Annotated in this window: 46 protein-coding genes, 1 tRNA gene and 2 pseudogenes (2 of these 49 running past the window's edge); 28 read left to right on the top strand and 21 right to left on the bottom strand. The window is 71.2% G+C overall.

Going from position 1 to position 57,140, the window contains the following annotated elements; all coding sequences use genetic code 11:
* The 6 genes from ACZ4EF_RS10995 to ACZ4EF_RS10970 form a co-directional block, all read right to left on the bottom strand.
* A protein-coding gene (locus ACZ4EF_RS10995; RefSeq protein ID WP_355339451.1) for an ABC transporter permease crosses the window boundary here: on the bottom strand, nucleotides 1-851 show its 5' portion. It extends 79 nt beyond the left edge of the window; only the first 851 of its 930 coding nucleotides appear in the window; the start codon lies at nucleotides 849-851; its stop codon lies off the left edge, out of view.
* Between the two features lie 80 nt (nucleotides 852-931).
* Nucleotides 932-1,777, bottom strand: a complete 846-nt coding sequence (locus ACZ4EF_RS10990; protein WP_355339541.1) for a glycosyltransferase family 2 protein — start codon at nucleotides 1,775-1,777, stop codon at nucleotides 932-934.
* A 44-nt stretch (nucleotides 1,778-1,821) separates the two neighbouring features.
* Entirely contained in the window at nucleotides 1,822-2,601 is a 780-nt protein-coding gene (locus ACZ4EF_RS10985) for a CDP-alcohol phosphatidyltransferase family protein (protein ID WP_188282694.1), read from the bottom strand.
* Complete coding sequence (locus ACZ4EF_RS10980; RefSeq protein WP_355339448.1) at nucleotides 2,579-3,640, bottom strand: iron-containing alcohol dehydrogenase family protein; 1,062 nt, start codon at nucleotides 3,638-3,640, stop codon at nucleotides 2,579-2,581. The genes ACZ4EF_RS10985 and ACZ4EF_RS10980 overlap by 23 nt, the downstream gene beginning before the upstream one ends.
* A complete protein-coding gene (locus ACZ4EF_RS10975) occupies nucleotides 3,628-4,383 on the bottom strand; it encodes a phosphocholine cytidylyltransferase family protein (protein WP_355339445.1) in 756 nt (251 codons plus the stop codon). The genes ACZ4EF_RS10980 and ACZ4EF_RS10975 overlap by 13 nt, the downstream gene beginning before the upstream one ends.
* Entirely contained in the window at nucleotides 4,380-6,302 is a 1,923-nt protein-coding gene (locus tag ACZ4EF_RS10970) for a DUF5941 domain-containing protein (protein ID WP_467503979.1), read from the bottom strand. The genes ACZ4EF_RS10975 and ACZ4EF_RS10970 overlap by 4 nt, the downstream gene beginning before the upstream one ends.
* Before the next feature lie 369 nt (nucleotides 6,303-6,671).
* Between ACZ4EF_RS10970 and ACZ4EF_RS10965 the strand changes: the two genes are divergently transcribed.
* Nucleotides 6,672-7,709 carry a cation diffusion facilitator family transporter gene (locus ACZ4EF_RS10965; protein ID WP_467503953.1) on the top strand — a complete coding sequence of 346 codons (1,038 nt, stop codon included), beginning with the start codon at nucleotides 6,672-6,674 and terminating at the stop codon, nucleotides 7,707-7,709.
* 55 nt (nucleotides 7,710-7,764) lie between these two features.
* Nucleotides 7,765-8,427 (top strand): isopentenyl-diphosphate Delta-isomerase, encoded by a 663-nt coding sequence (gene idi / locus ACZ4EF_RS10960; protein ID WP_355339441.1) that lies wholly within the window; start codon nucleotides 7,765-7,767, stop codon nucleotides 8,425-8,427.
* A 160-nt stretch (nucleotides 8,428-8,587) separates the two neighbouring features.
* Here idi and ACZ4EF_RS10955 read toward each other — a convergent pair whose 3' ends face one another.
* Entirely contained in the window at nucleotides 8,588-9,058 is a 471-nt protein-coding gene (locus ACZ4EF_RS10955; RefSeq protein WP_355339439.1) for an ATP-binding protein, read from the bottom strand.
* A 378-nt stretch (nucleotides 9,059-9,436) separates the two neighbouring features.
* Between ACZ4EF_RS10955 and ACZ4EF_RS10950 the strand changes: the two genes are divergently transcribed.
* Nucleotides 9,437-10,219 carry an enoyl-CoA hydratase/isomerase family protein gene (locus tag ACZ4EF_RS10950; RefSeq protein WP_355339437.1) on the top strand — a complete coding sequence of 261 codons (783 nt, stop codon included), beginning with the start codon at nucleotides 9,437-9,439 and terminating at the stop codon, nucleotides 10,217-10,219.
* Between the two features lie 38 nt (nucleotides 10,220-10,257).
* Entirely contained in the window at nucleotides 10,258-11,487 is a 1,230-nt protein-coding gene (locus ACZ4EF_RS10945; RefSeq protein WP_467503950.1) for a winged helix DNA-binding domain-containing protein, read from the top strand.
* Nucleotides 11,488-11,677: 190 nt separating this feature from the next.
* Here ACZ4EF_RS10945 and ACZ4EF_RS10940 read toward each other — a convergent pair whose 3' ends face one another.
* Both ACZ4EF_RS10940 and ACZ4EF_RS10935 read right to left on the bottom strand, forming a co-directional pair.
* Entirely contained in the window at nucleotides 11,678-12,568 is an 891-nt protein-coding gene (locus ACZ4EF_RS10940) for a DMT family transporter (protein ID WP_355339433.1), read from the bottom strand.
* 216 nt (nucleotides 12,569-12,784) lie between these two features.
* A complete protein-coding gene (locus ACZ4EF_RS10935) occupies nucleotides 12,785-13,600 on the bottom strand; it encodes a TrmB family transcriptional regulator (protein ID WP_355339430.1) in 816 nt (271 codons plus the stop codon).
* 301 nt (nucleotides 13,601-13,901) lie between these two features.
* Here ACZ4EF_RS10935 and ACZ4EF_RS10930 point away from each other — a divergent pair, with 301 nt between their 5' ends.
* Complete coding sequence (locus ACZ4EF_RS10930) at nucleotides 13,902-16,010, top strand: putative Ig domain-containing protein (RefSeq protein ID WP_467503947.1); 2,109 nt, start codon at nucleotides 13,902-13,904, stop codon at nucleotides 16,008-16,010.
* A 139-nt stretch (nucleotides 16,011-16,149) separates the two neighbouring features.
* Here ACZ4EF_RS10930 and ACZ4EF_RS10925 read toward each other — a convergent pair whose 3' ends face one another.
* Entirely contained in the window at nucleotides 16,150-17,106 is a 957-nt protein-coding gene (locus tag ACZ4EF_RS10925; RefSeq protein ID WP_467503945.1) for an NADP-dependent oxidoreductase, read from the bottom strand.
* 58 nt (nucleotides 17,107-17,164) lie between these two features.
* Between ACZ4EF_RS10925 and ACZ4EF_RS10920 the strand changes: the two genes are divergently transcribed.
* Nucleotides 17,165-17,794 carry a TetR/AcrR family transcriptional regulator gene (locus ACZ4EF_RS10920; RefSeq protein WP_467503943.1) on the top strand — a complete coding sequence of 210 codons (630 nt, stop codon included), beginning with the start codon at nucleotides 17,165-17,167 and terminating at the stop codon, nucleotides 17,792-17,794.
* A gap of 131 nt (nucleotides 17,795-17,925) precedes the next feature.
* Here the strand turns inward: ACZ4EF_RS10920 and ACZ4EF_RS10915 are convergent, their stop codons facing one another.
* Together ACZ4EF_RS10915 and ACZ4EF_RS10910 are read right to left on the bottom strand one after the other, a co-directional pair.
* Nucleotides 17,926-18,318, bottom strand: a complete 393-nt coding sequence (locus tag ACZ4EF_RS10915) for a hypothetical protein (RefSeq protein WP_467503941.1) — start codon at nucleotides 18,316-18,318, stop codon at nucleotides 17,926-17,928.
* A 157-nt stretch (nucleotides 18,319-18,475) separates the two neighbouring features.
* On the bottom strand, nucleotides 18,476-20,116 hold the full coding sequence (locus ACZ4EF_RS10910; protein ID WP_391119355.1) for an ABC-F family ATP-binding cassette domain-containing protein: 1,641 nt from the start codon (nucleotides 20,114-20,116) through the stop codon (nucleotides 18,476-18,478).
* A 416-nt stretch (nucleotides 20,117-20,532) separates the two neighbouring features.
* On the opposite strand from ACZ4EF_RS10910, the gene ACZ4EF_RS10905 reads away from it, so the two are divergent.
* From ACZ4EF_RS10905 to ACZ4EF_RS10880, 6 genes are all read left to right on the top strand, one after another.
* Nucleotides 20,533-21,498: an acyl-ACP desaturase gene (locus ACZ4EF_RS10905; RefSeq protein ID WP_355339410.1), complete on the top strand. Its 966-nt coding sequence runs from the start codon at nucleotides 20,533-20,535 to the stop codon at nucleotides 21,496-21,498.
* Nucleotides 21,499-21,765: 267 nt separating this feature from the next.
* A complete protein-coding gene (locus tag ACZ4EF_RS10900; protein ID WP_467503938.1) occupies nucleotides 21,766-22,581 on the top strand; it encodes a TIGR03084 family metal-binding protein in 816 nt (271 codons plus the stop codon).
* Entirely contained in the window at nucleotides 22,578-24,167 is a 1,590-nt protein-coding gene (locus ACZ4EF_RS10895; RefSeq protein WP_355339404.1) for an acyl-CoA carboxylase subunit beta, read from the top strand. Before ACZ4EF_RS10900 ends, ACZ4EF_RS10895 begins: the two co-directional genes overlap by 4 nt.
* Before the next feature lie 14 nt (nucleotides 24,168-24,181).
* Entirely contained in the window at nucleotides 24,182-26,266 is a 2,085-nt protein-coding gene (locus ACZ4EF_RS10890) for an acetyl/propionyl/methylcrotonyl-CoA carboxylase subunit alpha (protein ID WP_467503936.1), read from the top strand.
* Complete coding sequence (locus ACZ4EF_RS10885; protein ID WP_467503934.1) at nucleotides 26,263-27,453, top strand: acyl-CoA dehydrogenase family protein; 1,191 nt, start codon at nucleotides 26,263-26,265, stop codon at nucleotides 27,451-27,453. The genes ACZ4EF_RS10890 and ACZ4EF_RS10885 overlap by 4 nt, the downstream gene beginning before the upstream one ends.
* 125 nt (nucleotides 27,454-27,578) lie before the next feature.
* Entirely contained in the window at nucleotides 27,579-28,193 is a 615-nt protein-coding gene (locus ACZ4EF_RS10880) for a TetR/AcrR family transcriptional regulator (RefSeq protein ID WP_391051380.1), read from the top strand.
* A gap of 43 nt (nucleotides 28,194-28,236) precedes the next feature.
* Here ACZ4EF_RS10880 and ACZ4EF_RS10875 read toward each other — a convergent pair whose 3' ends face one another.
* Together ACZ4EF_RS10875 and ACZ4EF_RS10870 are read right to left on the bottom strand one after the other, a co-directional pair.
* Entirely contained in the window at nucleotides 28,237-28,830 is a 594-nt protein-coding gene (locus ACZ4EF_RS10875; RefSeq protein ID WP_467503931.1) for a DUF1349 domain-containing protein, read from the bottom strand.
* Nucleotides 28,808-29,743, bottom strand: coding sequence for a GNAT family N-acetyltransferase (locus ACZ4EF_RS10870; RefSeq protein ID WP_467503930.1), 936 nt, complete (start codon nucleotides 29,741-29,743; stop codon nucleotides 28,808-28,810). Before ACZ4EF_RS10870 ends, ACZ4EF_RS10875 begins: the two co-directional genes overlap by 23 nt.
* A gap of 117 nt (nucleotides 29,744-29,860) precedes the next feature.
* On the opposite strand from ACZ4EF_RS10870, the gene ACZ4EF_RS10865 reads away from it, so the two are divergent.
* Nucleotides 29,861-30,136, top strand: a complete 276-nt coding sequence (locus tag ACZ4EF_RS10865) for a DUF6343 family protein (RefSeq protein WP_467503928.1) — start codon at nucleotides 29,861-29,863, stop codon at nucleotides 30,134-30,136.
* Nucleotides 30,137-30,217: 81 nt separating this feature from the next.
* Here ACZ4EF_RS10865 and ACZ4EF_RS10860 read toward each other — a convergent pair.
* Nucleotides 30,218-30,291, bottom strand: a tRNA-Met gene (locus ACZ4EF_RS10860).
* Nucleotides 30,292-30,406: 115 nt separating this feature from the next.
* Between ACZ4EF_RS10860 and ACZ4EF_RS10855 the strand changes: the two genes are divergently transcribed.
* The gene (locus ACZ4EF_RS10855; protein WP_467503926.1) at nucleotides 30,407-31,363 is read left to right on the top strand and encodes a pseudouridine-5'-phosphate glycosidase; all 957 of its coding nucleotides are present in this window, start codon (nucleotides 30,407-30,409) and stop codon (nucleotides 31,361-31,363) included.
* A gap of 137 nt (nucleotides 31,364-31,500) precedes the next feature.
* On the top strand, nucleotides 31,501-32,394 hold the full coding sequence (locus ACZ4EF_RS10850; RefSeq protein WP_467503977.1) for a carbohydrate kinase family protein: 894 nt from the start codon (nucleotides 31,501-31,503) through the stop codon (nucleotides 32,392-32,394).
* 57 nt (nucleotides 32,395-32,451) lie between these two features.
* Here the strand turns inward: ACZ4EF_RS10850 and ACZ4EF_RS10845 are convergent, their stop codons facing one another.
* Nucleotides 32,452-33,243 (bottom strand): aminotransferase class IV, encoded by a 792-nt coding sequence (locus ACZ4EF_RS10845; protein ID WP_467503924.1) that lies wholly within the window; start codon nucleotides 33,241-33,243, stop codon nucleotides 32,452-32,454.
* 43 nt (nucleotides 33,244-33,286) lie between these two features.
* Nucleotides 33,287-33,697 carry a RidA family protein gene (locus tag ACZ4EF_RS10840; RefSeq protein ID WP_401311397.1) on the bottom strand — a complete coding sequence of 137 codons (411 nt, stop codon included), beginning with the start codon at nucleotides 33,695-33,697 and terminating at the stop codon, nucleotides 33,287-33,289.
* A 248-nt stretch (nucleotides 33,698-33,945) separates the two neighbouring features.
* Between ACZ4EF_RS10840 and ACZ4EF_RS10835 the strand changes: the two genes are divergently transcribed.
* The 3 genes and pseudogenes from ACZ4EF_RS10835 to ACZ4EF_RS10825 all read left to right on the top strand — a co-directional run.
* Complete coding sequence (locus ACZ4EF_RS10835) at nucleotides 33,946-36,144, top strand: DEAD/DEAH box helicase (RefSeq protein WP_467503922.1); 2,199 nt, start codon at nucleotides 33,946-33,948, stop codon at nucleotides 36,142-36,144.
* Between the two features lie 320 nt (nucleotides 36,145-36,464).
* Nucleotides 36,465-37,214 (top strand): annotated as a pseudogene (locus ACZ4EF_RS10830) (ATP-binding cassette domain-containing protein); the annotation flags it as partial.
* Nucleotides 37,191-38,079: pseudogene (locus ACZ4EF_RS10825) on the top strand (ATP-binding cassette domain-containing protein); the annotation flags it as partial. The pseudogenes ACZ4EF_RS10830 and ACZ4EF_RS10825, both read left to right, overlap by 24 nt.
* A gap of 301 nt (nucleotides 38,080-38,380) precedes the next feature.
* Here ACZ4EF_RS10825 and ACZ4EF_RS10820 read toward each other — a convergent pair.
* Nucleotides 38,381-39,262 (bottom strand): SDR family oxidoreductase, encoded by an 882-nt coding sequence (locus ACZ4EF_RS10820; protein ID WP_391051363.1) that lies wholly within the window; start codon nucleotides 39,260-39,262, stop codon nucleotides 38,381-38,383.
* A gap of 86 nt (nucleotides 39,263-39,348) precedes the next feature.
* Between ACZ4EF_RS10820 and ACZ4EF_RS10815 the strand changes: the two genes are divergently transcribed.
* A complete protein-coding gene (locus ACZ4EF_RS10815) occupies nucleotides 39,349-39,927 on the top strand; it encodes a TetR/AcrR family transcriptional regulator (RefSeq protein ID WP_391163728.1) in 579 nt (192 codons plus the stop codon).
* A gap of 18 nt (nucleotides 39,928-39,945) precedes the next feature.
* On the opposite strand, the gene ACZ4EF_RS10810 is transcribed toward ACZ4EF_RS10815, so the two are convergent.
* Both ACZ4EF_RS10810 and ACZ4EF_RS10805 read right to left on the bottom strand, forming a co-directional pair.
* The gene (locus ACZ4EF_RS10810) at nucleotides 39,946-40,647 is read right to left on the bottom strand and encodes a DUF4232 domain-containing protein (protein WP_467503919.1); all 702 of its coding nucleotides are present in this window, start codon (nucleotides 40,645-40,647) and stop codon (nucleotides 39,946-39,948) included.
* 212 nt (nucleotides 40,648-40,859) lie between these two features.
* Nucleotides 40,860-41,873, bottom strand: coding sequence for a DUF5954 family protein (locus ACZ4EF_RS10805; protein ID WP_391051357.1), 1,014 nt, complete (start codon nucleotides 41,871-41,873; stop codon nucleotides 40,860-40,862).
* Nucleotides 41,874-42,619: 746 nt separating this feature from the next.
* Here ACZ4EF_RS10805 and ACZ4EF_RS10800 point away from each other — a divergent pair.
* The 7 genes from ACZ4EF_RS10800 to ACZ4EF_RS10770 all read left to right on the top strand — a co-directional run bounded on the left by ACZ4EF_RS10800 (nucleotide 42,620) and on the right by ACZ4EF_RS10770 (nucleotide 53,935).
* Entirely contained in the window at nucleotides 42,620-43,450 is an 831-nt protein-coding gene (locus tag ACZ4EF_RS10800) for a helix-turn-helix domain-containing protein (RefSeq protein ID WP_467503917.1), read from the top strand.
* 1,593 nt (nucleotides 43,451-45,043) lie between these two features.
* The gene (locus ACZ4EF_RS10795; RefSeq protein WP_467503915.1) at nucleotides 45,044-45,919 is read left to right on the top strand and encodes a hypothetical protein; all 876 of its coding nucleotides are present in this window, start codon (nucleotides 45,044-45,046) and stop codon (nucleotides 45,917-45,919) included.
* Nucleotides 45,916-47,142, top strand: coding sequence for a hypothetical protein (locus tag ACZ4EF_RS10790; protein WP_467503913.1), 1,227 nt, complete (start codon nucleotides 45,916-45,918; stop codon nucleotides 47,140-47,142). The genes ACZ4EF_RS10795 and ACZ4EF_RS10790 overlap by 4 nt, the downstream gene beginning before the upstream one ends.
* A complete protein-coding gene (locus ACZ4EF_RS10785; protein WP_467503912.1) occupies nucleotides 47,139-48,914 on the top strand; it encodes an Hsp70 family protein in 1,776 nt (591 codons plus the stop codon). The genes ACZ4EF_RS10790 and ACZ4EF_RS10785 overlap by 4 nt, the downstream gene beginning before the upstream one ends.
* Before the next feature lies 1 nt (nucleotide 48,915).
* Entirely contained in the window at nucleotides 48,916-50,253 is a 1,338-nt protein-coding gene (locus tag ACZ4EF_RS10780) for a hypothetical protein (RefSeq protein WP_467503911.1), read from the top strand.
* Between the two features lie 485 nt (nucleotides 50,254-50,738).
* Nucleotides 50,739-52,148, top strand: coding sequence for a hypothetical protein (locus tag ACZ4EF_RS10775; protein ID WP_467503909.1), 1,410 nt, complete (start codon nucleotides 50,739-50,741; stop codon nucleotides 52,146-52,148).
* Entirely contained in the window at nucleotides 52,145-53,935 is a 1,791-nt protein-coding gene (locus ACZ4EF_RS10770; protein ID WP_467503907.1) for a phospholipase D-like domain-containing protein, read from the top strand. The genes ACZ4EF_RS10775 and ACZ4EF_RS10770 overlap by 4 nt, the downstream gene beginning before the upstream one ends.
* 880 nt (nucleotides 53,936-54,815) lie before the next feature.
* Here ACZ4EF_RS10770 and ACZ4EF_RS10765 read toward each other — a convergent pair.
* Complete coding sequence (locus ACZ4EF_RS10765) at nucleotides 54,816-55,706, bottom strand: DUF429 domain-containing protein (protein ID WP_467503905.1); 891 nt, start codon at nucleotides 55,704-55,706, stop codon at nucleotides 54,816-54,818.
* A 226-nt stretch (nucleotides 55,707-55,932) separates the two neighbouring features.
* Between ACZ4EF_RS10765 and ACZ4EF_RS10760 the strand changes: the two genes are divergently transcribed.
* Nucleotides 55,933-56,193 carry a DUF397 domain-containing protein gene (locus ACZ4EF_RS10760; RefSeq protein ID WP_467503903.1) on the top strand — a complete coding sequence of 87 codons (261 nt, stop codon included), beginning with the start codon at nucleotides 55,933-55,935 and terminating at the stop codon, nucleotides 56,191-56,193.
* 148 nt (nucleotides 56,194-56,341) lie between these two features.
* Nucleotides 56,342-57,140: the 5' portion of an N-6 DNA methylase gene (locus ACZ4EF_RS10755; RefSeq protein WP_467503901.1), read on the top strand. 923 nt of this gene lie beyond the right edge of the window; the window shows 799 of its 1,722 coding nt (coding positions 1-799); its start codon is at nucleotides 56,342-56,344; the stop codon falls past the right edge of the window.

The raw sequence follows: 57,140 nt of genomic DNA, 5'->3' as shown, positions 1-57,140 counted from the left end.
GCGGACGCCCACACGTGCGGCGGCAACTGGGAGGAGGTCACGCTGTCGATGAGCGCGAAGCGCATCAGATCGATGTAGACCGCGGCCGGGTTGATGTCGAGCAGGATGCGTACGAAGTGCGGCGCGTCGCTGGTCAGCTTCTCGATGCTGTACATGACGCCGGACATGTACATCCAGGTGCGCAGGATGAACGGCATGAGCTGCGCCAGGTCCGTCATCTTGCTGCCCAGCCGCGCCACGATCAGCGCCAGGCCGGTGTTGAAGACCCACTGCGTGATCAGCGCGGGGAACATCAGCAGCCAGGAGGCGTTCGGCACCTCACCGGTCATCAGCACGATCGCCAGCAGGACGAACATCGACATGATGAGCTGCTGGAGCTGCATCAGCGTGAAGGCGATCGGCATCGAGGCGCGCGGGAAGTGCAGCGCCCTGATCAGACCGAGGTTGCCGGACACCGCGCGCACGCCGCTGAGTACCGAGGACTGCGTGAAGGTGAAGATGAAGATGCCGGTGACCAGGAAGGCGATGAAGTTGTCGATGCCTTTGCTGGTGCCGATCAGCAGACCGAAGATCAGGTAGTACACCGCCGCGTTCAGCAGGGGCGTCATCACCTGCCAGAGCTGGCCGAGGCGGGCCTGGGTGTACTGCGCCTGGGTGCGCGCCTTGGCGAACTCGTTGATGAAATGTCGACGGCCCCAGAGCTGCCGCGTGTACTCCACCAGGCCAGGCCGGGCGCCACTGACGGACAAGCCGTACTTGGCCGCTACCTGGGCGGGGCTGAGGCCGTCATCGGCCGTGGGTGCCGGGGGGACACCGACGGCGACCGCACCATTGTGCGTTGTCTCGCTCACAGTTGACACTTTCGTCCTCAAGGTGCGCGCCGGGGCAGGGGAATCCCGGGCTGCGCCTGATGCTCTCAGGTCCGAGCTTGTCAGATGATCGGGGGTCGGCCTAGCCGGGTCAACCTCCAGACGGTCCGCCAGCGCATCGGCCGCCGTTGACCGCAGGGAGTTGTCCATCCCTCACGGAATCCGCCGAGCCACGCTCGCAGCGCCGGCCCGGACGGCCGGCGCACCAGCGTCAGCGCGAACCAGACGCCGAGGTACGCCGGGACCAGCGGCCAGGGCAGATTACGCCGGGCCAGCCACACCCGGTTACGGGCCACCAACCGGTGGTACACCGCGTGCCGGGCGGGCGAGGTCGCCGGGTGGAACAGCACCATGTCATGCCGATAGTCGATCAGCCAACCCGCGTCAAGAGCGCGCCAGGCCAGATCTGTCTCCTCGTGCGCGTAGAAGAATTCGGCGGGCAGCGGACCGACCTGCTGGATGACGCGGCTGCGCACGGCGCACGCGCCGCCCAGGAAGGTGGTGACCCGCGAGTCCCGCATCGGGTCGGCGGCGCGCAGCCGGGGGACGTGCCTGCGCTGCGTCTGCCCGGTCTCGGGGTCGGCGATCCGGAAGCTGATGATTCCCAGCTCGGGGTCGGCCTCGAAGGCCCGCCTGACCAGCTCCGCGGTGTCGTCGCCCGGCAGCAGCCCGTCGTCGTCCAGGAAGAGGACGACGTCCACTTCCTCGGCGCCGGGGCCGAACATCTCGATGCCGACGTTGCGCCCGCCGGGGATGCCCAGGTTCTCGGGCAGCTCCGCGGTGCGCACCTCGGCGGGCAGCGGCGGCAGCGGTGACCCGTTGCCGACCACGGCGACCGTCACCGGCGGGCCCTGCTGCTTGGCGACCGAGTCCAGCAGGTCGTTCAGCTCCGCGGGGCGGTTGCCCATGGTGATGATGACCGCGCCGACGCGCAGCGGCGTCCCCTGCGTGCTCACTTCAGCCTGCTGGAGGCGAGGACGGAGACCAGGTGCAGCAGGGTCTGGAGCAGCGCGATGCCCGCCAGCACGGCGACGCCGAGCCGGGTGAAGAACAGGTCGCCGCGCGCCTGGTCCACGATCGCGAGCAGCAGGATGAGCAGGGACGCCTCGACGCCCAGCACGAGGCGGTGCCACTTCAGCGCGGCGGCGGCCTTGCGGGCCAGCGCCACTCCGGAGGAGCGCGGCTCGGACGCCGCCTCCTTGACCGGCGGGAGCCCGCCCTGGTGCCGGGCGACCCCGACGAGGTCGGTCTCGGCCTTGATCAGCACCGCGCCGAGCGCGGCGAGGGTGCCGAGGAACGCCCACAGCCAGTCGATCCGGCCGCTGCCCCACAGGTCGGCGGCGCGCAGCCCGAAGCCGACCAAGACGGCGGCGTCGCACAGGTAGGCGCCGACGCGGTCGAGGTAGACGCCAGACAGCGAGAACTGCTGCTTCCAGCGGGCGATCTCCCCGTCCACGCAGTCCAGCAGCAGGTAGAGCTGCACCATCAGCACGCCGAGGACGGCGCCCGCGATCCCGGGCACCAGCAGCGCCGGGGCGGCGAGGACGCCGAAGACGGTCATGAGGTACGTCAACTGGTTGGGCGTGACGCGGGTGGGCGCGAGGTGCCGGTCTATGCGCAGCGACAGCTCACGCATGTAGAGCCGGCCGGCCCAGTGTTCGCCGCTGCGGCGGTCCTTGACCCCCGGGGGGTGAACGACCGGGCGCAGTTCAGCTACTGATGGCTTTGACATAGTCGGCGTATGCGTCCCTGATCTCGGTGGCGGAGAGGTCCAGGTGTTCCAGGATCGTGAAGCGGCCGGGGCGGGTCTGCGGCGCGTAGCGCACCGCTTCGACGAACTCCGGTTCCGTGAAGCCGATCTCCTCGGGGAGAACGGGCAGTCCGTGGCGGCGCAGGGTCTCGGCGATGAGGCCCGACTCCTCGCGCGCGCCGCGCAGGTGCATCGCGAAGGCGGCGCCGATGCCGACCTGCTCGCCGTGGGCGGCGGCCCGCTGCGGGTGGAGCAGGTCGAAGGCGTGGCTGATCTCGTGGCACGCGCCGGACGACGGGCGGGTGTCGCCGCTGATCGACATGGCGATGCCGGTCAGCACCAGGCCCTCGGAGAGCGTGACCAGGAAGTCGTCGTCGCCGATGCCGCCGGGGTGCCGCAGCACGGACTCGCCGGCGCTCCTGGCCATCGCCGCGGCCAGGCCGTCGATCGGCTCGCTGTTCTCGCGGTGGGACAGCTCCCAGTCCGCGAGCGCGGAGAGGTTGGAGATCGCGTCGCCGATGCCGGCCCTGACGTAGCGGGCGGGCGCCTCGCGGATCACGTCGAGGTCGATGACCAGCGCGATCGGCGTCGGGACACCGTAGGAGCCGCGCCCGTTGTCGTTGTCCAGGGTGGCGACCGGTGAGCACAGGCCGTCGTGCGAGAGGTTGGTGGCGACCGCGACCATGGGAAGGCCCACCCGCGCGGCGGCGTATTTGGTGACGTCGATGATCTTGCCGCCGCCGAGGCCGATGACCGCGTCGTAGCGCTTGCCGCGCATGGAGTCGGCGAGCTTCACGGCCGCGTCGATGGTGCCGCCGTGCACCGGGTACCAGTCCGCGCCGGGCAGCTCGGGGGCCAGCCGGTCGCGCAGCTTGAGCCCGGAGCCCTCGCTGACGGCGAAGGCGAGCTTGCCGGAGGTGGAGATCCGCTGATCGGCCAGGAGTACGGCCAGGTCGGCGATCGCGCCGCCCCTGATGTCGACGACGACCGGGGAGGGGATGAGCCTGGTCAGTACTGGCACGCAATCACCCGCCCCTTGGCGAGGTCGTCGTTGTTGTCGATCTCGACCCAGGCGACGTCACCGATCGGGGCGACGTCGATGGTGAAGCCGCGGTTGACCAGCTCCTGGTAGCCGTCCTCGTAGTACAGGTCGGGGTCGCGCTCGAAGGTGGTCTTCAGCGCGTCGGCCAGCTCGGCCGCCGCCTCGCCCTCGATGAGGGTGACGCCGATGTACTCACCGGTGGCCTCGGCCGGGTCCATCAGCTTGGTGATCCGCCGCACTCCCCTGCCGGGCTCGGCGACGACCTTCATCTCCTCGTCGGCGAGGTGCTTGACGGTGTCCAGGGCCAGCACGATCCGCTTGCCGCCGCCGCGCGCGGCCAGCAGGGTCTTCTCCACCGACACCGGGTGCACGGTGTCGCCGTTGGCCAGAATCACCCCGTGCCTGAGGACGTCGCGCGCGCACCACAGGGAGTAGGCGTTGTTCCACTCCTCGGCCTTGTCGTTGTCGATCAGGGTGAGGGTGAGGCCGTACTTCTCCTCCAGCGCCGTTTTGCGCGCGTAGACCGCTTCCTTGCGGTAGCCGACGACGACGGCGACCTCGGTCAGGCCGATCTCCGCGAAGTTGGACAGGGTGAGGTCCAGGACGGTCAGGCTGTCCGCAGCCCCTTCGGGACCGACGACCGGCACCAGTGCCTTGGGCAGGGTGTCGGTGTGGGGGCGCAGGCGTCTTCCGGCGCCGGCCGCCAGCACGAGGCCGATCATGCGGGTTCTCCTGTTTCGTCGTGTACAGCGGGAGCCCCTGCGGACACCCAGAAGCGGACGCTCTCGGTGAGGACCAGCAGCGCGAGCGCCGCGGCGAGCACCGTCAGCGCGACCGTGAAGCCTGTGTGGTGTGCGACGGCGGCCAGGAGGGCGACCACCAGGGTGCGGCCCTCGTGTCCGCCGGCCGCCCGTACCAGGGCCCGCGGCGGCGCCCCGGTGCCGCCGCGGATGCGGTACACCGTGTCGTAGTGATGGTAGGCGACCGCGGCCACCAGACCGAAAGCAGCGGGCAACGCCCCGTTTACCCCGGAGACGGCCGCGAGGGCCAGCACCGTGCCGTACTCACCGGCCCTGAAGATCGGCGGGACCAGCCAGTCCAGGGCCCCCTTGAGCGGCCGGGAGACGGCGAAGGACGAGGTCAGGACGTAGACCACGGCCACCAGCGGCGGCCACCAGCTGCCCCGGGAGGAGAGCGCCGCGGTGGCGGTGACCGCGGCGGCGCCGAGCAGGGCGACCGCGGGCGCCGCGAAGGATGGCATACGACCGGCGAGCGGGCGCAGGATCCGGGCCCCGGCCTCGGCGAGCGGCCCGCTGTCGGCGAGGTCGGCGAGCGCCTGGGCGGCCCGGTCGGTGCGCTGGGCCTTGCGGGTGAGTGAGCGCAGGACGCGGCCCGCGGTGGTGTAGCAGGCGGCGAGGCCGCAGCCGACCAGCAGGACGACGAAGGTGACGCGCGGGGTGGTGACCGCGGTGAGCACGGCTATCAGCGCCCAGCGCTCGCCGATCGGCAGCACGATCATCCGCCGTACCCACACCGTCCAGCCGACGCTGTCGAGCCTGCCGGACAGCGCGGCGGTGGGGCTGGTGTTGGCGGTGGCGTCGTGGTTGGCCTCGTTGAAGGCGAAGTCGACGACATGGCGGCAGGTCTGGAGGACCATCGCGCCGAGCGCGAGCGCCCATACGTCGTGGCCGCCGCGGGCGGCGCCGAGCGCGAGGCCCGCGTAGTAGGCGTACTCCTTGGCCCGGTCGAAGGTGGCGTCGAGCCAGGCGCCGAGCGTGGAGTACTGGAGGGAGTAGCGGGCGAGCTGGCCGTCGGTGCAGTCCAGGACGAACGAGGCGAGCAGCAGGACGCCCGCCGCGACGTATCCGGTCCGGGTGCCGGTGGCCGCGCAGCCCGCGGCGATCAGCGCGACCAGCAGCGACGCGGTGGTGACCTGGTTCGGGGTGAGGCCGCGGCGGGCGCACCAGCGGGCCAGGTAGCGCGAGTACGGGCTGATGCAGTGGGTGGTGAAGAAGCCGTCGCGGGACTTCACCGCGCTGCGCAGCCGTACCGCCTCCTCGTCCACGGCGGCGACGGCCTCGGCCGCCGCGGCACGCTCGGCGGCGTCGGCGGGGACGGCCGCGACGAGGACGCCCAGCTCGGGGCGGTGCGGGGCGGCGCCCTGCGCGTCGAGGGCGGCAGCCAGCGCGTCGGGGACGACGGCGGCCAAGGTGGCCGCGCGGGCGGCGGGGGCGGTGTCGCCGTCGGCGGCGGACAGCAGGGTGCCGCCGGGGGCCGATACGGACGAGGCCGGTACGGAGGGAGCGGTCTGCGACGGGACGGTGGCGCCGCCCTGCGCGGTCAGCCCGGTGACGGCGGCGGTGAGCGCCTGGCGGCCTGCGGCCTTCGCGGACACGGCGCCCGCAATCGCGGCGGTGTCGAAGCGCGGGTCGGTCAGGGCCAGGCGCAGCGCGTGCCGGTGGCCGACGAAGCGGCGGTCGACGACGGCGACCCGGTCGGCGGCGGGCACCTGGGCGAGCCGCGCGGCGACGGCGACGGGCGTGTCCGCCTCGACCACCTGGAATCCCAGCGCCCGCAGGTCGTCCGCGAGCGGCGACGCTGATCCCGCGGCGGGCGGGCCGGTGAGAATGGCGGTCGACAGAGGAACTCACTCCCTGGATGCGTGCGAAGGGCTTGCCTGTAAGGGCCGCGGTCGGCAAGTCCGGGCCAGGCACGACGGCAGAGGCTATCGGATCCACGTCCGCCACCGTTCACCGCCCGTTCGCCTGAACTTGGCGTGCCCGGCGTGATCATCATCGTTGATCACGGGCGCCCGGACAAACGACGGACGCGCTCACCCGTACGAGTGAGGTGGGCGGTGTTCCCCGCGCCCCTTCTGCGCGCCTCATCACCGCAGGTCACCGCACATGACAACGGTCTCCAGTACCGGCTTGCCCACGGTGGGTAACCGGTGTTGACTGACCGCCGCACACCGGATGGCACGGCGGTCCGACGAGAGGGGGACGCGGCCATGGGGTCAGGCCACGCGCACGGCCACGGCGAAGGTCGCACGCGCAGCGGCGGCCAGGAGCGCGGCGGCGAGCGGAAGGACGGCGACGGCGGCCGGAAGAAGGGCCACGGTCACGACCACAGCCACGGTCTGCGGCCGGGCGCCGACGGCACGGCCGGTTCCGCGTACCGCGGCCGGCTGCGGATCGCGCTCGGCATCACGCTCTTCGTGCTCGCGGTCGAGGTGGTCGGCAGCGCGGTCACCGACTCCCTCGCGCTGCTCGCCGACGCCGGTCACATGGCGACCGACGCGGCCGGTATCGCGATGGCGCTGCTCGCCATCCACATCGCCAACCGCCCCGCCAGCGAGCGCCGCACCTTCGGCTTCGCACGCGCCGAGATCCTGGCGGCGGTCCTCAACGCGGTGCTGCTCTTCGGCGTCGGCGCGTTCATCTTCTACGAGGGCGTACGGCGGCTGATCAGCCCGCAGCACATCGACGCCGGCGGCACCGTCGTCTTCGGCGCGATCGGTCTGGTCGCGAACTCCGTGTCACTCGTTGTGCTGATGCGCGGGCAGCGCGAGAGCCTCAATGTGCGGGGCGCTTTCCTCGAGGTGATGGCGGACGCGCTGGGGTCGCTCGCGGTGATCGTGGCGGCCGTGGTGTTCATGACCACCGGCTGGCGGCAGGCCGACCCGGTGGCGTCGCTGCTGATCGGTCTGATGATCGTGCCGCGCACGTGGAAGCTGCTGCGCGAGGCCGTCGACGTCCTGCTGGAGGCCGCGCCCAAGGGCGTTGACATGGGCGATGTCCGCAGCCACATCGAGGGGCTGCCCGGCGTGGAGGGCCTGCACGATCTGCATGTGTGGACGATCACCTCGGGGATGCCGGTGCTGTCGGCGCACGTGGTGGTCAGCCAGGAGGTCCTGGAGGCCGTCGGCTACGAGAAGATGCTGCACGACCTTCAGGGCTGCCTCGGCACGCATTTCGATGTGGAGCACTGCACCTTCCAGTTGGAGCCGGTCGGGCACGCGGAGCACGAGGCGCGGCTCTGCCACTGAGCGGCACGCGAAGTGAGGCAGACTGAGGGCCTGTCGTCGAAAGCGAAGGATGGACATGCCCACCAGTCCTGCCACCGGCCGACCCGGCTCCCCCACCGCCGTACCGTCGCCCAATGGTGTTGCCGCGCAGACCCTGGCAGATGCCGAGCAGACCCCGGCGGGTCAAGCCGTGGCGGAACCGATCCTGCTCGAACTCGTCGACGAGGACGGCCGGACCATCGGCACCGCGGAGAAGCTGTCCGCGCACCAGGCGCCCGGACGCCTGCACCGCGCCTTCTCGGTGTTCCTCTTCGACGGCGAGGGCCGGCTGCTGTTGCAGCGCCGCGCGCTGGGCAAGTACCACTCCCCCGGTGTCTGGTCCAACACCTGCTGCGGGCACCCGTACCCCGGTGAGCAGCCGTTCGTGGCCGCGGCCCGGCGCACCGCCGAGGAGCTGGGCGCGGCGCCGGTGCTGATGCGCGAGGCGGGCACGGTCCGCTACAACCACCCGGACCCGGCCTCCGGTCTGGTGGAGCAGGAGTACAACCACCTGTTCGTCGGGCTGATCGGCGACGCGCTGCGGCCGGACCCCGAGGAGATCGACGACACGGCGTTCGTGGGCCCGCAGGAGCTGGCGCGGCTGCGCGCGGACGGACCCTTCTCGGCGTGGTTCCAGACGGTGCTCGACGCGGCGCTGCCGACCGTGCGCGAGGTCACCGGCGGTACGGCGGGCTGGTAGCCCCCGTCCGGCGGGCCCCGTCCGGCACCGGGCAGGACGGGCAGGGCAGCGCGGGACGGGCACGCAGGTCAGGACGGGCAGGCAGGACGGGCACGCAGGCCAGGACGGGCACGCAGGCCAGGACGGGCAGGCAGGTCAGGGCAGGACGGGCCGGGGGGTTTCAGAGGGCGGTGGTCCGCAGCGGGAGCGCCGCCCAGATCACCTTGCCGCCGGTCTCGGTCTGCGCGATGTCGCACTGGCCGCCCGCCTCCGCGGTGATCGTCTTCACCAGCAGCAGCCCGCGCCCGCCGGTCTGCCCGTGGTCGGCCTCCAGCGCCCTGGGGCGGTACGGGTGGTTGTCCTCGACGGCGATCCTGATCCAGTCGGCGCCGACCGCGACCTCGACGGTGATCTCGGGCGACAGCACGGCCGCGTGCTTCACCGCGTTGGTGACCAGCTCCGAGACGATGACCAGCAGTCCGTACAGCAGGTCCTCGTCGATCGGCACCCCCTGGTCGGCGACGAGGGCGCGCACCCCGCGCCGCACCTGGGGCACGGACGAGTCGAGAGCCGGGGCGGTGAACCGCCACACCCCCTCGTACGGTCTCGGAGCCGGAGCCTGATCGGGCGGGACGCTCCCGCGCACCTCCATGACCGCACCCACCGTCGCTTTCGCGTGACGTGTCCCCGCGGCCCCTGCCGACAACCCCGGCAGCTTCCGCCTCACAGGTCGAGTGTCCGTAACGGCGGGAGCCGAACAGGCAGGAAACCGTAAGTCCGCACCTTTCTGTAATTTTTGACCGGAAACGATCGCCGACTTCGTTTTTTCGATCGATTCGCGGCAGTCTTCGGACGCTTCCCGAACTCTTCGACCGAGATCATCTGCACGTGCACCGGCGTACCGGTGCGTCCTGGCACGGCGTACCGGTGCCTCCCGGCGCGGGCGCCGTGCGCCCCCGGCCGGCCGCGCGCCGGTCGATAGGATCTGTCGGCACCGGCCAGCGCATGTCGCCCCCGTGAAGGAGCACGCATGTCCACCTCCGGCCCTGGGCTGCTCGTCAGCGCCGCGGACGGCACCGCGACCGTGACGATCAGCAATCCGGCCCGGCGCAACGCGATGACGACGGCCATGTGGCAGTCGCTGCCGGGACTCCTCCACGACCTCGCGGTCGATCCCGCCGTCCGCGTGCTGGTCCTCACCGGCGCGGGCGACACCTTCTGCGCGGGCGCCGACATCACCGACCTCGCCGACCCCGTCTCGTCGAGCGGCGCGCAGTCCGCCGCCATGGCCGCGGAGGAGGCGCTGGCCGCCTTCCCCAAGCCGACGATCGCGGCCGTACGCGGCTACTGCGTGGGCGGCGGCTGCCAGCTCGCCGTCGCCTGCGACCTGCGCTTCGCCGCGCGGGGCGCCCGCTTCGGGATCACGCCCGCGCGCCTGGGCATCGTCTACGGCGCCGCCTCCACCCGGCGCCTGGTGCGGCTCGCGGGGCCCGGTACCGCCAAACACCTGCTGTTCTCGGCCGAGTTGATCGACGACGAGCGGGCGCTGCGCACCGGCCTGGTGGACGAGGTGCTGCCGGAGGACGAGCTGGACAAGCGGGTCACGGAGTTCGCCGGGGTGCTGCGGTCGCGCTCGCAGCTCACGCAGGCCGCCGCGAAGGAGTTCACCGCGACGGCGGACGCGTCGGACGACGCGGCCCGCGCCGCCCACTGGGCCCGGCAGGCCGCCCTCAGCGGCGACACCGCCGAGGGCGTCGCCGCCTTCCTCGAACGCCGCGAGCCGCGCTTCACCTGGACCCCGGCAGCGGACTGAAGCAATTGCGCGGCCGACCGAGCGGAGGAACGAAGTCGATGGCACGGCTCACGACGGCCGAGGTCCGCCGCTGGCGGGCCCGCTCCCAGGGCCTGACCGAGGACGGAAGCGACGGCGCGGGCGGCAGCGCGGGCGAAAGCGACGGCAGCGGCAGCGGCAGCGGCAGCGGCAGCGGCAGCGGCAGCGGCAGCGATCGTACGGTGGCGGACGCCGTCCGGCTCTCGGCCGGTCTCCAGGCGCAGGACGCGAAGGCGTGCCGGCTCCAGGTCAGGGCGCGGACCGGCGGCACCCACGGCGCGCCGACCGCGGCCGACGTGGACACGGCGTGCGGCGCGGACCGCCGCGCCGTCGTCCGCACCTGGCTGATGCGCGGCACCCTGCACGCGGTGGCGGCCGAGGACGTGCGCTGGCTGACCGCGCTGCTCGGCCCGCGCGCGGCCGACGCGTACCGCGGGCGCCGCGCCCGGCTGGGCCTCGACGAGGAGCTGTGCGAGCGGGCGCTGCCCGCCCTGGAGCGGGTGCTGGCCGACCGGCCGCCCGTACCGCGCGCCGAACTGGTCGATTTGCTCGCGGCGGAGGGGGTGGCCGTGGACCCGGGCGGCCAGGCCCCGGCGCACCTCGTGCTTTTCGCGGCGGCCAGGGGCGTGCTGTGCCGCGGCCCCGAGGCGGCGGGCGACGTGTCCACGTATGTCCTGCGTGAGCGGTGGCTGAAAGACGTCCCCGACGACGGCCCGACCGGCGACGACGCGCTGGCCGAACTGGCCGTCCGGCACGCCACCGCCTACGGCCCCGCGTCGGTCGCCGACTTCGCGCGCTGGTCCGGGCTGCCCCTGGGCCAGGCCAGGCGCGGCCACCGGGCGGCGGCGGACCGGCTCGCGCAGGTCGCGGGCCCGGACGGCGAGCCGTTGTGGGCCGCGGCCGGCACGGCGCCGCCTCCGGCGCGGCCCGCGGACCGGCCACGGGTACGGCTGACCGGGCACTTCGACCCGTATCTGCTCGGCTACCAGGACCGCGACGCCCTGCTCGACCCGGCCTTCGCGACCCGTATCGCCACGGGCGGCGGCATGCTCATGCCCTGCGTGCTGCGCGACGGCGCGGTGGTCGCCACCTGGCGCCACACCTGGCAGGGCCGCCGCCTCACGCTCCGCGTCGAGCCGCTGACCGGCCCCCTCCCCGCCCCGGTCGCCGCCGGCATCACGGCCGAGGTCGCCGACATCGGCCGCTTCCTGGGCACCGAGGCCGCGTGGGAGTGGGCGCGGGGACTGTAGGCGTCCCCATGACCGTCCCGGCTGAACGCCCAGCGCATACGAGTCGCACCGGCACGCGGTCCGCGCCGGAGTGGAGGCTGGTGTCGCGGGCGTCGCCCTCAGGGCTCAGCGCGTACGGGTCACCGGCACGCGGTCCGCGGCGGAGTGGACGCGGGGGGTGCAGGCGTCCCCTCACGGCCCGGCTGAAGGCTCAGCGCATGCGGGTCGCGCCCACCGCCACGCGGTCGGCGGCGCCCGGCGGCATGGCCGGGTGGCGGCCGAGGAGGATCACGCCGATGGTGATGGCGGCGAGACCGGCGGCCTCCCAGGCGAGGGCGCCGGGGGTGACGCGCAGGCGGTCGCCGAGGAAACCTATGCCGCAGGCGATTCCGGCCAGCGGCTGGGCGGCGGTCAGCGCGGGCAGCGACATCCGCAGCGAGGCGGTCTCGAAGGCGCTCTGGACGAGCAGCATGCCGGTGAGGCCGATGACGGCGATGGCGTACGGCTGCCAGTGCACGGCGAGGGCGGCCACACCCTCGTCACCGGCCAGTTGGCTACAGATCCGGGTGAGGGCGTCCTGGAGCCCGTAGAGCAGGCCCGCGGCCAGCGCGAGGAGCGTGGCCTCGGAGGACGGCGGCAGCCGCTTGGCCGCGCCGGTGAGCAGCAGCGCGAGCCCGGCGACGATGCCGAAGACCAGCCAGTGCCGCAGCGCCCCCGCCTCGGCCGCGCTGCCCTCCGGCTGGCCCGCGACGATGAAGGCGGTCACGCCGAGGGCGAGCAGGACGACGCCGCCCCAGCCGCTGAGGCCGAGGGACTGGCGTGGGGTGAGCCAGCGGGCGAGCGCCATAGCGAAGAGCAGATTGGTGGCGGTGAGCGGTTCGACCAGGGAGACCTCGCCGTAGACGAGGGCGACGGCTCCGAGCACCTGGCCGCAGACCATGAGGCCGACACCGAGCAGCCAGTCCGGCATCCGCACCAGGTGCAGCAGCAGCCGGAAGGACAGGAAGTCCGCGAGCGAGGCACGCGCGGCCGCACGCTGCTGCAACACGAAACCGAGGCCGAGGCAGCACGCGGCACTGACTCCCAGCAGGAACACGGCCACGCGGTCACTGTATAGGCACTGACCGCGGGATCGAGGGGTTCCGTGGGCTTCGCCACAGGTCCGCGTCGCCTTCAGGACAGCGACGCGGACAGCTCACCGACAGCTCACGAACAGCTCGCGGACAGCGGTCCCACGGGAGCCGGCCGGCCCGGCGGACAGCCGAGCGCCGGCCGGCCGGCAGCCGGGCGACAGGGCGCCCCGCAGCCGCCGTACGGGTCACGGCCGCGCGTTCGGAACCGTTTCCGCGCTCTCCCACACGGTGAGGAACGCCAGCCGCAGGCACGCGGCGAGCGCCGGGTGCTCGATGTAGAGCGCGGTCGTCGCGCCGGTCCCGGCCACCGGGTCCGGCATGTCGCAGAGCACCAGCGACGCGTCGGCGACCACCAGCTTCAGCGGCAGCGCGGAGGTGAAACGGTGCTCCTCGCCCGCCGCGCCGAAGCGCCGTACGTTCTCCAGCACCTCCGTGTCGTCGAGCGAGTCGTGGGTGTAGATCGCCCGCACCGAGCCGCCCGAGCGGCGCAGCCGACGTACCACCTTGATGCCGGGGGTGTTCGCGGCCGGGGCGACGAAGGGCGGTTTGCAGAAGCTCAGCAGTTCGGTCTTGGCCTGGCCCTGGATGTCGGTGAACGCCTCGGCTATCGACTTGGGGTCGCGCAGGATCTCGACGTAGTCGATCGGCACGGTCTGCGTGCGGCCGTCGGCCCAGACCGGGACGAGGGCGGCGGTCAGCGCGGAGGAGACGCGGTCGAGGCGTTCGAGGGTCTCGCGCTGGAGGGCCATGAGGCGGGCGACGGCCAGTTCCGGCGCGACGGCCGAGAAGGTGGCGACCCGGCCGGGGTGCGCGGTCGCCAGCCGCCGCCGTACCAGCGTGTCGAGCACGTCGTACACCCGCTGCCGGGGTACGTCCGCCGCCCGCGCGACCTCCGCCGCCGTGTACGACTCGCGTCGCACGAGGGCGAGATAGACCCGCGCCTCGTACCGCGCGAGACCCAGCGCGACAAGGTCGTTGACCGGTTCTTCCTCCGTCTCCATGGCGCCACAAGGTATACGGCGGAGATCGACTTGCGGAAGCGAGCCGGGGTCGGATCCAGGCCGATCCGAGGGCAACTCTTTGCCATAGGCCGGTAGTTACTTGGGCCCTCGGTCACTACGTTCAGCATCGGTCACCACTCACGGTGGTGGCAGTCGGCAGTAGATGACATCCGGATCACCAGTGAACGTGCGCCACACGAAGTCCCAGGCGTCGCCGTCGCATGATCGGTTGTCATGACCTTGACATGAAGGTCAGCGGCGGACGCCCTCGGGAGCCGATCCCCCCATGGAGGGCAGTTCATTGAAGTCGTCACACCCCGGCCGGGCCAGACGGGCCGTCCGCCGCACGGCGGTCGCCGTACTGTCGGCGGCGGCTCTCGTCACCGGCGGTCTGCTGGCCACCGCGGCGCCGTCCGTCGCCAGCACCCCGGCGTCGGGCGCGGCAGCCACCTCCGCGTCGTCGAGCACGGCCGCGTCGTCGCACACCTCCGCGTCGTCGAGCACGGCCGCGAGCACGTCGTCCGGCGCGTCCGCGTCCGCGTCGTCGGCCGCTCCCACCCAGCGCCTGTGCGCCGTTCCCGCCAAGAAGGGCCAGATGGCCTGCATGGCGCTGACCCGTACCGACGTCGTCCACCACCTCGGCATCACCCCGAACGCCACCCCCTCCGGCTACGGCCCCACCGACCTCCAGAGCGCGTACGCGCTGCCGTCGTCCGCGGGCGCCGGAGCCACCGTCGCGATCGTGGACGCGCAGGACGACCCCAACGCCGCGGCCGACCTGAGCACGTACCGCGCGCAGTACGGGCTGCCGGCCTGCACCACGGCCAACGGCTGCTTCAAGAAGATCAACCAGAACGGCTCGACCACGTCGCTGCCGAGCGCCGACTCCGGCTGGGCCGGTGAGATCTCACTCGACCTGGACATGGTCAGCGCGGTCTGCCCGCAGTGCCACATCCTGCTGGTCGAGGCCACCTCGGCGAGCATGGACGACCTGGGCACCGCGGTGAACCAGGCGGTCACGCAGGGCGCGAAGTACGTCTCCAACAGCTACGGCGGCAGCGAGGACTCCTCCGACACCACCGCCGACTCGCAGTACTTCAACCACCCGGGCGTCGCCATCACCGTCAGCTCAGGCGACGAGGGCTACGGCGCGGAGTACCCGGCCGCGTCCAAGTACGTCACCGCCGTCGGCGGCACCGCGCTCAGCCGCGCCAGCGGCACCGCCCGCGGCTGGACCGAGTCCGTCTGGAACACCTCGAGCACCGAGGGCACCGGCTCCGGCTGCTCGGCCTACGACGCCAAGCCCACCTGGCAGACCGACACCGGCTGCGCCAAGCGCACCATCGCCGACGTCTCCGCCGTCGCCGACCCGGCCACCGGCCTGGCCGTCTACGACAGCTACCAGGCGTCCGGCTGGCAGGTCTACGGCGGCACCAGCGCCTCGTCGCCGATCATCGCCTCCGTCTACGCCCTGGCCGGCACCCCCGCGGCCGGGACCACCCCCGCCTCCTACCCGTACTCCCACACCGGCTCGCTGAACGACGTCACCAGCGGCTCCAACGGCTCGTGCGGCGGCTCCTACCTGTGCACCGCGAAGGCCGGATACGACGGGCCGACCGGGCTGGGCACGCCGAACGGCACGGCCGCCTTCACCAACGGCGGTTCGACCGGCGGCAACACGGTGACGGTCACCAACCCGGGCGCCAAGTCCACCGCGGTCAACACCGCGGCCTCGCTCCAGATCAGCGCCAGCGACTCGGCCTCGGGCCAGACCCTCACCTACAGCGCCTCCGGCCTGCCGACCGGTCTGTCGATCAACTCCTCCACCGGTCTGATCAGCGGCACCCCGACGGCGGCGGGCACGTACAACGTCACCGTCACCGCCACGGACACCACCAGCGCCTCCGGCAGCGCGTCCTTCACCTGGACGGTCACCGGGTCGGGCGGCGGCGGCTGCACCACCGCGCAGCTCCTGACCAACCCCGGCTTCGAGAGCGGCAACACCGGCTGGACGACGTCCTCCGGCGTCATCGACAACAGCACCGGCGCCCCCGCCCACAGCGGCTCGTACAAGGCGTGGCTGAACGGCTACGGGACCACCCACACCGACACGCTCGCCCAGTCGGTCACGATCCCCGCCTCCTGCACCAGCGCCACCTTCACCTTCTACCTCTACGTCAGCAGCCAGGAGACCAGCACCACCACGGCGTACGACAAGCTCACCGTCGCCGCGGGCAGCACCACGCTGGCCTCGTACTCCAACCTCAACAAGGGCACCGGCTACGTGCAGCGGTCGGTCAACCTGTCGTCCTACGCGGGACAGACGGTCACTCTGAAGTTCACCGGCACCGAGGACTCCAGCCTCGCGACGTCGTTCCTGATCGACGACGCGGCGGTCAACGTCGGCTAGCCCGTCGTCCGCCGGGGTCCTCCGGATCGGCGACACCCGGCGACGGGAGGGCTTCCCGCCCCGGCCCCACAGGGGCGGGAAGCCCTCCTCGCCGCATCGGTGAAGGCGGCACCGCGTTCGCCGTCGCCACGGCCAGGTTCTAGAGGTCGATGACGACCTTGCCCCGCACGTGCCTGCCGGCCTGGAGTTCGGCAGCGCGGCGGATCCGCTCGACCGGGAAGGTCTCCGCGATCGGCACCCGGAGCCGGCCCGCGGCGACCAGGCGGGCGATCTCCTCCAGAGCGCCGGGGGCCGCGTTCGCGCCGTTGGCCGCGGGTACCCCGTCGACCTGCGCGGCGATGGCGCAGATGCGACCGTCCGGGACGCCGAGTTCCCTGGCGGCGTGCACGGTCTCCACGCCGTGCAGGTCGACGGCGGCCGTGACGCCGCCGGGAGCGAGCGATCGGACCCGGTCGGCCAGGCCGTCGCCGTAGTCGACCGGCTCCGCCCCGAGCTCGCGCAGATAGTCGGCCGACGCCGGCGATCCCGTCCCGATCACGCGCGCTCCCGCGATCCGGGCCAGTTGGACGGCGAAGACCCCGACCCCGCCCGCCGCGCCGCCGATCAGCACGGTGTCGCCCGGGCCCGGATCGATGACGGCGAGGGCGGCGGATGCCGTACGGCCGGCGATCGTCAGGGTGGCGGCGGTACGGTCGTCGACGCCGTCGGGCGTGTGATGAGCCTCGTTCGCCGCCGTCCCCCCGGCCGGGTCGATCACCACGAAGTCGGCGACCGCGCGGGACAGGGCGCCCCCGAACACCCGGTCGCCGGGGGCGAACCCGCTCACCTCGGCACCGACCTGGTCGACCACTCCCGCGTAGTCGGTGCCGAACCCGGCCGGCAGGCTCAGGCCGAACCGGGCGGCGGTGTCCGCGTCGGCGGTCATGATCCAGTCCATCGGATTCAGACCGGCCGCGGTGACCCGTACGCGGATCTGTCCCGGCCCGGCTTGCGGGGCGGGAACCTCGCGGACCTCCAGGGCCTCGGGGCCGCCGAACGACTCGAGCCGGACCGCCCTGCTCCCGTCCGCGGGAGGCTGATCGCTCTGTGCCTTCATGTGCGCCTGTCTCCTTGGGACCGAGGGAACACACCGAAACGGACTATGCTCCGTTTACATGAATGACCGTAACATAAACGGAGCGCGATCCGTTTTGGCGGACGCGGAGCCCCGCGCGCCACGGGCGGACGCGGCCCGCAACCGCGACCAGTTGCTCGCGGTGGCGACCCGCGTGTTCATGTCGGCCGACGCCGAGTCGTCGATGCGGGCGATCGCCCGCGAGGCCGGGGTCGGGATCGCCACGCTCTACCGGCACTTCCCGACCCGCGAGTCGCTGGTCGACGCGGTCTACCAGGATCAGGTCGTACGACTGACGACCGGTGCCCGCGAGCTGCTCGGTCAGCTGCCCCCGGCCGCGGCGATGCGGCGCTGGACGGACCTGTTCGGGGACTGGATCGCGACCAAGAACGGCATGATCGACACGCTCCTCGCGATGATCGAGTCGGGCGAGATCACCCATGCGCGGACCCGGACCGAGCTGCTGACGGCCATCACGACGATGCTCGACGCGGGCAGTGCGGCGGGCGACCTCCGCTCCGACGTCACCGCCGAGGACATCGCCGCCGCCCTCATCGGCATCTTCACCGTGGCCCCCCGGCCCGGGCGCGCGGCCAAAGCCGGCCGCCTGCTGGACCTGCTGATGGACGGCCTGTCGCCCGCCGCCCGGCCGAGCCGCGCCGAAGACTGAGTCGGCGTCAGCCGTGTCGGCGTGCCGCGCCGAAGGCTGACCGGGTCAACCTCGCCGGTGTGCCGTGCCGAAGGGATCGCGGGACCCGGGCCGGCCCCCACTGCCGACCCGGGGTCCCGCGATGGTGCCGATCACCGTACGTCGACGGTGATCTTCCACCCCGCGATGGCATGGCAGGACATGACACCGGGGGTGGCGCCGGGGCAGGCGCGCCGGAACCCGCTCAGTTCGGCGGTGCCCACCCGCGCGCCTCGGTAGACGCCGGGAGAGATCTCGGAGAGGGCGACGCCCCGCTCGCCGGGCGGCCGGTCGCCGGGGGCGGTGGCGACCCGCAGGGTGCTGCCGACACTCAGGCAGACCTCGCGGCCTTCGGCCCCGCCGCCGGGCGTGACCGTGACGTCACCGCAGACCGGCCGGGTGCTGCTGTCGCTCGGATCGGGCGACCCGACACGTACGCCGCTCGCGCTTCCGCAACCGGCCACCAGCAGTACGGCGGCGGCAGCGGCCAATGTCCGAGCGCGCATCGTGTCCTCCTCCGGCGGCCGGTTCGGGGTCCGGTCATGGATGGGACGCAGCCGGACGCCACCGGGTTCCCTCCCGCCCGGAGGGTCCGGGGGCGCCGTCGGGAACGCGGCGCGGGCCGCCTCGGGAAATCGGGGCCAGGCGCGCTCGAAGGTTCGCTCAGCGCTCGGTGATGCGGCCGTCGGCGACCTCGACGCGGCGGGTCGTGTGCACGGCGTCCAGCATCCGCCGGTCGTGGGTGACCAGCAGCAGCGTGCCCTCGTACGCGGCCAGCGCCGCTTCGAGCTGTTCGATCGCGGGCAGGTCGAGGTGGTTGGTCGGCTCGTCGAGGACCAGGAGATTGACGCCGCGGGCCTGGAGCAGCGCCAGCGCGGCGCGGGTGCGCTCGCCGGGCGAGAGGGTCGCGGCGGGGCGCAGCACATGGGCGGCCTTGAGGCCGAATTTGGCGAGAAGCGTACGGATCTCGGCCGGATCCATGTCGGGCGCCGGGGCGCGGAAGGCGTCGAGGAGCGGTTCCTGCCCGCGGAAGAGGCCGCGGGCCTGGTCGACCTCGCCGACCAGGACGCCGGGGCCGAGCGCGCTGTGGCCCTCGTCCAGCGGGAGGCGGCCGAGCAGCGCCGCGAGCAGGGTGGACTTGCCCGAGCCGTTGGCTCCGGTGATGGCCACCCGGTCGGCCCAGTCGATCTGGAGGTCGACCGGCCCGAAGGCGAAGTCGCCGCGGCGCACGCGGGCGCCGCGCAGGGTGGCCACCACGGCGCCCGAGCGGGGCGCGGCGGCGATCTCCATCCGCAGTTCCCACTCCTTGCGCGGCTCCTCGACCACGTCCAGGCGCTCGATCATCCGGTCGGTCTGCCGGGCCTTGGCGGCCTGCTTCTCGCTGCCCTCGGCGCGCGCCTTGCGGGCGATCTTGTCGTGGTCGGGCGCCTTGCGCATGGCGTTCCTGACGCCCTTGTCCATCCAGCCGCGCTGCATACGCGCCCGTGCTTCGAGTCCGGCCTTGGTGTCGGCGTACTCGTCGTACTCCTCGCGGGCGTGCCGCCGGGCCGTCTCGCGTTCCTCCAGATAGGCGGTGTAGCCGCCGCCGAAGGTGCTGACCTGCTGCTGGGCGAGGTCCAGCTCCACCACGCGGGTGACGGTGCGGGTGAGGAATTCGCGGTCGTGGCTGACCAGGACCGTACCGGCGCGCAGGCCGCCGACGAATTTCTCCAGCCGTTCCAGGCCGTCGAGGTCGAGGTCGTTGGTGGGCTCGTCCAGCAGGAAGACGTCGTAGCGGCTGAGCAGCAGCGAGGCGAGTCCCGCGCGGGCGGCCTGGCCGCCGGAGAGCGAGAACATCGGCTGGTCCAGGTCGACGCCGAGGCCGAGCGAGGCGGCGGCCTCCTCGGCGCGTTCGTCCAGGTCGGCGCCGCCGAGGGCCAGCCAGCGGTCGAGTCCGGTCGCGTACGCGTCGTCGGCGCCCGGGGCCTCGTCCACCAGCGCCTGGGTGGCGGCGTCCAGGGCCGCCTGGGCGGCGGTGACCCCGGTGCGGCGGCTCAGGAACTCCCGCACGCTCTCCCCGCCCGGCAGCCGCTCGGGCTCCTGCGGCAGATGCCCGACGGTGGCGGTGGCCGGGCTGAGCCGCAGCGTCCCGTCCTCGGGCGTGTCGAGCCCGGCGAGCAGCCGCAGCAGCGTGGACTTGCCCGCGCCGTTGGCGCCGACCAGACCGATGACGTCGCCGGGGGCGACGACCAGGTCCAGGCCGGAGAACAGGACACGGTCGCCGTGTCCGGCGGCGAGATTCTTGGCGACGAGAGTGGCACTCATAAGAGGGCGGAGTTTATCGGGTGCGACGGGAGGCGGGCGAAGGGCTTTCACGGCGGGCGGCGGAGGCTTGCCCTCCGGTCGGCGGAGGGCGTGCCTCCGGTCGGGCCAAGGGCTGTCGCCGGGTCTCGCCGTGCCGCCGGGTCCGGCTCGACGCGAGGTGGGTGGCCGGTGCAGCCATATTGGCTGGTTGCCTTCTTACGCTGCCTTAACCTACGGTTGCGTAACTTACGTAGGCGTAGGTGCGAATCTCCGCTGCACCCGCAGGCCGTGCGTATGTGCCCGTGGATCCGTCCGCGGCGCCGTACGACCGACTGATCGCATGTCGCGTACGTACGTCCGTACGATCCGTACAGCCCGTGCGGGTCCCGTACACCCCCGTCCCATGTCCGTCCCCTCTCCCGTCCCCAGGAGCCCCCGTGACCTTGACCTCGCCCGACCGTGCCCAACCCGACGTCTGGAGCGACGCGACGCTGCTCTACGCGCTGGAGGAGGTCGTCGAGCGGGAGCTCAACCGGCACCTCGGCGTGGCCAAGGAGTGGATGCCCCACGAGTACGTGCCGTGGAGCGACGGCCGCAATTTCGACGGAATAATGGGGGGCGAAGCCTGGGCCCCCGAGCAGTCCAAGGTCACGGACGTCGGCCGGATCTCCCTCGTGGTCAATCTGCTCACCGAGGACAATCTGCCCAGCTACCACCACGAGATCGCGACACTCTTCGGCCGTGACGGCGCCTGGGGCACCTGGGTGCACCGCTGGACCGCCGAGGAGGGCCGGCACGCGATCGTCATGCGCGACTACCTGCTGACCAGCCGCGCCGTCGACCCGGTCGAGCTGGAACGGTTCCGCATGCAGCACATGTCGGAGGGCTTCGAGCACGACCACCGGCACAGCATGGTCCACTCCGTGGCGTACGTCGCCTTCCAGGAGCTGGCCACCCGCGTCTCGCACCGCAACACCGGACACCAGTCGGGTGACCCCGTGTGCGACCGGATGCTCGCCAGGATCGCCACCGACGAGAACCTGCACATGGTCTTCTACCGGAATCTCCTGGCCGCCGCCCTCGAGCTCGCCCCCGACCTCGCGATGCGGGCCATCCGTGACGTCGTCGTCGAATTCCGCATGCCGGGACACGGCATGCCCGGCTTCGAGCGGGCCGCCGCCCGCATGGCCATCGGCGGCATCTACAACCTCCGCATCCACCACGACGACGTCCTCCAGCCCGTTCTGCGCCACCTCAAGGTCCTCGAGATCTCCGGTCTCGGCCCCGAGGGCCTCCAGGCCCAGCAGGAGCTCGGCCTCTTCATGGGCGGCCTCAACGAGCAGGCCACCCGCTTCGACGAGCGCCGCGAAGCCCTTCTCGCCCGCCGCGCCGCCCGCGCCTAATCCCCTTCGGGCCGCGCCCCTACGACGTCCACCTCCCGAAGGTGGGCGCTCTGGGGGCGCGGCCCCGCGCGGCTGTCTCACCGAGGTCGGCACGCCCGGTCTTTTCAGGGGCGCGGGGAACGGCGCGACCAGCCAGGGACGACGTGCACGTCACCACCGCCCCCAGCGGGGCACCGGCTGTCGCAGGGACACCGACCCAGTGGGGGCGGGAAACAATCATGCACGCATGCTTGATTGTTGCGGGCCCCGCCTGCCACCCTCGTGGCCATGGCCGATCCGCAGTCCGTCCGTACCGTCCTGGCCGATCTGAGAGCGGAGAGCGACGCGCTCGACGACGTGGTGGCCGGGCTGGAGCCCGAGCAGTGGGCGAGGCCGACACCGGCCGAAGGCTGGACCGTTGCGCACCAGATCGCGCATCTGGCCTGGACGGACGCCCAGGCGCTGCTGGCGGTCAAGGACGCGGAGGCGTTCGCCCGCGAGGTCGGCGACGCGGCGACGCGGCTGGACGCGTACGTGGAGGACGGCGCCCGGGAGGGCGCGATGCTGCCGCCGCCGGAACTGCTGGAGAGGTGGCGGTCGGGCAGAGCCCGGCTCTGGGCGACCCTGACCGGCGAACCGCCGGGCAGCCGCTTCCCCTGGTACGGGCCGCCGATGAGCACGGCGTCGATGGCGACGGGCCGCCTGATGGAGACATGGGCCCACGGCGAGGACATCGCCGACGCGCTCGGCGTCGAGCGCCCACCGACCCAGCGCCTGTGGCACGTCGCCCGAATCGCCTTCAGGGCACGGGACTTCGCCTTCGCGGTGCACGGCCGCACCCCGCCCGGCACGGAATTCCGACTCGAACTGACGGCGCCCGACGGCACCTTGTGGACCTTCGGCCCGGACGACGCCGAGCAGCGCGTGACCGGCCCCGCACTGGACTTCTGCCTGCTGGCGGTGCGGCGCAGGCACCGCGACGACGTGGCGGTACGGGCCCAAGGCCCGGACGCGGACGCGTGGTTGTCGATCGTGCAGGCATTCGCGGGCCCGCCGGGCAAGGGACGGCCGCCGCGCGGCGGCGCGGAGGGGAGCACGTCATGACGCAGGTCGACACACGCGGAGCGGACTTCGCCGAGCGGCGGGCCGCGATGCTGGAACGGCTGGCCGAGGTCGAGGCGGGGCACGCCGCCGCGCTGGCCGGTGGCGGCGAGAAGTACCAGGAGCGGCACCGGAATCGCGGCAAGCTGCTGGCGCGGGAGCGGATCGAGCTGCTGCTCGACCCGGACACACCGTTCCTCGAACTGTCCCCGCTGGCCGGCTGGGGCAGCGACTTCGCGGTGGGCGCCTCCCTCGTGACCGGCATCGGCGTGGTCGAGGGCGTGGAGTGCCTGATCACGGCCAACGACCCGACGGTGCGCGGCGGCGCCAGCAACCCGTGGACGCTGAAGAAGGCGCTGCGGGCGAACGAAATCGCCTTCGCCAACCGCCTGCCGGTGATCAGCCTGGTGGAGTCGGGCGGCGCGGACCTGCCCAGCCAGAAGGAGATCTTCATTCCCGGCGGCGCCCTCTTCCGCGACCTGACGCGGCTGTCGGCGGCCGGAATCCCCACGGTGGCCGTGGTGTTCGGCAATTCGACGGCGGGCGGCGCGTACATCCCCGGCATGTCCGACCACGTCATCATGGTCAAGGAGCGGTCCAAGGTCTTCCTCGGCGGGCCGCCCCTGGTGAAGATGGCGACCGGCGAGGAGAGCGACGACGAATCGCTCGGCGGCGCCGACATGCACGCCCGGCGCTCCGGCCTGGCCGACTACTTCGCACTGGACGAGCCGGACGCGCTGCGTACCGCCCGGCGCGTCGTCGCCCGCCTCAACTGGCGTAAATCCGGGCCCGATCCGCGTCCTGACCCGCTGCCCCCCGCGTACGACGAGGAGGAGCTGCTGGGCATCGTGCCCGGCGATCTGCGCACCCCCTTCGACCCCCGCGAGGTCATCGCGCGGATCACGGACGCCTCGGCCTTCGACGAGTTCAAGCCGCTCTACGGGCCGAGCCTGGCCACCGGCTGGGCGGAGGTGCACGGCTATCCGGTCGGAATCCTCGCCAACGCGCAGGGCGTGCTGTTCAGCGAGGAGTCGCAGAAGGCGGCGCAGTTCATCCAACTCGCCAACCAGCGCGACATTCCGCTGCTCTTCCTGCACAACACCACCGGCTACATGGTGGGCCGCGAGTACGAGCAGGGCGGCATCATCAAGCACGGCGCGATGATGATCAACGCGGTCGCCAACTCGCGCGTCCCGCACATCTCGGTTCTGATCGGGGCGAGTTACGGCGCCGGGCACTACGGCATGTGCGGCCGGGCCTTCGATCCGCGGTTCCTCTTCGCGTGGCCGAGCGCCAAGTCCGCGGTGATGGGTCCCGCGCAGCTCGCCGGGGTGCTGTCCATCGTGGCCCGGCAGTCGGCGGCGGCGAAGGGCCGTCCCTACGACGAGGAGGGCGACGCCGCGCTGCGGGCGATGGTGGAGCAGCAGATCGAGGCCGAGTCGCTGCCGATGTTCCTGTCGGGACGGCTCTACGACGACGGTGTGATCGACCCGCGCGACACCCGTACGGTGCTCGGCCTGTGCCTGTCCGCCGTCCATGGCGCGCCGATCGAGGGCGCCAGGGGCGGCTTCGGCGTCTTCCGGATGTGAGGGGTCCCTTTCCGATGACCGATTCGAGCAGCGCTTCGCCGAGCGGGGACTTCACCGCTGACGGGCAGTCACCTTCGGCGCGCCACAAGGACATCGGCTCCGTGCTGGTGGCCAACCGGGGCGAGATCGCGCGCCGTGTCTTCCGTACCTGCCGCACGCTCGGCATCGCCACGGTGGCGGTGTACGCGGACGCCGACGCGGACGCGGCACACGTCGCGGAGGCCGACGCGGCGGTACGGCTGCCGGGGAACGCGCCCGCCGACACGTATCTGCGGGCCGATCTGCTGATCGCGGCGGCGCTCGCGGCGGGCGCGGACGCCGTGCATCCGGGCTATGGATTCCTGTCGGAGAACGCGGAGTTCGCACGGGCGGTGGAGGCGGCGGGGCTGGTGTGGATCGGTCCGCCGCCGGACGCGGTCGAGGCGATGGGGTCCAAGACGCGGGCCAAGGAGTTGATGGCCGCGGCGGGCGTACCGCTGTTCTCCGCGCTCGATCCGGCGCGGGTCACGGCCGCGGACCTGCCGCTGCTGGTGAAGGCGTCCGCGGGCGGCGGCGGTCGCGGCATGCGGGTCGTACGCGAACTGGACGCGCTGGAGAGCAAGTTGGCCGCCGCGAGGTCGGAGGCCGCAGCCGCCTTCGGTGACGGCGAGGTGTTCGTCGAGCCGTACGCGGAGGGGGCCAGGCACGTCGAGGTGCAGGTGCTGGCCGACGCGCACGGCACGGTGTGGGTGCTGGGCGAGCGCGACTGTTCGCTCCAGCGGCGGCACCAGAAGGTGATCGAGGAGACCCCGGCCCCGGGTCTGGGCGACGAGGTGCGCCGTACGCTGCACGAGTCCGCCGCCCGCGCGGCGCGCTCGATCGGCTACACGGGCGCGGGCACCGTGGAGTTCCTGGTCGCGCGGGACGGGCGTCCGTACTTCCTGGAGATGAACACCCGTCTCCAGGTGGAGCATCCGGTCACCGAGTGCGTCACCGGGCTCGACCTCGTGGCGCTCCAGATCCGTGTCGCCGAGGGGGCCGCGCTGCCGCCCTCGCCCCCGCGGCCGCACGGCCACGCGGTGGAGGCCAGGCTCTACGCGGAGGACCCGGCCCGCGGCTGGCAGCCGCAGCCGGGCGCGCTGCATCTGTTCGAACTGCCGGGCGTGGACGCCGAATTCGCCGTGACGCCGGGGCTCGACGCGGGGTTGCGGCTGGACGCGGGGGTGAGCGGCGGCGAGACGATCGGCGTCCATTACGACCCGATGCTCGCCAAGGTGATCGCCTGGGCGCCGACCCGCGCCGAGGCCGTACGGCGTCTCGCGTACGCGCTGGAGCGGGCCCGGCTGCACGGCCCTGCCACCAACCGCGACCTGCTCGTACGGGTGCTGCGGCACCCGGACTTCGCCGCCGCGCGGCTGGACACCGGCTTCCTGGAGCGCCGCCTGGACGCGCTCATCGGGGCGTCGGGGGCGACCACGGACGCGCCGGGGCCGGCCGACGGGGACGGCGGCCCCGTGCGGTTCGCGGCGCTGGCCGCCGCGCTCGCCGACGCGGCCGGGCGTACGTCGGCGCGCGGGCCGGTGCCGGTGCGGCTCGGCGGGTGGCGGAACGTTCCGTCGCAGCCGCAGGTGAAACGCTTCCGCAGCGAGCCGGACGGCCGGGAGTACGAGGTCGGTTACCGGCTCGGCCGCGCCGGTCTGGAGGCGACCGGCGCCGACGGTGTCCGGCTGGTGTCGGCGTCGGCCCGGCGTGTCGTCCTCGACATCGACGGTGTGCGGCGGGTGTTCGACGTCGCCGCTTACGCCGAACGGGTGTTCGTCGATTCCCCGTTCGTGTCATGCGCTTTGACCGCTCTGCCCCGCTTCACCGCCCCGGAGGATCTGACGCCGCGGGGTTCGCTGCTTGCGCCGATGCCGGGCACGGTCATCCGGATAGGTGAATTCTCGCCGGGCGACCGGGTCGAAAAAGGCCGCCCGCTGCTCTGGCTCGAAGCGATGAAGATGGAACACGTGATCGCCGCTCCCGCCACCGGGACACTCACGGAGCTCACCGCCGAGGTCGGCCGACAGGTCGACGTCGGCGCCGTACTCGCCGTCGTCAAGGAGGAAACCACGCCATGAGCACCGTTCAGGGAACCTTCGACAGCGCCTTGCTGGAAAGCGACGAGCGGCGCGCCCTGCGCAAGGCCGTCGGGGACCTCGCCCGCCGCTACGGTCGTGAATATTTCTCGGCCACCGTACGTGCGGGCAAGCACACCGACGAGTTGTGGCAGGAGGCGGGCGGCCTCGGATACCTCGGGGTCAACCTGCCTGAGGAGTACGGCGGCGGGGGCGGCGGTCTGGCGGAACTGTCCATCGTGCTGGAGGAGTTGGGGGCGGCTGGCTGCCCGCTGCTGCTGCTCGTCGTCTCCCCCGCGATCTGCGGCACGGTCATCGCCCGCTTCGGCACCGACGAGCAGAAGCGGCGCTGGCTGCCGGGGATCGCCGACGGCTCGCTGCGGATGGCCTTCGGCATCACCGAACCGGACGCCGGGTCCAACTCGCACCGCATCACCACCACCGCGCGGCGCGACCCCGACACCGGCGGGTGGCGGCTGACCGGCCGCAAGGTCTTCATATCCGGTGTCGACATCGCCGACGCCACACTGATCGTCGGCCGCACCGAGGACGCCCGCACCGGCAAGCTCAAGCCCTGCCTGTTCATCGTGGACCGGGAGACACCGGGCTTCGAATTCCGGCAGATCGAGATGGAGTTGGCCGCGCCCGAGAAGCAGTTCCAGCTCTTCCTCGACGATGTCGCACTACCTGCGGAAGCGCTCGTCGGCGACGAGGACGCCGGCCTGCTCCAGCTCTTCGCGGGGCTCAACCCGGAGCGGATCATGACCGCCGCCTTCTCCATCGGGATGGGCCGCTACGCCCTGGCCAAGGCGGTCGAGTACGCCAAGTCCCGGCAGGTGTGGCAGGCTCCCATCGGCTCCCACCAGGCGATAGCGCACCCGCTCGCCCAGGCCCACATCGAGCTGGAACTGGCCCGGTTGATGATGCAGAAGGCCGCCTACCTCTACGACGCGGGCGACGACATGGGCGCGGGCGAGGCCGCGAACATGGCGAAGTACGCGGCTGCCGAAGCCGGCGCCAAGGCCGTCGACCAGGCCGTGCACACCCTCGGCGGCAACGGCCTCACCGCCGAGTACGGTCTCGCCTCGCTGCTGACCGCGTCCCGTGTCGGCCGGATAGCCCCGGTCAGCCGGGAGATGATCCTCAACTTCGTCTCGCACCACACACTGGGACTGCCGAAGTCCTACTGACGACACCCCGCCGAGGAGGCGCCCGTGACCACCGCACCACTTCGCACCCGCGCCGCAGCGCCCTTCCGCGCGGTCGCGCGGACCACGGAGGGCGCCGCCACCAGCACCGAACGGCCGGACCCGTCATGGACCTGGTGACCGACCGCTCCCCCAAACAGGACCGCAGCCGCGCCACCCGTCGGCGGATACTGGAGGCCGCCGTCTCGTGCCTCGCCGAGCACGGCTGGTCGGGCAGCACCGTCGCCGTGGTGTGCGCCCGCGCCGGTGTCTCCAGAGGGGCGGCCCAGCACCACTTCCGCACCCGCGAGGAGCTGTTCACCGCGGCCATCGCGCACATGGCCGAGGAGTGGGTCGCCGCCGTCAGAGAACGCGCCCTGGCCCTCCCCCGCGCGGGCCAGGACCGCACCTACGCCGTCGTCGACATGCTGGTCGCGGTCCACACCGGCCCGCTGTTCCGGGCCGCTCTCCACCTGTGGGTGGCCGCCTCCGACGAGGAACAGCTCCGCCCCGGCGTCGCCGCGCTGGAGTCCCGGATCGGCCGCGAGGCCCACCGCCTGGCGGTCGAATTCCTCGGCGCCGACGAATCCCTGCCCGGCGTCAGGGAGACCGTCCAGGCCACCCTCGACATGGCCCGCGGCCTCGGCCTCGCCAACCTCCTCAGCGACGACTCCGCCCGCCGCGCGGGAATCGTCCGCCAGTGGTCCCGCGTCCTCGACACGGTCCTGCGCGAACAGCCCTAGCGGCGGCCGGAGTCGGCGCCCGGCTTGCGGATGGGGGCAGGGATCAGTGCAGGGAGGTGTCGGCGGGCCCCGAGGAGAGGCGGGTGAAGTGGACGCGCAGGCCGGGGCGTTGGGGCGCGCAGCAGAACAGGCCCGCGCGGGCGTCGGCGGCGGGGTCGAGCCAGGCCAGGCGGATGGTGCGCCAGGGGTCGTCGGCGCGGCGGGCGCGGACGGTCACGGCGTCGCCCGAGCGGCTGACCCGGACGGTCACCTCCTGGCCCGCCCAGTCCGGGACCGGGGCGAGGGACCAGTCGGAGGTGCCGTGGGTGACGACGGCGCCGACCTGGGGCGAACCGTCGGAGATCTCGACGCCCGCCTTGATCCAGGACTCGGCGTCGACGCGCACCAGGACACCGGCCTGGTCGTACAGCTCGGTGAAGTCGGCGACGAAGGTGACCTCGATGGCGGTGCCGGACGGGAAGGGGGTGAGCAGCGCGTGGCCGTCGTCGCGGACGAAGCCGTAGCTGGTGGTGCGCCAGAAGTCGCTGCCCTCGTTGGCGGTGACGTGCAGACCGGTGCTGTCGGCGACGGCGTCGGCGGGCGGGTTGAGCCAGGTCGCGTCGGACCAGGGGATGTCATGGTCGATCGGAGAGGTCACGGAAGTACCGCCATTCGTTGCCACAGGGTCGATAGCCGAGCCACCGGTTGACGGCCAGCATCGCGGCGTTGCCGTCGTCGTTGCTGGTGAACGCCTCGGTGTAGCCCGCGGCGCGGGCTCGGTGCAGGGAGTGGGCCTTGGCGGCCTTGGCCAGTCCGCGGCCCCGGAAGGCCCGGCGGGTGCCGGTGCCCCCCGACCAGTAGCGGTCGTGGCCGTCGGTCTGGACGTTGACGACCGCGGCGACCACACCGTCCACGACGGCGACCGTCGTCAGGTCGTGGTCGTAGTCGGACCGGTCCCAGGAGGTGGCGCGCCAGTCCGCGTAGCCGGGGACGCCGGTGGCGACATCGCCCGGCTCGTCCTCGATAGTCTCGGCGTCGGCCTCGTACACCGGGCGCGGGTCGGCGGCGTAGTCCGACGCGGGGCGCAGCAGCACGCCGGGCGGCAGCGGAGGCACGCCTGGCAGCGGGGCGCCGGGGGTGAGGTCGAGGCGGAGGAAGCTCGCGGACCGGCCGCGCCGGTAGCCGTGCCGGGCGGCGAAGGCGTGCGCCGAGGGCTCGTCGATCGCCCACGCGTAGACGGTGCTCGCCCCGAGGCCGCCGACATGGGACTCGGCGGCGGCCAGCAGGGCGCCGCCGATGCCCCGGCCGCGCTCCCCCGCGCGCACGTTCAGATTGACGAAGGCCATTCCGGGGGTGTCGTTGTCCGCGAAGAGCCCGGCTCTCGCACTGCCGACGATCCGGCCGTCGCCGGTCTCCGCGACGAGCATCAGGAAGCGTGTTTTCTCGGGTGCGTCGGTGACCTGCGCGTGCACGGTCCGCGCGGTCGTCACCATGTACGGGACGGTCTCGCGGCCCACGGCGGCGACGGCTTCGGCGTCCGCCGGGCCGTACTGTCTGATGATCACCTTCACGGTCCCGCACCCTACGCGGCGCCGCCGCGTACCGCCCCCGAATTTCCAGCCCACCTGGGCAGAGGCTCCCGCCCGGCCCGTCCGAGGTGGATGCTGGAGGTGAGGGAGATGGCACGGATGCGCAGAAGCGGATACGAACCCGTCCAGGCGCGCAGCCCGCTGCGGCTGCGGCTGGGGCTCGCGCTGTGCGGTGTGGTCTGGGGCACCGCGGCGGCCGTGGGCTTCGCGCTCGCCGGTCTGCCGGTCTGGGCCGCGGTACTGGCCGCCATCGCGCTGCTGGCCGCGATCGACGCCGTCCTGGTCGTCCGCCGCATGCGGCAGGGCTCGCGCTACCAGCCGAGCCGCACGACCCCGCCGTACCGCCCGGCGGCGCCGCACGCGGGAAAGCACTGAGGACCGGTCCGGCGACCGCGGGTGCGCGCCCGGGACAAGCGAAAGGGCCCGGCACCTGAGTGCCGGACCCTTCCTCTTCAGTAGCGGGGACAGGATTTGAACCTGCGACCTCTGGGTTATGAGCCCAGCGAGCTACCGAGCTGCTCCACCCCGCGTCGATGAACACCACCCTACGGGGTGCCGGCGCTCACACCAAATCGATGCGATGGCCGCCGCGCGCACAGGGCGCCGGGAGGTTTGGCGGGGGCGCCGCCGCGCCAGGTAGGGATCATGAGCACATCTGGATCAGAACCGAACACGGCAGCGAACGCAATCCCGGCCGTCACTCTCTCCGACGAGGTGCGGGACGCCGTCGCGAGCGGCGCGCCCGTGGTGGCGCTGGAGTCGACGATCATCGCGCACGGCCTGCCACGGCCGCGCAATTTGGGGGTGGCACGCGAGCTGGAGGAGATCGTCCGGGAGCAGGGCGCGGTGCCCGCGACCGTGGCGGTACTTGACGGGGTGCCGCGGGTGGGGCTCACCAAGGAGCAGGTGGAGCGGGTCGCCGAGGACGCGTCGCTGCGCAAGCTGGGGTTCCGGGACCTGGCGCCCGCGCTGGCGGCGGGTGCGAGCGGGGCGACGACCGTGTCGGGGACGGCGTTCCTGGCCGCGCGGGCCGGAATCCGGGTGTTCGGTACGGGCGGCCTCGGTGGGGTGCACCGCGACTGGGTGACCGTGCAGGACGAGTCGGCCGACCTGGGGCTGCTGGCCAGGACGCGGATCACGGTGGTGTGCGCGGGCGTGAAGTCGATCCTGGACGTGCCCGCCACGCTCCAGCGGCTGGAGACCCTGGGCATCGGCGTGCTCGGCTTCGGCACCGACCGCTTCCCCGGTTTCTACCTCAGCGACTCCGGTGAGCCCGTGGACTGGACGGTCGAGTCCGCGCGGCAGGTCGCGGACGTGATGGCCGCGCAGGACGCGCTGGGCGGGCACGACTCGGCGCTGATCGTCGCCAATCCGGTGCCGCGGGAGCTTCAGCTCGACCCGGAGCTGCACGACCGGGTGCTGGCGGACGCGCTCGCCGCCGCCGAGGCCGGGGGTGTCACGGGACAGGCGATCACGCCGTTCCTGCTGGGCTACCTCACCGAGCACACCGGCGGCGCGTCCCTGGAGTCCAACCTCGCGGCCGTACGCGGCAATGTCCGGCTCGCGGCCGGGATCGCGGTGCGCTGGTCGCAGCGCGCATGACCGGCGACAGCGCCGGACCGGCCGACGGGACGGGCGACGGGACGGGACCGGCGGACGACATAAGACGGTCGGACGGCACGGGACGGTCAGATGGCGCGAGACCGTCCGACAGCGCCGGACCCGCCGCCGTGGAGCCGGTGCCTCCCGGACTCCTCGTCGTCGGCGACGTCGTCACCGACGTGGTGGCGCGACACGCGCGGCCCCTCGCCGCGGACACCGACACCGCAGCCCGGATCGCGGTGCGGCCGGGCGGCGCGGGGGCCAACGTGGCATGCTGGGCGGCCGGTCGGGGCGCGCGGGTGCGGCTGCTGGCCCGCGCGGGCGCCGACTCCGCCGACTGGCACCGCGCCGCGCTGGAGGCCGCGGGCGTGGAGCCGGTGCTGCGGGTCGACGACGAGGCGCCGACGGCCGTGGTGATCGCCCTGGTCGACGCGGCGGCCGAACGGACCCTGGTCACCGACAGCGGCGCCGCCTTCCGGCTCGGCCCCGCCGACTGGGACGAGGCGCTGCTGGACGGCATGGGGCACGTCCACCTCTCCGGCTATCTCTACTTCTCCGAGTGGGGACGCGAGTTGGCGGCCGTGGTCACCGAGGCGGCGCGTGCCCGGGCGCTGCCGGTGAGCGTCGATCCGGCCTCCGCCGGTTTCCTGCGCGAGGCCGGCGTGGCCCGTTTCCTGGCCGACGTGGCAGGTACGGATCTGCTGCTGCCCAACGACGCGGAGGCGGCGCTGCTGTCCGGTGCGCCCGAACCGGCCCGCGCGGCGGCCGAGTTGAGCGCGGCGCGCGGCGGCGGCACGGTCGTGGTCACCCTCGGCGCGGGCGGCGCGCTGGCCGCCGTGGACGGCGAGGTGACGGTACGGGTGCCCTGCGTCCCGGCCGTCGCGGTGGACACCACGGGCGCCGGAGACGCCTTCACCGGCGGCCTGTTGGCCGCCCGTCTCGCGGGCGCGGACCTCGCCGCGTCGCTCGCGGCGGGCTGCCGCACCGGAGCGGAGGCGGTGACCGTGGTCGGCGGGCGGCCGGAGACGTAATGGGGGCCGTCGGACCGCGCCCCCGCCGTCACGTCGCGGACCGCCCGACCGGCGCCGTCAGATGGCGTCCCACGGCGCGGATTCGTACAACTCCCCCACCCGCGTCAGGAGTTCGGACCGCGTGGGCAGCGGAACGCCGTCGATCTCCGAAATGACCGCCGTGCCGCGCGAGTTGGCCAGGAATGCGCCGTCGTACGACCCCACGTCGGTGAGCCGCAGCGGGCGGCGGTCCTGCGGGACACCGGCCCGTACGAGTTCACGCTCCAGGATCTGGAGGGTGATGCCGCGCAGATGCGGGGCGGCGTCCGGCCAGACGACGGTGTCGCCGTCGATGAAGCCGACGTTGGTGATGGCGCCCTCGGCGATCTCGCCGCCGGGACCGGCCAACAGCGCCTCGTCGTACCCCTCGGCGGCCACCTGGCGGCCGAAGTACGCCTGCCCGAAGCCGCCGACGTGCTTGAGGTGGGCGGCCGGGCGCTGGTAGGGCACCGACTTGAGGCGCTTGAGGCCGGGTTCGACACCGGCGGGCGGGCGGACGGCGACCATGACGGCGACCGGCTCGTCGGCGCCCTCCACCGGCTGGAAGACGTTGACCCGCACGGAGGCGTCCGCGCGCCCCGACCCGGCCAGCGCGTGCCGCACGTGCGCCCGTACGCGCCCGCCGTCCAGGCCCGCGCCGAACAGCTCCCGCGTGGCGCCGTCGAGGCGTTCGACGTGGAACGCCAGGCCGCGCACCTTTCCGCCGCGTACCTGCATCGCCGTGAAGTGGCCGTAGCCGCCGAGCGCGGGCGCGATGGCCTCCACCGTCGCGGCCCGGCCGTCGATCTCGATGAACGGTGATTGCGTCATGACCTCACCCTAGGCACGCCCGCCCTTCCGGCACACAGGCCCGTCAGCCAGCCAGCGCGGCCGTCAGGTCCAGCTCGACCAACTGCGCGGTGAAGCCGAGCTGTGCCACCCCGAGCAGGGTGCTCGCGGTGTCGAAGGCGCCGCCCAGCGGCGAGGCGTTCAGCGCGTCCCACACCGTGGACAGCGTCTTGCGGTCGTCGCTCACCACGTAGATGACCGAGCGCACGACGTCGCCCGGCCCGGCGCCGACGGCTTCGAGCGCCGTCAGGGCGTTGGCGGCCACCTGGCGGGCCTGGGCGGCGTAGTCGCCGCGGCCGACGATCCGGCCCTCGGCGTCGAGCGGGCACTGACCGGCGAGGTAGGCGGTCCGCCCGGCCTCGACGACGGTGATGTGGTGGTAGCCGGGGGTCTGGTGGAGGGCGGGAGGATTGACGCGGGTGATGTGGGCGCTCATGGGTGGTGAGTCTGCCGGGGCGCGGGGGCCTGGGCCCACCCGTTTTCGGCTCCCGGACCGCGCGGGCGGCTCGGGCGGTCCGGGAGTCCGGGCAGCCCGGCCACCGGAGATTTGGCCGGGGGCCGTCGCGGTGTCGGTGGGGGGTGGAATCATGTGCCGCAGCGGACGGGCCCGGCATCCGTGGTGACACGCGCATCGGCCGCATCGGGATCGGCATCGGCATCGGAATCGGCGGGAGACGGGGAGCCATGGACGCGGACGGGGGTGTCGGACAGGAAGAGGCGGGTGCGCGGCAGGCGCCGGTCGGCAAGCAGGCGCGGAAGGTGTCCGGCCAGGCCGCAAAGCTCGTCGCCTCGGCTCGTACGGTCACCGCGGACCACACACGGGTGCGCGCGGACGTGCGGGCCGCGCTGGTCCCGCTGCGGGAGGCACGGGTCCGCCGCGAGCTGGACGGCATCCCGGTCGCCCGGCTCAAGGACGTCACCGAGGGCAGGCTGCGCCTCGGCGCCATGGAACAGGCCGGGTACGACACGGTCGGCAAGGTCTACGGCGCCCGGTCGTACGAGCTGCGGCAGGTCCCCGGCGTGGGCGCGCAGAGCGCGGACCAGGCCATAGCGGCGGCGCGCCAGATCGCGTCGGCGGCCGAGGAGCACGTCGCCGTCCGTATCGATCCGGCCGACCGGGACGACCCGGACACCACCGCCCTGGTGATGGCGCTCAACCGGCTGGTCAACGCGGGTCCCGAGATTCCGCGGGCCGTGGAGACCGCCGCGCGCGTGGACGCCGAGCTGACACCGCTGCTGGCCGCCGCCCGCCCGGCGGGCGCCCGGCTGCGGATGCTGCTGGCGGGCAGGCTCGGGCGGCTGCGCGCGCAGGACGCCGTGCGGCGGATCGAGGAGCTGCTGGCGGAGCACGCCGCCGACGGCACCGGGCTGCTGCTGACCCAGGCGAGCACCGACCTGCTGCGCCCGGCGGCGCCCGCCGCCGAGGCGTGGCTGGACTTCGAGGTCAGGCCGTCGGAGTACACCGTCCTGCTCGCGGAGATCGCCGAACTCGCCCCGGACATCGACGCGGCGGAAGGCTTCCTGCCGTCGTCGGTCTCCGAGCGGGTGCGCGGACAGCGTCTTGACGACACGCACCGCCGGGTGTCGCTGCGCGGCTACCAGGCGTTCGGCGCGCGCTTCGCTCTGGCCCAGCGGCGGGTGATCATCGGCGACGAGATGGGCCTGGGCAAGACCATCCAGGCCATCGCGGCCCTGGCCCACCTGCGGGCGGAGGGCCGTACGCACTTCCTCGTCGTCTGCCCGGCGAGCGTGCTGGTCAACTGGTCGCGGGAGATCGAGTCGCGCAGCGCCCTGGACGCGTACCGGCTGCACGGCCCGTACCGGAAAGCGGCGTTGGCGGACTGGGTGCGGGACGGCGGCGTGGCCGTCACCACGTACGACGCGCTGAGTTCGCTGGACGTGCCCGAGGGGGTGCCGCTGGGGATGCTCGTCGTGGACGAGGCGCACTACGTGAAGAACCCGGACACCCGCAGGTCGCGGACCGTCGCGCTGTGGACGGCCAGGACCGACCGCGTGCTGTTCCTGACCGGCACCCCGATGGAGAACCGCGTCGAGGAATTCCGCAGTCTGGTGCACCACCTCCAGCCCGATCTGCTCCCCCACATCCGGCACAGCGACGCGGTCGCGGGCTCGCAGGCGTTCCGCAGGGCCGTCGCCCCGGCCTATCTGCGCCGCAATCAGCAGGACGTGCTCACCGAACTGCCGGAGCTGGCGCAGTCCGACGAGTGGGAGGAGTTCAGCCGTACGGATCTGGCCGCCTACCGGACGGCGGTCGCGGAGGGGAACTTCATGGCGATGCGGCGCGCCGCCTACGCGGCGCCCCATCGTTCGGCGAAGCTCCAGCGGCTGCGCGAACTGGTGAAGGAGGCCGAGGAGAACGAGCTGAAGGTCGTCGTCTTCTCCTTCTTCCGCGATGTGCTGACCACCGTGCACGACGCGCTCGGCCCGGCCGCCTTCGGCCCGCTGACCGGCGCGGTCGCCGCCACCGAGCGCCAGGAAATGGTCGACGCCTTCGCGGCGGTGCCCGGCCACGCGGTGCTGCTCAGCCAGATCCAGGCGGGCGGCACCGGGCTGAACATGCAGGCCGCCTCGGTGGTGATCCTCTGCGAGCCGCAGGTCAAGCCGACCCTGGAGGCCCAGGCCATCGGGCGCGCCCACCGCATGGGCCAGATCCGCCACGTGCGCGTGCACCGGCTGCTGATCGCCGACAGCGTCGACCAGCGCATGCTCGACATCCTCGGCACCAAGCAGGTGCTCTTCGACGCCTACGCGCGCCGCAGCGACCTCGCGGAGTCGACTCCCGACGCGGTCGACATCTCGGAGCAGTCGCTCGCGCGGCGGATCGTGGAGGAGGAGCAGATGAGGCTGTCCCTCACCAAATGACGGGGGCGCGCGGCGAGGCGCCGTAGAGGGCGCCCGAGGAAGCCGGGGGCCGAGGGGGGGCGAGCGTCGCCGGGAGGCCGAGCCCGCCGGGGGCCGGGAGGCGCGGGGGCCGGGAGACGCGGGGGGGCCGGGGGCCGGGGGCCGTAAATCGGGTTCGTCGTGCCGGACCTCTGCGGTACCGTGATCAGGTCCTGTTGTCTCCGATAGAGGTGGACGTTGCGCATCTGAGGTCCGCGATCATCGCGCGGTACGGCCTTCGCTTCGCCGTATACGCGTCACGTGGCAGTCGGCGTTCCCGCCGCGCCGTGACGTCCGCGCAGATGCGACCTCGGTGCCCCGGGCCGTCCGTCACCTCACGGAGGCCCGCACCCTCCCGCTGTCCGGCCAGGTCGCCGCGTGGTGCTCGCATACGAAGCCCCCCATCCACAGCGCTTTCGACTGCGAGACCCACCATGGCCCATCCCACCGCCACCCCGCCCGGCGCGTCCCTGACCTGCTCGGGGCTGTCCTTCCAGTGGCCGGACGGCACGCCCGTGTTCGACGGCCTGTCCCTGACCATCGGCCGCGGCCGGACCGGGCTCGTCGGCGCCAACGGCACCGGCAAGTCCACGCTGCTGCGGCTGCTCTCCGGCGAACTGCGGCCCGCGCGGGGCTCGGTGAGCGTCGGCGGCACCCTCGCCTGCCTGCCGCAGAACATCACACTCGACACCGGCCGCCGCGTCGACCAGGCGCTCGGCATCGCCGAGCGGCGGGCCGCCCTGCGCGCCATCGAGGCCGGTGACGTGGACGAGGCGCACTTCGAGACGGTCGGCGACGACTGGGATGTCGAGGAGCGGGCGCTGGCGACGCTCGGCACGCTCGGTCTCGGCGGCATCGGCCTCGACCGGGCCGTCGGCGAGATGTCCGGCGGCGAGACCGTACTGCTGCGGCTGGCCGCGCTCCTGCTGGAGCGCCCCGATGTGCTGCTGCTCGACGAACCCACCAACAATCTGGACCTGGTGGCCAGGCGGCGGCTCTACGAGGCCGTCGACTCCTGGCGCTCCGGCGTGCTGGTCGTGGTCAGCCACGACCGTGAACTGCTGGAGCGCGTGGACCGGATCGCCGAACTGCGGACGGGTTCCGTGAACTGGTACGGCGGCGGCTGGTCGGCGTACCAGGAGGCGCTGGCCGCGCAACAGGAGGCGGCCGGACGGACGTTGCGGGCCGCGGAGGCCGATGTGCGGCGGCAGAAGCGGGAGTTGGAGGAGGCGCAGATCAAGGTGGCCCGGCGCCAGAAGCAGGACAAGAAGCTGGACGCGCAGCGGCGGGCGCCGCGGATCGTCGCGGGCGAGAAGAAGCGGTCGGCGCAGGAGTCGGCGGGCAGGCTCCGCGGCGTGCACGAGGACCGGCTCGACGAGGCGCGCGAGCGGCGCGAGGAGGCCGCGGACGCGGTCCGTGACGACGCCGAGATCCGGGTCGACCTCCCCCACACCGCCGTGCCCGCCGGCCGTACGGTCCTGAGCCTGCGCGCGCTGCGCCCCCGGTACGGCCGGCTGCTCGACGGCACCTTCGAGCTACGCGGCCCCGAGCGCGTCGCGCTGGTCGGACGCAACGGGGCGGGGAAGACCACGCTGCTGCGCACCCTCGCCGGTGAGCTGGCGCCGCTGTCCGGCGAGGCGGTCGGTCACGTACCGCTGCGGTTCCTGCCGCAGCGACTCGACGTGCTGGACGAGGAGTTGAGCGTCGCGGCGAATGTGGCCCGGCGGGCGCCCGGCGTCACCGACAACCACATCCGTTCCCAGCTCGCGCGGTTCCTCTTCAAGGGCGCGCGGGCCGAGCAGCGCGCGGGCACCCTCTCCGGCGGCGAACGCTTCCGCGCCGCGCTCGCCGCGACGATGCTCGCCGCTCCCGCGCCCCAACTCCTCATGCTGGACGAGCCCACCAACAACCTCGACCTGGCCAGCCTGCGTCAACTCACCGGCGCCCTGGACTCCTTCGAGGGCGCCCTGCTCATCGCCAGCCACGATCTGCCGTTCCTGGAGTCGATCGGCGTGACGCGCTGGCTCCTCGTCACGGACGAGCTCCAGGAGACCACCGCGGAGGAGGTCCGGGGACTGCTCGGAGCGGCCGAGGCGTAGGGACGGGCACCAACCGGGACGAGACCCGCAAACCCTGAGCCCGGAAACCCTGAGGCTGCCGAGGTCGCTGAGTGCCTTGGCGTACCTCGGACCGGGAAGCCGACCGGGGCGCCGCCCGCTCAGGGCTGGATGTTCTCCAGGTCCTCCAGGAGACCGGGGTGCTTCGGCTCCCAGCCGAGCACCTTGCGGGTGTGGGCGCTGGACGAGGGCTGGTCGGCCGCGAAGATCGGGCCGAGAGTGCCGTACGTCTCGGCGGGCACGGACTCGACCGGCAGGTTCAGCCGGCGGCCGATGACCGCGGCGATGTCCCGGACCTGGTCGCCCTCGTCGGCCACGGCGTGCCAGGCGGTCCCGGCCTCCGCGCCTTCCAGCGCGAGCCGGAAGAGCACCGCCGCGTCGAGCGCGTGCACGGCGGGCCAGCGCTGGGTGCCGTCGCCCGGGTAGCCGGAGACGCCGCTCTGGCGCGCGATGTGGGTCAGCAGACCGGCGAAGCCGCCCGCGCCCTCGTTGTGGACCGTACGCGGCAGGCGCACGGCCGAACTCCTGACCCCGCGCGAGGCCAGGTCCAGGACCGCCGTGACCGCGCGACCGCGACCGCCGACGGGTCCCTCGGTCGGGACCGGGTCGCTCTCGACGGAGGCGCGGCCCGGCACGTAGGGCGTGCCGGAGGCGGTGACGAAGGGGCGGTCGCTGCCGACCAGCGCCTCGCCGAGGGCCGCGAGGGCGGCGGTCTCCTCGGCGACCGCGTTCGCGACCGCTTCGGCGCTGCTGAAGTCGTTGGCGAACGCCAGGTGGACCACCCCGTCGGCGCGCCCGGCGCCGGTGCGCAGGGCGTCCAGGTCGGCGAGGTCTCCCCTGATCGCCTCGGCCCCGGCCGCCTCCGCGGCTCGCGCGGACGCGTCGGAACGGGTGAGTGCGAGGACGGTGTGGCCGTTGCCGAGCAGTTCGGCGACGACGGCGGAGCCGATCAGACCGGTGCCGCCGGTGACGAAGACGCGCATGGAAACACTCCCACAAGTGACGGGACTCTTGTCCCATCACCGTAACAGACTGATGGGACAAGAGTCCCGTCAGATAGGATGACCTCATGAGCCGGTGGGAACCAGGGGCGCGCGAACGCCTCGTCGTGGCCGCCGTCGACCTGTTCACCGAGCAGGGGTACGACGCCACGACCGTCACGCAGATCGCCGAGCGTGCCGGGGTCACCAAGAGCACCTTCTTCCGGCACTTCCCCGACAAGCGCGAGCTGCTGGTCGCGGGGCAGGAGACGCTGAGCCGGCTGCTGGCCGAGGGAATCGCCGAGGCGCCCGCGGACGCCAGCCCGCTGGAGGCGGTCGCCGCCGGTCTCGCGCGCGCCTCGACCGCGATGGGCCCCATGAACCGCGACTTCGCCCCCCGCCTCAAGGCGGCCGTGGCCGCCAGCGCCGAGCTCCAGGAACGGGATGCGCTCAAGAGCGTCAGCCTCGCCAACGCGATGACCAGCGCCCTGGCGGCGCGCGGGATTCCCGGTCCGACCGCCGCCCTCGCGGGCGAACTCGGCCTCCTCGCCTTCAAGCGGGGTTACGCGGTCTGGTCCGAGGGCGACCGCGACGCCGGGGACGACCTGGGCGGGCATCTCGTCACGGCCCTCGATGAGCTGCGCGCGGCGAGCGCGTCGCTGGGCTGAACCGGAGACAGCATGCGGTCACTTGCCCGCGCCGACCGCGTTCATGTGGATCTGAGTGGTCTGGACGTTCTCGTCGGGGTTGTCGAGCGGGATGTTGATGGTCGCGCCGACGCTCGTGGAGTGGGTCTCGTTGGGCGGCGTGACGGTCATCGTGGTGAAGGTGTAGCCGCTGCCGCCGCTGTTGTTGAACGGGTAGTACAGGACGGCTTCGGTGCGCTCGCCGGGAGCCAGCGTGACGGTGGGCACCTCGCTGCCGGGGCGGCGGGCGACGTTCACGGTGTCCGTGCCGCTCTTCAGGTCGATGCCCGCGAAGCCGTGCATCGTGCAGGAGCCGGAGCCGGTGTTCTTGAAGTGGATCAGCTCCATGCCCTCGCCCGAGATGCCGTGCTCGGCCGAGATGGCCAGGTTCGAGGTCGTGCACATGGCGCCGGCCGCCGACCCGGCGTTCGAGGAGCCGCCGTTCGACGAGCCGGAGCCTCCGGTCGTACCGCCGGAACCGCCGCTGGAGCCGCTGTCGGAACCGCTGCTGGAGCCGTCACCGGAACCACCTGAGGAGCTGTCCTGGCCGGGCGCGGCACTGGGCGACGACGTGGCGCCGGGGGCACTGGGCGACGCCGTCGTGCCGGAGGCGCTGGAGTCGTCGGGGCCACAGGCCGTGAGCGACATTCCGGCGGCCACGACGACGAGGGCGAGAACCGAGAGCCTCTTGCTGCTGCGCATTGCTACTCCGTAAGTCGGGTGCCGGCCCGCCCGTCGCGGACCTTCTGCGCTGATGGAGGCACCCGGCAGGGGCGGCGGTTGCGCGGGGAATCCCACCGGGACGCCCCCGTGACACGCGAGAAGCATGATCAAGACAGACGGAATGCGGTCGTCGCATCCGTCACACGAATCCCCGGCGGCCCGGTGGGCACGTCGCCGCACCGGGCCGGTGGTCACTCGTCGTAGGTGATGTTCCCGTGCTCGTCCATCGTGGGGTGGATCTTCGACGGGCCGTACGGGTCGACGTCGGAGGGGCGGGGCGGCTCGGGGCCGTCGGCGCCGACCCGGATCAGCCGCGCGACGCGGGCCACGGAGAACTGCCGGCCGCCGACCTCGAGTTCGTTCGCCCGGCCGGCGGCGCGGAACTCCTCGGCGGCGCGGGCGTAGTCGGCCTCCTCGGCCGCGTCCAGCTCGTACATCCGGGGCCACATGGTGGTCAGCGCGTCGGCCAGGGCCCGGCGGGCGGCGTGCGGGGTGGCCAGGATGTTGATGGCCGGTTCCCAGCCGACGTCCGTCCGCTCGACCACCCGGAACGCCGCCGGGAGCAGGACGACTCCCGGATGCGTCCGCAGCGCGGACCGCGAGTCGGCCCGTACGTCGGCGGGGTAGCGGAGGCTGCGGTAGTGCAGGTCGCGCAGCGCGAGGCGTTCGGCGCTCGCCATCACCCCGGTCGCGGCGGCGTGGTCGATGACGACGTCGCCGTCCAGCTCGGGGTCCGCGGCGCGGTCGTCCCAGTCCAGGACCGCGGGATCGGGGTCGGTGGGGCGCGGCGGCTCGACCTTGCCGTCGTGGGTGTAGAAGAACTCGTCGCCGCGGACGACCCGGTAGCGGGTCCCGGCCACGGTCAGCTCGTCGAGGGGTTCCGACTCCAGGCGGTCGACCGCCGACAGCAGCTCCCGGCGCAGCGCCGGGTCGTCGGTGTCCTCCTTGGCCCGGAACCAGAGGCGGGAGTTGAGGGCGTCGCGCGACGCCTGGGGGAAGCCGTCCGTCATGGGGGTCAGCAACCGCCATCCGACGTCGCCCGGTGCGCACGCCGCCAGGGCGAAGAGCGGGCCGCGGACGATGTAGTGCCCGTACCGCTGCGCGGCGTCTCTGCGGTCCGCCTCGGCGGCCAATTCGACGGGGTGGCCGCCTAGTTGGACGTTCATGATCAGGTTCTCTGACGCTGTGGGTTCGTCCCCGCTCATGGAGCCATTGTCCCCACACCCGAGCGGCGGCTGTCAGCGAATTGCCTGATACCGCACACCACACGTACGCGACATCGTTGTCAGCAGGGGGCTGAAAAAGGCCGCCCGAAGGCGGCCTTGTCAGGAAAACCATGGGTGGGTCGTTCACGAGATCCCTTGACCAGCCGTAACAGGGCTAATGGGAGGTGAGGTTCCCGCGGGCCGCAAGATCGCTCCCCGAGTGTATGCGTACGCAATTATTTTTGGGAGGCACTTATGTCCCTGAAGTGGCCGTCGAGCAACTGCCCTACCGCCACTCAGCCTGCCTCTCGCGCGGGTAGCACGAGCCGGAGAAACCGCTTCCTCCGGGACCCAACTGCCCAGGATCGGACTGTCCAGCTCAGCGGGGGAACGTCACTCCTCCATCGCGACCAGCTCCTGGGCTGCGGCAGGAGGGCTGGCCAGCTTTTACCTGAGTCGCTTGACGAGTGGAGAGACGACCTCGTAGAAGCCCTTGAGGTCATAGACGATCCTCTCGACCGCGGCCACCGTCCGATGGAATTCAAGGGCCATCTGCTCGGCATTGTCGGCGACGGCTCGAGCGCCTCCGACGGGGGCGATGGTGACCTGACAATTCACGCGCAACTTCCTCTCTCTGGGGGTGTGACTGCGTCGGACTCGCAGATCGAGAAGACACACCATGGTAGATTTCACGAGTTCCCGGTGTTGTGAAACTCAGACTACACGGTCCACGAGGAGTCGGTGAAGTGAAAGCAGGATCCAGTTCAGCGGTGGCCTTCGGTCGCGTGTTGCAGGCAGCGCGCAAACGCTGGTCGAAGACCCAAGCCGATGTCGCCAACTTCTTCGATCCCAAGCTCTCTGTAGCCGCTGTCTCGATGGCCGAAAGCGGCAGCCGTCCGCCCAAAACCGAGGCGATGGTCCGTGGCTACGCCGCCGCCCTGGAGCTCGACGAGGATGCTCTGCTTCAGCTCTGGTGGGCGATGCAAGGGATGATCGGGATCGACATCTGGGCCGAAGACCTGCCAGTCCCCCAATGGTGGCGCGAAATCGAGGCGAGTCCTCAGGCAGAGATCGACTATCACCAAGCCCGTCGCGACGCCAGTAGCGCCTGGACCCCTAACGCGGACTTCTACGAGCCCTCACTGGAGCTCTTCGCTCTCGCCGAGGCGATCTGCACGATCCTGATGCGCCTGCTGGGCGACTCTTGGAAGGTCGGCTCCAAACACGAGATCGGCCTCCGCGACCCTGGCGACGTGCGCCTCGCAGTGGTCATCATCGAACTGCGGGCAAAGGTTCCAGACGATGACGAGTCGAACAAGCCTTTCGAGTTGATGGCCACGTTCACATGCCCGGAACCGGTGGCTCGACCCGTTCCGCCCGAGCCGACGGCGAGGACCGACACTGAGGCCATGTCGCCCGACGTCGCATGGATCCTGTCTTCGGTCGAGGCGATGCCTGCTCGCGAGCGAGCAGCGGTCGCGGGATTCATCCATGGACTGCGAGAGGGAGCAAGCCTCTTCTCCGAGGAGGTCTCTTCGACGCCTACGTCGCAGGGACCTGTCAGTAGGGGGCAGTGAACGCGGCACCGGACATGACGCTGGTCGAGCGGGCTGCCGCCCACATGGTCCTCGACGCCCCGATCCCCGTGGCCCAGCTCGTGGAGGCGCCGCAGCAGGGTGGGGCGCGCGATCAGGCCGCCGCCCTAGCGGGCGGTGTGCTGCCGCCCACTCCACCCTTCGGTGCCCCGCGCTCCCTGGCCCGCATTCTGGAGGTCGGAGTGCAAGGAGGCCGTCGCCCGCGCCCCCACCAGCGCCCGGAAGTGGGCTGGCAGCGAGCCGCCCGCGCCACCGCACGCCGCCATCCAGCGGACGGCGCCCTCCGCCGACGCGACATCCGAACCACCCACCACTAGCGACCCACCACCCAGGTCTCCACGCACCAGATGGCTTCGGTTTGATCCCGAAACCGCCGTACCCTGCCCCAATGATTGCTGTCTCAATGACCAGCCGAAGCCCCCCCCGCGCCCCGCCTCGCCTTGTCCGCCCTTCCTCCTTGGACCCGCCATGCCCACACCGCCCCTCGACCACTACCGGCTCGGACGCGCTCCTCCACAACTGCTCGGCCTCACTGGTGTGCTCGGCACCGGCATCGCCTCCGGCTCCCTCGCCTGGCTGACCAGCAACCTCGCCAACGCCCCTGTCGGCACCGGTCCCTGGGCTCCGGCCTCCTTCACGCCTGCTGGGCCTTCTCCCTCACCGTGCTGTACGCGCTGCAGGCCAGCCGCGACACCACGGGTGCTGCGGTCCCCTCTCTCGACGCGCATCTGCGCCAGCAGGAGAACCAGTTCGCCTCTGCGCTCGATTCGCTGGCTGAGGCACTCTCATACGTCTCCCCTGATGCGCGCCGTGAGAGCGTCAGCCATGCCGTAAGCACGGCCGTGGGGGTCGTAGCCCGGAAGCTATCCGAGCACTCCCACTCCTGACGGCGCCCTACTGCAACCACGAGCACAGGTATTCGGCGATCGGCCTGCACCCCGGCCAGCGTGCACTACGGCAGGGCCGACCCCGCCCGCACCCAGCAGCGAGCGCTCACCCTCGCCCAGGCGTACGCGGCGCATCCCGAACACTTCGGCCGCGGCCCGCGACCCCGGCAACTGCCCATAGCATCAGCGAACCCCGGACTGAGGGAGAATCCCAGAAAACAGACTCCACAGGGCAAATGTCTCAAATGACATGACAGCTTCAGGCATGATCACCGAAGCGGTCCTCGCACCGGCATCTGCGCCCACACGAACGCGACATGACAGCCCATCACAGGTCGATCTCACTCAACCCGCGACCTCACAAAGTCCGTGCGCTCCGACTAGCCTTCCGAAGGTGTAGGGGGACGCGGGGCAGCAAGCGACAGGGGGGTACGTGGGGTTCTGGCACACCGGCTACATGGAGTTTCATGAGCTGACCGGATTCGAATCGGCCGGACCGTCAGCCCCGCCAAAGCCCCCTCGGTTTCCCTGTGCTGAGTGTGCTGGACTCGTCTTCTCGTCCGAGCGCGCCCGCCGAGCGCACCGCTTCGACGGTCATGCGACCAAGCGGCCGACTCTCCTGTTCAGGGGACGAGAGTGCGGGCGTACGCGCTTGATGGTCACAAGTTCGAGTAACTCCGCCGATTGGGTGACATCGGATGTCGAATCCATCGCCGTCAACGGCCGCGAAACCTCACCGTCGGAGGCCGCCAGTTTCCTCGCATCGGTGGAGGTTGGCGTCCATACAGTGGCTGTTTCCAACGGCCCACTGAAGCGGACCTTTGAGTTCGATTTCTGCCTTGCAGAGGAAGATGACCTCTGCCTCGTTGACCAGGCCTTGGAGAAGCTGATCTCCAGTCGCGAGTTGAGTCGCAACGCAATCGACACCTTCATCATGCGTGCCGGCCGCGGGGTGACGGCCCGCCGCTACCGCGAAGGTCTGGCGACATACCTGTACGGCGTGCTTGCGCGTGAGGTGGTCGAGGACGCCGGCCGGGTAGATGCGTCGGGCGCGCCGCTCTACGAGCAGCGGTACAACAGCGCTGTCGCTCTACTGTCGACCTTCGACCGGCCCGCAGCGGAGGCGATCTGCGGTTTGGTCGCGTTGCACTACAATCAGTTCGAACTTGCGGTGCGCAAGACCAACAGCCACCGCGTCTCCGATGTCGCCGCGCGGTTCCGATCCCTCCTCACATGCGGCGCATTCGTCACGACAAGCCTGGCCGACCGGTCGCACGGAAGCTTCGATCAGGCCTTGAGCGACTCCGCTAGCGAGGACCTCCTGGACGTCGGTGCAACGGCTTTGGACGGGACGCAGTCATCCATGGTTACCCAGCTGCTGCCCTCGCTGGGCGAGCTCCGGCCCCAGGATCAATTCAAGGTCCGACTTATCGCGGCTGAGGTGTTGCTCGCTGCGGGAGACATCGATGGTGCATCACGACACGGCGAGGCCCTCAGGCACTCTAAGGAGACCGGCGCCTGGTACGCAGGATTTCGGACCCGATTACAAGAGGTAGGACGTTGAGCAACGAGACCATCCCAGAGCCCGGCGCGGAATCGGGGCCGAGCGACCCCGCGCCGACTACCGTTACCGGCGATGGCACCGCCTCGGCCGCGCCTACTGACAATGCGCCGACGGCATCCGTCGCGACAGAGGGGCCACATCGGACCAAGTCCAAGACGAAACCAAAGCCGATCATTACCTCGATCGAAGAGTTGCTGACGTTTGCCTACGAGTCGAGCGCTCGGCTGCTTGAGTTCTCGAAGGAGGACCTCAAGAAGCTGGCGATTACCGACGAGGGCATCGTGTCGCAGAGCGTGCTGGTCGGCTCTCGCGCGCCGACAGACCCAACGTTGTCGACCCCGTTCAAACTGCTTCAGTATGCGGCGCGCCAGGGGGTGCCGCTCAAGCGCGCCGAGGATGGTGACCTCGCGCGGGCGTTGAACCGGCTCGTTGAACTCGCGGTGGTCGCACTGGGCCACAGCCCGGTATTCCGGGTCTGGGTGGACCAACTGATGGATCCCCGCAAGGATCCGCAGCTCCCGACCGGACACCTGCGTAATGAGGCATGGCGAGTCAGTGCCGACGAGCTTGGACTTACCCCGAAACAGTTCAAGGCCGCAGACCGCCAGCGCCTGGTCAAGAATGCGATCGCATGCTATGGACTCCTTCGCACGCTCCAACGTGAGTGGACCTTGGATCAGTTCATCGATGCGTCGTACGACTCTGTCTGGAGGTACGAGGCCCCAAAGGCAGCAGGGCTGGAGCGAGCCGCCAGCGAGATCGGGGCAAGCAGCGATCTCGACGTGCTCGGGATCGTCGGCGCGAACTACCTGGCCCGGATCGCCCGCTTGGAACGGCAGGTCACACAACTCGAGCGTGAGGCCGACGCTGCTGGGAATCGCGAGACTCGGCTCCTCGATGAGCTTTCGTCCGTCGAGGAGCGTGAGCGATCTGCGATGACTCGCGCCGACGCGTTTTCTGCCGACGTGGTGCGACTACAGAAGGAGCTCGCGGCTGAGCGCGACAACAGAGTGGTCGACAAGAGCCATATGGCGGACGACTACGAAACGCTGCGAACGCGCATCATCCGGCGTCTCGGGGGTGAGATCGATCTGCTTACCGATGGTCTGCACGCACTCCGGAACGGTGCGCCCAACGTCGCGGAGGAGTTTCTCGACCGTTCCCTGCTTGCCCTCACGCGTGAGGTCGAGCAGCTGAAGGACGCGTCCGGAGGCTTCGCGTGATCGTCGGGTTTGACTTCGGAACGACCAACAGCCTGGTTTCGGTGGTAGTTGGTGACCGCGTGATCGACGTGATGGACGTCGAGACCGGCCGGCCGCATCCCTCAATCGTCCGGTACGAAGGCGAACAGGTAGTCGTCGGCCGAGACGCCAAGGACGCGTTGGGTGCCGCGGGGATCGGGGTTCACGGCAACACGGTGAAATCGCCGAAGTTCCTCCTCGGCGAGGAGGCAATCGCCGTCGGAGGCGTCGACCGGAGCCCGGTGGACATCGTTGCGGACGTCGTCCAGCACGTCCGATCGGAGTCCCTGCGCAGTCCGCAGCGGAACGTGCTCGGTGACCTCGACAACGCTGTGGTCACGATCCCCGTGACCATGGATGGGCACCGCCGCGCGGCGCTGCGAGAGGCGTTCGCCGGGGCCGGAATGCGTGTAGCCCAGTTCGTCCACGAGCCGCTCGCCGCCCTGTATGGATTCATCCGGGGAGCAACCGACCCAGAAGAGATGGCGCGGCGGCTTGCACGACGAAACGTCCTGGTTGTCGACTGGGGCGGCGGAACGCTGGATCTGACTCTCTGCCGAGTCGACGAAGACCAGGTTCGACAACTTCGTAACGGTGGCTCGGCTCAGGTCGGCGGCGACGAGTTCGACAAGGTAATTCGCGACGAGGTCGTGAAGCGCGCTCGGGCTCGCGGAAGTGCCACTGACGACGACCTTGCGATCCCTGAGGCTGAGCTCCGGCTCCTCCAGGACGCGGAGCGCAACAAGATCGAGCTCTCGGCTGACCGTGTTGACGTGACGTTCTACCGGCCAAGTTACTTCCAGTCAGGTGCCACGTTGCAGTACCGGCTCACTCGTCAGGAGCTGGAGGAGATCACGCGGCCGCTCGTGACGGCAGGTATTGATGAGATCGAGTCGCTGCTCGGCAGCTTGTCGATGGCGCCCGGGCAGGTCTCGCTGGTCGTAGTGGTCGGTGGCATGGCGGCCATGCCCGCGATTCGGAGCCGGCTGCACGAGTTGTTTGGCCCGGATCGAGTTGAGGTGCCGACGAACAGTGCCACGTTGATCTCACAAGGAGCCGCGTGGATTGCGCATGACAGGCAGAGGCTCCGACTGGCAAAGCCCATCGAACTCGAGCTCGCCCGTGGGTCGTTGATGCCGCTCCTCGCTGCGGGCACTGAAATGCCTCTCGGCGGAGAGGGCAAGCATGAAACCCTGCACCTGTACTGCGCGGATCCGACGGATGGGAAGGCGAAATTTCCGATCGCTACTCCGACCGCGTTGTCATCACATCCGCAGGCGAGTGAGCGGCGAACGTCGCTGGGAATGATCACACTCGGCGTCGACGAGACCGCGCCGCCACTGCACGAGCGCCTAGAGCTGGAGGTCATTCTCGACGATGACTTGGTGTTGTCGGTCGAGGCGTCATCAAGCCAGAAGCACGATCGAGTCAAGGTGTCGTACTACGACCTCGAGTTCGGTCTTGGCCTCCCGGCTTCCGCTATGCCCGGAGGCGCTACCGCGGGCCCAAAAGCGCCTGAGGAGTCCATAGCCGTGCCACAGGCGGGACTGGTCGTCCGTGCAAATGTGACGGGGGACAAGGACCAGACGACCGTTCCCGGCGACGTACTGTATCTGCATAATTCAGGAGCCTTCGCCCGGCACGTGCGTGACGGAGCGACAGAAACTCAGGTGCGGGAACATCTGTACTACCAGCTGTGCTCCGTCTGCAAGCGCCAGTGGGGGCACCCGGAGTGTCGATGCGGATCGGCGTGACATGGCGAGCGCCAAGGCACTCGTGCGAGTGCTTGACCATGGAAAGGAAGTCGAGTCTGGAGTCCGCCGTCCGATTCGTCTGACTCCCGATGGATATGCGGGCGTCGCGTATGCGGGCTCCGTCTACCCACTCCGGCAGGGCGATGTCGTCGACCTGGGCGGATCGAGCTGGGAACTCGCGGACTGCGATCGTTTTCTGTTCGCCGGAGCAGAGGTTCCGTACGCTCCCATTGCCGGTGAATCGCTCGAGGCGACCGGCGGTTTCGACGTCGAGTGGCACCTCGAAACCAACCGGTACGGGCATTACGTCGTCTTCAACGCGTCCGAGCGCATTGCCAGCAGCTTGGTGTCAGCGCTTGAGCACGCAGATCTCAACGTCCAGCGCTGGGACGTCAGCCATCGTCCAGCAGATGACGGCAATTTCTACGACTGGTTCGCGCGCCTTCGGTTCAAGGGCAGTCAGGCCGAAGCACTTGCGCTCGTCGGGGCTGTCATCACACCGCCGTCGTCTCTCACGTCGGCGGTGCCAGTCGCGGACCCTACTACCGCTCGACTCGCTGATGCCGAGGCGCGGATCGAGGAACTGCTCAACCAGCTCTATGTCGCGACACGCAAGGGCGAGGCGGATGAACGTGAGCTCGCGCAGCTCCGTCATGATCTCGCCAATGCCGAAGCGAGCGAGCATCGATACCGAGAATCGGTTGCCCTCGCAGAACGCCATCATTCAGATCAGCAAGAGCAACTCGCTGTGCTCCGAGAGGGCCTGGGAGGTATGGCTGACACGGCGGGACTGATGAAAAGCCTCGCGGACGCCGAGGAACTGCGAGAACTCGCTCTTGCCGAGAACTCCCTCCTGCTGGAGCGTGTGCGAGCGGCCGACTCGGAAGCCGCAGAATTCGGAGCGCGCGCTGACGACCTGGCGGCGCAGGTAGACGCTCTCCTTGGGAGAGTGGCGGAACTTCAGGCGCTGGAGACTGAGCGACTTCGTGCCGCGATCGCGCAACGGCCCCGGCGAGGGGGTGTCATTGAGTTCCTGCCTCAGGTGTTCAACCGCCTCAAGTTCGTTCTCGATGCAGTCGATGTGATCGCCAACCTCGATTCGCCAGCTTCCACGATGAAAGCACTTGCTGAGATCGACTCTGGGCGCCCTATCGGGAAGGAACTTTCAGGAATGCGTGGCTGGTTTGAGGTGACGCAATTGGCGACGGGCCTCACGGGAAGCGAGCGATTTGGCCGCATCTACTACAAGCTGGACGGCCAAAGATTACTTGTCAGTGTGCACATCGAACAGGACGAAGCACATCAGAGACATCACATCGAGAGGTTGCGAGCCTTCTGACCTCGGTTACCGGCGCCTGAGGGCAGCCTCGGTGTCGGGCTGTTCGCGACGCAGTTTCTTGGCGTCGAGCTTGGGAACTTGCAGCCGCCCTGCTACGGAGGGCATGGCGGAGTCCATTGATGTGCTGTCCGTCATCGTTCCCCATGGGTTGGTACCTCGGTGCCTGCCCAGCACCCCACTCAACCGGGGAGTTACCGAAAGCAGGGCGGCCTTGAGGGTGGATCGGGCGCGTCCTGGCAACTTTCCAGAGTCCAGTCGACCGTACTGGCCTCTCGTCCGAAATCAACACTTATCCTGAAGCAGGGTCAGATATTTTCTGCCGATGCAGCGCTCCGGCAGCCGACAAAGGGTGGCAAGTGACAGCGGATGTCCGTGGGCCGGCATGGGCACTCGAGGGATTGGGCGTGCGGTCCGGGCGCTACCCCTTGGCGGTGGAAGGCCCGGTGATGCGGGCGGTGGACCGGTTGGTTCCTGGAGTGTCCACGGTGACCCGCTACATCCGTTACCACTCGCTGTATGCGGCGATCGCGGCGCACGCGGAACGGAACGCGTGGGACATCAGCGCGTGCCGCCGGGCGGTCCGCCGCAGCGAGGTCCTGCTGGCGGCGCTCCAGCACCACACAGAGGCAGATCCGGCGTGGCTTGCCCACGGGGTCGATCGGGTGCGGCGTTTCTGCACAGAGGAACTGGAACTCACGCGAGCCGCCGACGAGGAGCAGCTGAGCCAGTCATACTCTCCGCGCCGCTGGGGCTTTTGGGACCAGTACGGCGGACCTGCCACGGTGCTCGGCACCGTGGACGTCCGGGACGGAGTGCTCAGACCTGGCCGGCACCCGTGCCCTCCCGCGGTCAAGGAGCTCTTCGCCCCTCTGCTGTCTCTCGCGGAGCGGGATGTCGTGTCCTTCGCCGGCCTGGAGACAGCGGGGCAGGCGGCTCTTGGTGTCCCGTGTCCGCCCGAGCGGGAATGGCTGACGGACGTGTTGACCGCAACTCGCGGTGGAGGAACCCACGTGCAGGGGGACTGGGAGGCGTCCGACCGCACTCGGCACGCGACCCTCCGTATCCTCGGCCGGGCGATCGATCTTCACGGTCATGAGGGCGGCGGGTATCAGGAGACGCTGCGCTCCGCGGTGGCCTTCGGTGACGAGGCGACAACGGATTCCGTTCTGGCGGCGATTCCCCAGACGGCCGGTTGGCGGGGAGTGCTGCTGCGCCATTACTCCGTCGGCGCCTGGCGTCGGCTGTGGGCGGCACTGGTGGCCGGTGTCGGCTCCAAGGATGGCGAGGCCGACCGGTCGGCCGAGGAACTACGCGACTGGCTGGCGCAACAGGCCCCGGATGCGAATGTACGGCGCGTCCTGGACGACCTGCCTCCGCTCAAGAACGCGGCAGGTCAGTTGTTGCCTGTCGAACGGCAACTCCTGACGCAGGGCGCCGATGCCCCGATGACCTACGTGCTGCTCCTGGTGGTGGGTGCGCTGCGCTCCCGAGAGGGTCATCTGCCAGACGACGTACGGGCCGTCTTCCTGGGCCGACAGCGGCGCTGGGCAGAGTTCCTCGACCCGACGTGGGTCGACGGCCTCATCAACGACTACGCCGACCGGCCGGTCCGCGACCTGGCCGCCCGGCTGGTGGACGACATGCTCGCCCAGTCCCGCAGAGTCGCCCTCGCGAAGCTGCGCACCGACCCCGCGACCGGCGGGTTGAAGATCTTCTCCCGTCTGCACCTTCGCAACGAGCGTTATTTCAAGACCGGTGACGAAGGAGACTCCGACATCGGCACCCGCATCCCCCAACTGGGCTCTCTGGCAGAGCAGCTGGGGCTTTTCGCCGTCCGCGACAACTGCCACACCGTCACCGCGCAGGGACGGCGAATCCTGGAGACAAACCCATGAGCGCGGCACAGCACACCCGGTTCGCATCCCCCGTCACGCTACTGAGGGAGTGGAGCGAACGCAGCGATCAGCACGCGCTGCACGAAGCACTCTTCCTGGGTTTCACAGTGGATCTTCCCTTCCTGGAGAAGGTCGCCATACCCGTCGCCCGTGGTCTGGGTGCCCGCACCGCGGTGATCGGTGATGCGGCCCAAGGGCTGTACGACCCTGTCGATGTGCGTATGGCCGGACGCAGTTATCTGCACGGCCTGGCCTCCTGCCGGCGTGCGTTCCACCCCAAGGTCGTCCTTCTGATCGGGGAACACGCCTGCCGGCTCGCAGTGGGTTCGGGGAACCCGACGCTGTCCGGCTGGGGCGCCAACGACGAACTGTGGACGGTGGTGGAGACCGAGGACGACGACTCCCACGCGCTCCTGGCCGACCTCGCTGACTGGTTGGACGCACTGCCCTCCGCCGTGGGACTGGCCCCTTGGTCGGCGATTCATCTGGCGGAACTGGCTGCTCTTCTGACCGAACGGCATGTCAACGCCCCGGCCGGACCGGCTTCAGGTGCCCGGCTTCTGCACAACCTCCAGGAGAGTCTGCTGGACCAACTGCCGCTCGGTCCTGTCGACGAACTGCACGCGTACGCCCCGTTCGTCGACGAGGCCGGTCATGCCCTCAGCGGGCTGGTCGGCCGTCTGACACCCCGCCGCACCGTCCTCGGGCTCCAGCCTCGCTGGTCCAGCTACGACGCCGGAGCGATCAAGAGGGCACTCGGCGGATTCGACGCGCAGATCCGTTTTCTCGAGGAGACTCGGATGCGGCACGGCAAACTCGTCGAGTGGCAGGTCGGCGGCCGCCGATACGCTCTCACCGGGAGCCCGAATCTCACCCGCGCCGCGCTGTGCACCAGCACCCGGGGCGGCGGCAACTGCGAGCTCGCCGTACTCGCCGCCGACACCGCGCCGCTGCTTCCCGAACAGGGGCGCATCACCCAACTCGCGAGCCTGACGGGCCGCACCGTCCGGCCCTTCCTGTCCACCGGTCACACGCTCGTCCTGCTGGGCGCAAAGACGGACAGCGAAGGCCTGCATGTCTCTCTGGCGCACCCCCAGCCCGTGCCCGTGGGGATCAGCACGTCTCCGGACGGTTCACCGGGTTCCTGGGCGCAGACCGGAACCATTCCGGCGGGGGCGTCGGCCTGTTCCTTCCCGCTGCCCGAGGTTCCTGGTGCGGCGGTTCGCGCCACGTGCGCCCGTCCTGACGGCACCACCGCCGAATCCGCCGTCGTCTTCGTCTACAGCCCCGTGCACTGCGCACGGCGCCACAGCGCCGACAGCGGTCCCCGACTGAGATACGACTACACGGCGCAGACCCTGTTCGCCGACGAGCGTGCCGCACGCCGTTTCGAAACCGATCTGCTGCGCCTGCGCGAGCTCACCGCTGGAACGTCCGCTCTCCGGATGAGCCCGGCGGGAGACACGACAACGGGCTCGGTGACATCGAGCGGCGTTGACCGCTGGGACGCCTACCTCGCCGACTGCCGCCTGATGATCGGGGCGCCGTTGACAGATCTGGCGTTCGGCACCTTGCCGCTGGACCTGCCGCAGGCACCATCGTCGCGGTGGATGGTGTCGGCCGTCATCCTTGGCGTGCGGGAGGAGGACGATGAAGAACGAGGACGAGGCGGAGGAGGTGGATCTGACCACCACGAGCGAGCCGCTCGTCCCGTACGTCGCGCCGGAGCAGCGTGCCCGTTGTCGCGCCTGGGTCCAGCGTTGGGTCGCGGCGCTCACGGGGCCTGACGGTTCAGCCGCAGCACCGGTTCCGGTACGGCTGCTCGTGGCCAACCTGTACGTCCAGCTCCTGGCCGCCGGAGTCTGGGACGAGCAGGACCAGAGCTGGCGCGGCGGACTCAGCCGCCTCCTCGAAGCACTCCGTTCCGAAGATCTGGCGGGCGAGGCGGACCACGATGCTCCGCCCGAGACCCGGCGACGGCTGGACGCTGTGGCGGCCGTGGTGATGACACTGCTCGTCCAGGACGCCACGCTCTCCGGCGGCTGTGAACACGACGTACTCGCCGCCCGTGCCTGGCACGGCAGCAAGGCGATGATCGCGCGCGCCGAGCCCGCCGAAGCGGAGGACCTGATGATCCCGCCGGAACGGGCGCTCGCCCGCGTCGCGCCCTGGAGCGAGGTGGACAGACTCATCGCTCTGGCGCAGGAAGACGACCCCTACGCGGAGGCGATCGAGGGGCTCACCGCAGCCGGCTGGTCGGTAGTGCGCGAGGACGGGCTCTGGGAGATCACGGGCTCCTTCGGCAATCCGCTTCCGGTTGTGGCCAAGGCCGCCGAACGACTCGGGCGGCACCACGCCGACGGCGTGCTTGTACGAGCCCGCAGCAAAAACCGCTGGGCCTTCATGGCGTGGGCAGACCCCTACCTGGTCCTGCTCAATCCCCCGGCACGCGTCTGGCGCACCTCCCAGGTACGAATCCCTGCCACGCCGGAATCACGGTTCAGCGGCGGCGACCTTTCCGCGGTACCCGGTCGCGTCGGTTCCCCAGCCCCGCTGCAGAAGGGCCCGCCGGAAGCTCTCAGGAAGATTCTCGCCGAAGCAGGTCTCACCTACCCGGAGTTGGTCAGTCGCCTGTTCACACTCGACACGTGACGGGGAAAATAGCGATCAGCGCCCTGACGCCACCGGCGACAGCCCGCTGAGCGGCTGAGTTCCCTCGCTTCGCCTCGTCTCACCGTCACGCCGCTGCTCAAGACGGGCAGGCGCGATGATGGTGGGAGCCTGTCCCGGAGGCAGGGAGCTGTCCGCTCCGAGCACTTGGCAGCGCGCCAGTCCGTGCCGGTACCACAGTGCGGCCGTCCACGCACAGAGCAGTGCGTCGATGAGGTCCTCTCGGTGCTTGTAGTCAGCCGTCTTCTGAGGTGAGGGCTCGGAGAGCAGTTGGCGGGAGACCGGGTGGGAGGAGAGCAGGAGGGGCGGATCGGCGCTGGCCAGACCTGCCATGTGCCCGATCAGCCTGTCGCACTCCGCCCCCCGTACCGCCCGCCACTGTGCCGTCGGAACTCGTGCCGGTCGGCGCTTGTACGTGGGGCGTTCCTGGTCGTACCCAAGTTCGGCGGCCCCGACCAGGGTCGTGTACGGATAGCACTCGGAGAAGACCGGGCCGCCGGTCGGCGGCCCGCCCCTGCCATCATCGTAGGACCAGCCCGACTCCTCCAGTCGTTCCCGCAGCAGCACTCCGGCCTGTCGGGGAGAGCTCTGATTGGTACTGTTCGCGCTCACCTTCCAACGGCCGTACCGCCGACCGACCTCCCGCTCACAGGCCCGCTGGCCGGCTGGGTTGTCGACGACCAGCGGTGCGTCGACGAATGCCAGGGTCGATCCATCGACGGCTGTCCTGGCCAGCCACGACATCGTCTCATCGAGGCCGCGGGTCCAGCCGCATTCGATCACGACGCCGTGTCCGTCGATGGCGGCCACGCCTGTTTCATTGGGCTTGGTGCGGGCTCCGCTCTGCGCCCAGGCGAGGTCGATGCCTATGAACCGTTCGATCCGCATGCGTTCGTAGTACCAGAGAACCGGCTACCGGTGAGGCGCGCTCCCGGATCACCGACCTCTACGGGGACATGCGCCGGGAGCAGGGGGAGTTCCGAGCGTCGGAGCGCGGGACCATGCGTCCGGAGAAGCCCGGACAGGTTGCCGGAGGTGGCGGGCATGGCGGAGCAGGACGGGTCCGCGCACTCGCCGCACGCTATGGGATCATCCGTGCGCAGGACCTCACCCCGTGCGAGTCGCTGGCCCACATCGAGAAGTCGCTGGGGCAGCTGTGCACACCCGAAGGATCACTGCCGTCGCTCAGGATCTGTGGTGGTTCAAGAGCAGTTACAGCGGCGCGGAGGGGGGGCAGTGCGTGGAGGTGGCGGCTTCGCAACGGACCGTCCACGTCCGAGACTCAAGGTTGGCCCCCAGCCTCGCACTCACCATGGACCGTACCGCATGGGCGGCCTTCATCGGCTTCGCCGCGTCCCACAGCAACGAGGGTTGACCTTCTCACTCGCCGGCTGACCGTTTGTCCCCTTGAGGTGCGGTTCCTTGCTGCTTGGTTTCCGAAATGGGCAGGAATATCACCGCACTGTTAGCAGTGTTAACGCAGGCATCTTGTCTATTTCCTTTGGGATGTGTACGATTTCGTCATGGCCCCCGACGAATCCGCCCCCGCGGCGGTCGTCACGGCTGCCGAGATCGCCCGCCTCGCCGGGGTGACCCGTGCCGCCGTCTCCAACTGGCGCCGCCGCCACCCCGACTTCCCACGCCCCGCCGCCGGCACCGCGACCAGCCCCCTCTTCGCGCTCACGGAAGTCCAGCAGTGGTTGGACCGACAGGGCAAGGGCCGGGAAGTCTCGGCTGAGGTCGACCTGTGGCACGAACTGCGCGCTCAGTACGGTGACGACCTGCTCACCGCACTCCGCGCGGTCGGCGCGCAGTTGCTCGGAACCGCCGTCGAGCAGCCGCTGGCCGAGCCCGCCGCGGCTGCCCTCGCCGCCTTGTCCGCAGAGCGTGGCGCACACGCCCTCTACGCCGACCTTGTCGAGCGCTGTATCGCCTCCACCACCCGCAGCGGCGGTGAGCCGATGACCACCATCGCGCTGGAGCGGATCGTCGCGGCGTTCGCCGGGCCGGCCGACGATGCAGCCGGAGCATCGGACCGCACCATCGGCACGGTCTACGACCCGGCGTGCGGCATCGGGACACTGCTGCTCACCGCCGTCCCGGGTGCCCACCGGTACGGCCAGGAACTCAATCCGGCGACCGCCGCCATTGCCGAGTTCCGAGCCCGTCTCGACGGCAGGGCGGCCACCGTGGCCTGCGGAGACTCGCTGCGCAAAGACGCCTTCCCCGACCTCCGCGCCGATCTGGTCGTCTGTGATCCCCCGGTGGGCGTGGCCGACTGGGGGCGGGACGACCTGCTGCTCGACCCCCGCTGGGAGCTGG

This window comes from Streptomyces sp. NPDC025721 (assembly GCF_055558595.1).
Note: the sequence above shows the minus strand (reverse complement) of the source record. Positions and strands in the feature narration are given on the sequence as shown.

Bases quoted from the DNA above. Each gene is read 5' to 3' on its own strand.
- ACZ4EF_RS10900 (WP_467503938.1), top strand. From the start codon at position 21,766: ATGGCCGATCCGCAGTCCGTCCGTACCGTCCTGGCCGATCTGAGAGCG.
- ACZ4EF_RS10950 (WP_355339437.1), top strand. From the start codon at position 9,437: ATGTCCACCTCCGGCCCTGGGCTGCTCGTCAGCGCCGCGGACGGCACC.
- ACZ4EF_RS10915 (WP_467503941.1), bottom strand. From the start codon at position 18,318: ATGCGCGCTCGGACATTGGCCGCTGCCGCCGCCGTACTGCTGGTGGCC.
- ACZ4EF_RS10945 (WP_467503950.1), top strand. From the start codon at position 10,258: ATGGCACGGCTCACGACGGCCGAGGTCCGCCGCTGGCGGGCCCGCTCC.
- ACZ4EF_RS10975 (WP_355339445.1), bottom strand. From the start codon at position 4,383: ATGATCGGCCTCGTGCTGGCGGCCGGCGCCGGAAGACGCCTGCGCCCC.
- ACZ4EF_RS10765 (WP_467503905.1), bottom strand. From the start codon at position 55,706: ATGCGGATCGAACGGTTCATAGGCATCGACCTCGCCTGGGCGCAGAGC.
- ACZ4EF_RS10885 (WP_467503934.1), top strand. From the start codon at position 26,263: ATGAGCACCGTTCAGGGAACCTTCGACAGCGCCTTGCTGGAAAGCGAC.
- ACZ4EF_RS10805 (WP_391051357.1), bottom strand. From the start codon at position 41,873: ATGAGCGGGGACGAACCCACAGCGTCAGAGAACCTGATCATGAACGTC.
- ACZ4EF_RS10935 (WP_355339430.1), bottom strand. From the start codon at position 13,600: ATGGAGACGGAGGAAGAACCGGTCAACGACCTTGTCGCGCTGGGTCTC.
- ACZ4EF_RS10815 (WP_391163728.1), top strand. From the start codon at position 39,349: ATGAGCCGGTGGGAACCAGGGGCGCGCGAACGCCTCGTCGTGGCCGCC.
- ACZ4EF_RS10910 (WP_391119355.1), bottom strand. From the start codon at position 20,116: ATGAGTGCCACTCTCGTCGCCAAGAATCTCGCCGCCGGACACGGCGAC.
- ACZ4EF_RS10965 (WP_467503953.1), top strand. From the start codon at position 6,672: ATGGGGTCAGGCCACGCGCACGGCCACGGCGAAGGTCGCACGCGCAGC.
- ACZ4EF_RS10865 (WP_467503928.1), top strand. From the start codon at position 29,861: ATGCGCAGAAGCGGATACGAACCCGTCCAGGCGCGCAGCCCGCTGCGG.
- ACZ4EF_RS10920 (WP_467503943.1), top strand. From the start codon at position 17,165: ATGAATGACCGTAACATAAACGGAGCGCGATCCGTTTTGGCGGACGCG.
- ACZ4EF_RS10890 (WP_467503936.1), top strand. From the start codon at position 24,182: ATGACCGATTCGAGCAGCGCTTCGCCGAGCGGGGACTTCACCGCTGAC.
- ACZ4EF_RS10955 (WP_355339439.1), bottom strand. From the start codon at position 9,058: ATGGAGGTGCGCGGGAGCGTCCCGCCCGATCAGGCTCCGGCTCCGAGA.
- ACZ4EF_RS10855 (WP_467503926.1), top strand. From the start codon at position 30,407: ATGAGCACATCTGGATCAGAACCGAACACGGCAGCGAACGCAATCCCG.
- ACZ4EF_RS10845 (WP_467503924.1), bottom strand. From the start codon at position 33,243: ATGACGCAATCACCGTTCATCGAGATCGACGGCCGGGCCGCGACGGTG.
- ACZ4EF_RS10780 (WP_467503911.1), top strand. From the start codon at position 48,916: ATGGCGAGCGCCAAGGCACTCGTGCGAGTGCTTGACCATGGAAAGGAA.
- ACZ4EF_RS10840 (WP_401311397.1), bottom strand. From the start codon at position 33,697: ATGAGCGCCCACATCACCCGCGTCAATCCTCCCGCCCTCCACCAGACC.
- ACZ4EF_RS10985 (WP_188282694.1), bottom strand. From the start codon at position 2,601: ATGTCAAAGCCATCAGTAGCTGAACTGCGCCCGGTCGTTCACCCCCCG.
- ACZ4EF_RS10820 (WP_391051363.1), bottom strand. From the start codon at position 39,262: ATGCGCGTCTTCGTCACCGGCGGCACCGGTCTGATCGGCTCCGCCGTC.
- ACZ4EF_RS10810 (WP_467503919.1), bottom strand. From the start codon at position 40,647: ATGCGCAGCAGCAAGAGGCTCTCGGTTCTCGCCCTCGTCGTCGTGGCC.
- ACZ4EF_RS10880 (WP_391051380.1), top strand. From the start codon at position 27,579: ATGGACCTGGTGACCGACCGCTCCCCCAAACAGGACCGCAGCCGCGCC.
- ACZ4EF_RS10770 (WP_467503907.1), top strand. From the start codon at position 52,145: ATGAGCGCGGCACAGCACACCCGGTTCGCATCCCCCGTCACGCTACTG.
- ACZ4EF_RS10895 (WP_355339404.1), top strand. From the start codon at position 22,578: ATGACGCAGGTCGACACACGCGGAGCGGACTTCGCCGAGCGGCGGGCC.
- ACZ4EF_RS10925 (WP_467503945.1), bottom strand. From the start codon at position 17,106: ATGAAGGCACAGAGCGATCAGCCTCCCGCGGACGGGAGCAGGGCGGTC.
- ACZ4EF_RS10990 (WP_355339541.1), bottom strand. From the start codon at position 1,777: ATGGGCAACCGCCCCGCGGAGCTGAACGACCTGCTGGACTCGGTCGCC.
- ACZ4EF_RS10835 (WP_467503922.1), top strand. From the start codon at position 33,946: ATGGACGCGGACGGGGGTGTCGGACAGGAAGAGGCGGGTGCGCGGCAG.
- idi (WP_355339441.1), top strand. From the start codon at position 7,765: ATGCCCACCAGTCCTGCCACCGGCCGACCCGGCTCCCCCACCGCCGTA.